This is a genomic window from Bacillus sp. V2I10 (assembly GCF_030817055.1).
Classification (GTDB): domain Bacteria; phylum Bacillota; class Bacilli; order Bacillales; family Bacillaceae; genus Bacillus_P.
In genome coordinates this window covers 2,528,710-2,586,380 of sequence record NZ_JAUSYV010000001.1, presented here as the reverse complement: position 1 = coordinate 2,586,380, position 57,671 = coordinate 2,528,710, and the positions used below count along the sequence as shown (strand labels likewise).

The 57,671-nt window shown below is 38.8% G+C and carries 58 protein-coding genes and 3 pseudogenes (2 of these 61 only partly in view); 8 read left to right on the top strand and 53 right to left on the bottom strand.

Going from position 1 to position 57,671, the window contains the following annotated elements:
* From QFZ72_RS12925 to QFZ72_RS12810, 24 genes and pseudogenes are all read right to left on the bottom strand, one after another.
* On the bottom strand, nucleotides 1-615 hold the start of the coding sequence (locus tag QFZ72_RS12925) for a LamG domain-containing protein (RefSeq protein WP_307439748.1). It extends 1,041 nt beyond the left edge of the window; only the first 615 of its 1,656 coding nucleotides appear in the window; it begins with the start codon at nucleotides 613-615; the stop codon falls past the left edge of the window.
* A 27-nt stretch (nucleotides 616-642) separates the two neighbouring features.
* Nucleotides 643-2,091, bottom strand: a pseudogene (abnB, locus tag QFZ72_RS12920) (arabinan endo-1,5-alpha-L-arabinosidase AbnB); the annotation flags it as partial.
* A gap of 438 nt (nucleotides 2,092-2,529) precedes the next feature.
* Nucleotides 2,530-4,017, bottom strand: coding sequence for an L-arabinose isomerase (araA, locus tag QFZ72_RS12915; RefSeq protein WP_307433861.1), 1,488 nt, complete (start codon nucleotides 4,015-4,017; stop codon nucleotides 2,530-2,532).
* Between the two features lie 31 nt (nucleotides 4,018-4,048).
* Entirely contained in the window at nucleotides 4,049-4,765 is a 717-nt protein-coding gene (gene araD, locus QFZ72_RS12910) for an L-ribulose-5-phosphate 4-epimerase (protein ID WP_307433860.1), read from the bottom strand.
* A 73-nt stretch (nucleotides 4,766-4,838) separates the two neighbouring features.
* Nucleotides 4,839-6,542, bottom strand: coding sequence for a ribulokinase (gene araB, locus QFZ72_RS12905; protein WP_307433858.1), 1,704 nt, complete (start codon nucleotides 6,540-6,542; stop codon nucleotides 4,839-4,841).
* 286 nt (nucleotides 6,543-6,828) lie between these two features.
* Nucleotides 6,829-8,160: an arabinan endo-1,5-alpha-L-arabinosidase gene (locus tag QFZ72_RS12900; RefSeq protein WP_307433856.1), complete on the bottom strand. Its 1,332-nt coding sequence runs from the start codon at nucleotides 8,158-8,160 to the stop codon at nucleotides 6,829-6,831.
* A 102-nt stretch (nucleotides 8,161-8,262) separates the two neighbouring features.
* Entirely contained in the window at nucleotides 8,263-8,451 is a 189-nt protein-coding gene (locus tag QFZ72_RS12895; RefSeq protein ID WP_307433854.1) for a hypothetical protein, read from the bottom strand.
* Between the two features lie 135 nt (nucleotides 8,452-8,586).
* Entirely contained in the window at nucleotides 8,587-9,567 is a 981-nt protein-coding gene (locus QFZ72_RS12890) for a glycoside hydrolase family 43 protein (protein ID WP_307433853.1), read from the bottom strand.
* A gap of 80 nt (nucleotides 9,568-9,647) precedes the next feature.
* Nucleotides 9,648-10,466 carry a carbohydrate ABC transporter permease gene (locus QFZ72_RS12885; RefSeq protein WP_307439747.1) on the bottom strand — a complete coding sequence of 273 codons (819 nt, stop codon included), beginning with the start codon at nucleotides 10,464-10,466 and terminating at the stop codon, nucleotides 9,648-9,650.
* A 104-nt stretch (nucleotides 10,467-10,570) separates the two neighbouring features.
* Nucleotides 10,571-11,461, bottom strand: coding sequence for a carbohydrate ABC transporter permease (locus tag QFZ72_RS12880; RefSeq protein ID WP_307433851.1), 891 nt, complete (start codon nucleotides 11,459-11,461; stop codon nucleotides 10,571-10,573).
* Nucleotides 11,462-11,574: 113 nt separating this feature from the next.
* Nucleotides 11,575-12,903, bottom strand: a complete 1,329-nt coding sequence (locus tag QFZ72_RS12875) for an ABC transporter substrate-binding protein (protein WP_373464690.1) — start codon at nucleotides 12,901-12,903, stop codon at nucleotides 11,575-11,577.
* Between the two features lie 339 nt (nucleotides 12,904-13,242).
* On the bottom strand, nucleotides 13,243-13,932 hold the full coding sequence (locus QFZ72_RS12870) for a YesL family protein (protein WP_307433849.1): 690 nt from the start codon (nucleotides 13,930-13,932) through the stop codon (nucleotides 13,243-13,245).
* Nucleotides 13,933-13,997: 65 nt separating this feature from the next.
* Nucleotides 13,998-15,221 carry a sn-glycerol-1-phosphate dehydrogenase gene (locus QFZ72_RS12865; protein WP_307433847.1) on the bottom strand — a complete coding sequence of 408 codons (1,224 nt, stop codon included), beginning with the start codon at nucleotides 15,219-15,221 and terminating at the stop codon, nucleotides 13,998-14,000.
* Between the two features lie 128 nt (nucleotides 15,222-15,349).
* Nucleotides 15,350-16,489: a GntR family transcriptional regulator gene (locus QFZ72_RS12860; protein ID WP_307439742.1), complete on the bottom strand. Its 1,140-nt coding sequence runs from the start codon at nucleotides 16,487-16,489 to the stop codon at nucleotides 15,350-15,352.
* Between the two features lie 347 nt (nucleotides 16,490-16,836).
* Nucleotides 16,837-17,070, bottom strand: coding sequence for a YozE family protein (locus QFZ72_RS12855; protein ID WP_307433845.1), 234 nt, complete (start codon nucleotides 17,068-17,070; stop codon nucleotides 16,837-16,839).
* Between the two features lie 72 nt (nucleotides 17,071-17,142).
* Complete coding sequence (locus QFZ72_RS12850) at nucleotides 17,143-17,421, bottom strand: YokU family protein (RefSeq protein ID WP_307433844.1); 279 nt, start codon at nucleotides 17,419-17,421, stop codon at nucleotides 17,143-17,145.
* Nucleotides 17,414-18,826: a lysine 2,3-aminomutase gene (gene kamA, locus QFZ72_RS12845; RefSeq protein WP_307433842.1), complete on the bottom strand. Its 1,413-nt coding sequence runs from the start codon at nucleotides 18,824-18,826 to the stop codon at nucleotides 17,414-17,416. The genes QFZ72_RS12850 and kamA overlap by 8 nt, the downstream gene beginning before the upstream one ends.
* A gap of 88 nt (nucleotides 18,827-18,914) precedes the next feature.
* The gene (locus QFZ72_RS12840; protein ID WP_307433840.1) at nucleotides 18,915-20,315 is read right to left on the bottom strand and encodes a sigma-54 interaction domain-containing protein; all 1,401 of its coding nucleotides are present in this window, start codon (nucleotides 20,313-20,315) and stop codon (nucleotides 18,915-18,917) included.
* 49 nt (nucleotides 20,316-20,364) lie between these two features.
* Complete coding sequence (gene ablB / locus QFZ72_RS12835) at nucleotides 20,365-21,219, bottom strand: putative beta-lysine N-acetyltransferase (protein WP_307433838.1); 855 nt, start codon at nucleotides 21,217-21,219, stop codon at nucleotides 20,365-20,367.
* Between the two features lie 73 nt (nucleotides 21,220-21,292).
* Entirely contained in the window at nucleotides 21,293-22,723 is a 1,431-nt protein-coding gene (locus tag QFZ72_RS12830) for an aldehyde dehydrogenase family protein (protein ID WP_307433836.1), read from the bottom strand.
* Nucleotides 22,724-22,759: 36 nt separating this feature from the next.
* Nucleotides 22,760-24,061, bottom strand: a complete 1,302-nt coding sequence (locus QFZ72_RS12825; RefSeq protein WP_307433834.1) for a peptidase — start codon at nucleotides 24,059-24,061, stop codon at nucleotides 22,760-22,762.
* 12 nt (nucleotides 24,062-24,073) lie between these two features.
* On the bottom strand, nucleotides 24,074-24,724 hold the full coding sequence (locus tag QFZ72_RS12820) for a 3-oxoacid CoA-transferase subunit B (RefSeq protein ID WP_307433832.1): 651 nt from the start codon (nucleotides 24,722-24,724) through the stop codon (nucleotides 24,074-24,076).
* A complete protein-coding gene (locus tag QFZ72_RS12815; protein WP_373464689.1) occupies nucleotides 24,703-25,401 on the bottom strand; it encodes a CoA transferase subunit A in 699 nt (232 codons plus the stop codon). The genes QFZ72_RS12820 and QFZ72_RS12815 overlap by 22 nt, the downstream gene beginning before the upstream one ends.
* Nucleotides 25,402-25,418: 17 nt before the next feature.
* Entirely contained in the window at nucleotides 25,419-26,762 is a 1,344-nt protein-coding gene (locus QFZ72_RS12810; RefSeq protein ID WP_307433829.1) for an aspartate aminotransferase family protein, read from the bottom strand.
* Between the two features lie 201 nt (nucleotides 26,763-26,963).
* Here QFZ72_RS12810 and QFZ72_RS12805 point away from each other — a divergent pair, with 201 nt between their 5' ends.
* Nucleotides 26,964-27,149, top strand: a complete 186-nt coding sequence (locus QFZ72_RS12805) for a DUF6954 family protein (RefSeq protein WP_307433827.1) — start codon at nucleotides 26,964-26,966, stop codon at nucleotides 27,147-27,149.
* A gap of 35 nt (nucleotides 27,150-27,184) precedes the next feature.
* Here QFZ72_RS12805 and QFZ72_RS12800 read toward each other — a convergent pair whose 3' ends face one another.
* Both QFZ72_RS12800 and QFZ72_RS12795 read right to left on the bottom strand, forming a co-directional pair.
* Entirely contained in the window at nucleotides 27,185-27,628 is a 444-nt protein-coding gene (locus QFZ72_RS12800; RefSeq protein WP_307433826.1) for a GNAT family N-acetyltransferase, read from the bottom strand.
* Nucleotides 27,629-27,644: 16 nt separating this feature from the next.
* Nucleotides 27,645-28,349 carry a nucleotidyltransferase domain-containing protein gene (locus tag QFZ72_RS12795; protein ID WP_307439740.1) on the bottom strand — a complete coding sequence of 235 codons (705 nt, stop codon included), beginning with the start codon at nucleotides 28,347-28,349 and terminating at the stop codon, nucleotides 27,645-27,647.
* A gap of 538 nt (nucleotides 28,350-28,887) precedes the next feature.
* Between QFZ72_RS12795 and QFZ72_RS12790 the strand changes: the two genes are divergently transcribed.
* The 3 genes from QFZ72_RS12790 to QFZ72_RS12780 all read left to right on the top strand — a co-directional run bounded on the left by QFZ72_RS12790 (nucleotide 28,888) and on the right by QFZ72_RS12780 (nucleotide 31,293).
* Nucleotides 28,888-29,562, top strand: coding sequence for a phosphatase PAP2 family protein (locus QFZ72_RS12790; RefSeq protein WP_307433824.1), 675 nt, complete (start codon nucleotides 28,888-28,890; stop codon nucleotides 29,560-29,562).
* A 305-nt stretch (nucleotides 29,563-29,867) separates the two neighbouring features.
* Nucleotides 29,868-30,311: an adenosylmethionine decarboxylase gene (gene speD, locus QFZ72_RS12785; RefSeq protein ID WP_307433822.1), complete on the top strand. Its 444-nt coding sequence runs from the start codon at nucleotides 29,868-29,870 to the stop codon at nucleotides 30,309-30,311.
* Entirely contained in the window at nucleotides 30,298-31,293 is a 996-nt protein-coding gene (locus QFZ72_RS12780; RefSeq protein WP_307433821.1) for a spermine/spermidine synthase domain-containing protein, read from the top strand. The genes speD and QFZ72_RS12780 overlap by 14 nt, the downstream gene beginning before the upstream one ends.
* Before the next feature lie 599 nt (nucleotides 31,294-31,892).
* Here QFZ72_RS12780 and QFZ72_RS12775 read toward each other — a convergent pair.
* From QFZ72_RS12775 to QFZ72_RS12695, 17 genes and pseudogenes are all read right to left on the bottom strand, one after another.
* Nucleotides 31,893-32,327 carry a MarR family winged helix-turn-helix transcriptional regulator gene (locus QFZ72_RS12775; protein ID WP_307433819.1) on the bottom strand — a complete coding sequence of 145 codons (435 nt, stop codon included), beginning with the start codon at nucleotides 32,325-32,327 and terminating at the stop codon, nucleotides 31,893-31,895.
* A gap of 26 nt (nucleotides 32,328-32,353) precedes the next feature.
* Nucleotides 32,354-33,070, bottom strand: coding sequence for a GTP pyrophosphokinase (locus QFZ72_RS12770; RefSeq protein WP_307439738.1), 717 nt, complete (start codon nucleotides 33,068-33,070; stop codon nucleotides 32,354-32,356).
* Between the two features lie 52 nt (nucleotides 33,071-33,122).
* The gene (gene spx / locus QFZ72_RS12765; RefSeq protein ID WP_307433817.1) at nucleotides 33,123-33,530 is read right to left on the bottom strand and encodes a transcriptional regulator Spx; all 408 of its coding nucleotides are present in this window, start codon (nucleotides 33,528-33,530) and stop codon (nucleotides 33,123-33,125) included.
* Nucleotides 33,531-33,762: 232 nt separating this feature from the next.
* Entirely contained in the window at nucleotides 33,763-33,915 is a 153-nt protein-coding gene (locus QFZ72_RS12760; RefSeq protein ID WP_307433816.1) for a hypothetical protein, read from the bottom strand.
* 102 nt (nucleotides 33,916-34,017) lie between these two features.
* Nucleotides 34,018-35,508: an amidase gene (locus tag QFZ72_RS12755; RefSeq protein WP_307433814.1), complete on the bottom strand. Its 1,491-nt coding sequence runs from the start codon at nucleotides 35,506-35,508 to the stop codon at nucleotides 34,018-34,020.
* Nucleotides 35,509-35,729: 221 nt separating this feature from the next.
* Nucleotides 35,730-36,167 carry an SRPBCC family protein gene (locus tag QFZ72_RS12750; protein ID WP_307433812.1) on the bottom strand — a complete coding sequence of 146 codons (438 nt, stop codon included), beginning with the start codon at nucleotides 36,165-36,167 and terminating at the stop codon, nucleotides 35,730-35,732.
* Nucleotides 36,168-36,194: 27 nt separating this feature from the next.
* The gene (locus QFZ72_RS12745) at nucleotides 36,195-36,980 is read right to left on the bottom strand and encodes an SRPBCC domain-containing protein (RefSeq protein WP_307433810.1); all 786 of its coding nucleotides are present in this window, start codon (nucleotides 36,978-36,980) and stop codon (nucleotides 36,195-36,197) included.
* A 385-nt stretch (nucleotides 36,981-37,365) separates the two neighbouring features.
* Nucleotides 37,366-38,790 (bottom strand): sigma-54 interaction domain-containing protein, encoded by a 1,425-nt coding sequence (locus tag QFZ72_RS12740; protein WP_307433808.1) that lies wholly within the window; start codon nucleotides 38,788-38,790, stop codon nucleotides 37,366-37,368.
* Nucleotides 38,791-38,982: 192 nt separating this feature from the next.
* Nucleotides 38,983-39,768, bottom strand: a complete 786-nt coding sequence (locus QFZ72_RS12735) for a 3-hydroxybutyrate dehydrogenase (RefSeq protein ID WP_307433806.1) — start codon at nucleotides 39,766-39,768, stop codon at nucleotides 38,983-38,985.
* A gap of 26 nt (nucleotides 39,769-39,794) precedes the next feature.
* Nucleotides 39,795-40,448 (bottom strand): CoA transferase subunit B, encoded by a 654-nt coding sequence (locus tag QFZ72_RS12730; RefSeq protein WP_307433804.1) that lies wholly within the window; start codon nucleotides 40,446-40,448, stop codon nucleotides 39,795-39,797.
* 15 nt (nucleotides 40,449-40,463) lie between these two features.
* Nucleotides 40,464-41,165 (bottom strand): CoA transferase subunit A, encoded by a 702-nt coding sequence (locus QFZ72_RS12725; protein ID WP_307433802.1) that lies wholly within the window; start codon nucleotides 41,163-41,165, stop codon nucleotides 40,464-40,466.
* A 30-nt stretch (nucleotides 41,166-41,195) separates the two neighbouring features.
* On the bottom strand, nucleotides 41,196-42,638 hold the full coding sequence (locus QFZ72_RS12720; RefSeq protein WP_307433800.1) for a GntP family permease: 1,443 nt from the start codon (nucleotides 42,636-42,638) through the stop codon (nucleotides 41,196-41,198).
* A gap of 462 nt (nucleotides 42,639-43,100) precedes the next feature.
* Nucleotides 43,101-43,568, bottom strand: a complete 468-nt coding sequence (locus QFZ72_RS12715) for a GNAT family N-acetyltransferase (protein ID WP_307433798.1) — start codon at nucleotides 43,566-43,568, stop codon at nucleotides 43,101-43,103.
* Nucleotides 43,569-43,643: 75 nt separating this feature from the next.
* Nucleotides 43,644-43,820, bottom strand: a complete 177-nt coding sequence (locus QFZ72_RS12710) for a hypothetical protein (protein ID WP_307433796.1) — start codon at nucleotides 43,818-43,820, stop codon at nucleotides 43,644-43,646.
* Nucleotides 43,804-43,971, bottom strand: a complete 168-nt coding sequence (locus QFZ72_RS12705; RefSeq protein WP_307433794.1) for an HAD hydrolase-like protein — start codon at nucleotides 43,969-43,971, stop codon at nucleotides 43,804-43,806. Before QFZ72_RS12705 ends, QFZ72_RS12710 begins: the two co-directional genes overlap by 17 nt.
* A gap of 25 nt (nucleotides 43,972-43,996) precedes the next feature.
* Nucleotides 43,997-44,566: pseudogene (locus QFZ72_RS12700) on the bottom strand (hypothetical protein).
* Between the two features lie 170 nt (nucleotides 44,567-44,736).
* A complete protein-coding gene (locus QFZ72_RS12695) occupies nucleotides 44,737-45,549 on the bottom strand; it encodes an alpha/beta fold hydrolase (protein WP_307433792.1) in 813 nt (270 codons plus the stop codon).
* A gap of 168 nt (nucleotides 45,550-45,717) precedes the next feature.
* Between QFZ72_RS12695 and QFZ72_RS12690 the strand changes: the two genes are divergently transcribed.
* A complete protein-coding gene (locus tag QFZ72_RS12690) occupies nucleotides 45,718-47,280 on the top strand; it encodes an alkaline phosphatase family protein (protein ID WP_307433790.1) in 1,563 nt (520 codons plus the stop codon).
* A gap of 119 nt (nucleotides 47,281-47,399) precedes the next feature.
* Here QFZ72_RS12690 and QFZ72_RS12685 read toward each other — a convergent pair whose 3' ends face one another.
* From QFZ72_RS12685 to QFZ72_RS12660, 6 genes are all read right to left on the bottom strand, one after another.
* A complete protein-coding gene (locus QFZ72_RS12685) occupies nucleotides 47,400-48,098 on the bottom strand; it encodes a polysaccharide deacetylase family protein (protein WP_307439736.1) in 699 nt (232 codons plus the stop codon).
* Nucleotides 48,099-48,254: 156 nt separating this feature from the next.
* Entirely contained in the window at nucleotides 48,255-48,674 is a 420-nt protein-coding gene (gene fosM, locus QFZ72_RS12680; RefSeq protein ID WP_307433788.1) for a FosM family fosfomycin resistance protein, read from the bottom strand.
* Between the two features lie 272 nt (nucleotides 48,675-48,946).
* Nucleotides 48,947-49,624: an amino acid ABC transporter permease gene (locus tag QFZ72_RS12675; protein ID WP_307433786.1), complete on the bottom strand. Its 678-nt coding sequence runs from the start codon at nucleotides 49,622-49,624 to the stop codon at nucleotides 48,947-48,949.
* 25 nt (nucleotides 49,625-49,649) lie between these two features.
* Entirely contained in the window at nucleotides 49,650-50,498 is an 849-nt protein-coding gene (locus QFZ72_RS12670; RefSeq protein WP_307433784.1) for a transporter substrate-binding domain-containing protein, read from the bottom strand.
* A gap of 108 nt (nucleotides 50,499-50,606) precedes the next feature.
* The gene (locus QFZ72_RS12665) at nucleotides 50,607-50,852 is read right to left on the bottom strand and encodes a DUF2164 domain-containing protein (protein ID WP_223443456.1); all 246 of its coding nucleotides are present in this window, start codon (nucleotides 50,850-50,852) and stop codon (nucleotides 50,607-50,609) included.
* A gap of 113 nt (nucleotides 50,853-50,965) precedes the next feature.
* On the bottom strand, nucleotides 50,966-51,319 hold the full coding sequence (locus QFZ72_RS12660; RefSeq protein WP_307433782.1) for an avidin-fold protein: 354 nt from the start codon (nucleotides 51,317-51,319) through the stop codon (nucleotides 50,966-50,968).
* A gap of 149 nt (nucleotides 51,320-51,468) precedes the next feature.
* Here QFZ72_RS12660 and QFZ72_RS12655 point away from each other — a divergent pair, with 149 nt between their 5' ends.
* Nucleotides 51,469-52,422 (top strand): DMT family transporter, encoded by a 954-nt coding sequence (locus tag QFZ72_RS12655; protein ID WP_307433779.1) that lies wholly within the window; start codon nucleotides 51,469-51,471, stop codon nucleotides 52,420-52,422.
* Nucleotides 52,423-52,602: 180 nt separating this feature from the next.
* On the opposite strand, the pseudogene QFZ72_RS12650 reads toward QFZ72_RS12655, so the two are convergent.
* Nucleotides 52,603-53,056: pseudogene (locus QFZ72_RS12650) on the bottom strand (MarR family winged helix-turn-helix transcriptional regulator).
* A 123-nt stretch (nucleotides 53,057-53,179) separates the two neighbouring features.
* Between QFZ72_RS12650 and QFZ72_RS12645 the strand changes: the two are divergent.
* A complete protein-coding gene (locus QFZ72_RS12645; protein ID WP_307433777.1) occupies nucleotides 53,180-53,620 on the top strand; it encodes a GNAT family N-acetyltransferase in 441 nt (146 codons plus the stop codon).
* A 2-nt stretch (nucleotides 53,621-53,622) separates the two neighbouring features.
* Nucleotides 53,623-54,246: a YczE/YyaS/YitT family protein gene (locus QFZ72_RS12640; protein ID WP_307433775.1), complete on the top strand. Its 624-nt coding sequence runs from the start codon at nucleotides 53,623-53,625 to the stop codon at nucleotides 54,244-54,246.
* Between the two features lie 204 nt (nucleotides 54,247-54,450).
* On the opposite strand, the gene QFZ72_RS12635 is transcribed toward QFZ72_RS12640, so the two are convergent.
* From QFZ72_RS12635 to QFZ72_RS12625, 3 genes are all read right to left on the bottom strand, one after another.
* Nucleotides 54,451-55,158: a GntR family transcriptional regulator gene (locus QFZ72_RS12635; RefSeq protein ID WP_307433773.1), complete on the bottom strand. Its 708-nt coding sequence runs from the start codon at nucleotides 55,156-55,158 to the stop codon at nucleotides 54,451-54,453.
* 84 nt (nucleotides 55,159-55,242) lie between these two features.
* Nucleotides 55,243-56,652, bottom strand: a complete 1,410-nt coding sequence (locus tag QFZ72_RS12630; RefSeq protein ID WP_307433771.1) for a GH1 family beta-glucosidase — start codon at nucleotides 56,650-56,652, stop codon at nucleotides 55,243-55,245.
* Nucleotides 56,653-57,181: 529 nt separating this feature from the next.
* Nucleotides 57,182-57,671 carry the end of a nucleoside transporter C-terminal domain-containing protein gene (locus QFZ72_RS12625; protein ID WP_307433769.1) on the bottom strand. 704 nt of this gene lie beyond the right edge of the window, so 490 of the gene's 1,194 nt are visible here — the last part of the coding sequence; its start codon lies off the right edge, out of view; its stop codon occupies nucleotides 57,182-57,184.

The following is a 57,671-nucleotide window of genomic DNA, read 5'->3' as shown; positions in this document are numbered from 1 at the left end:
CCATCCATTATTTGATGACCAAATCATCGAATTATTGTTGACCCAGTCGCCACCTCTAGGTACTAAGCTTATCCAACTGTCAGTATTGCGCGCTCCAAAGAAAGCCGTTGTGAAGTCTGTTAATTGGTCTGGTTTAAGCCACAATGAAACCGTATATTTATTACTAGAAATAAGGCCGTCTGGTAAGCGAATACCTGATGCGCCATCAAACATAACAGCTTTTCCAACTTTGCCGCCCGCGTAAGTATTAGCTCCGCCTGTATTATTGATCCTATTACCTGTAACCGTTCCTGAATAAGCATTATTCGTACTATCAACTAAACTATCCTCAAAAGCATAGTGAGCAACTAATTTACCCTCTTTTTGGGGTAAAACAGTAATTGAAAAGGTTTTAGTTGCCGAACTATCACCTTTTGTTATTGTCGCTGTCAGCGTAACAGTAACATTCTCTTCTTCAGTTGGACGCGTCACAATTCCTTGCCCAGACACAACTTCAGGATTAGAAGACTGCCAAGTAATTTCAGAATGGCGTAACCCCTTTGTAGGTAAGGTTAGGTTACTAATAACATTGCTTGTATCACCAAGATCCAAATCATTTTTTACAGCTTTTACAATTTCTTCATCTGATTTAATTTCGGTTTTACTGCCCCAAATTGATACACCTTCATTTGATAATGCAGTGAAAGTCATCACGAAACTTTCTGAAGTTGGATCCCACTGACGTACAAATACACCGTCATAGGTACTTCCATCCACCTTCAATACCACTTTATTATCACCAGTTAATTCCCACGTGCCATTACCTTCTCCAGAGATTGTTCCATCATTATTTAAGCTTACAATAACTGATTCTTTAATACCTGAAGAAATATCTTTACCATGATTAATAAACTTGTAATCTCCACTTATATCTGATTCTGAAATATTTTCTAATGATTCACCTGCGTATCGATGCGGCGAAACGACAGGCCATCCTTCGGCGTTCATATACATTTTATGAACACGAATTTCATGCTGCTCACCTTTTTCAGGGAAGCGTGTATGAAAGATTAAATATTGCTCATCTGTCTCTTCATCATAGTAGACTGAATTGTGCCCTGGAGAAACATACCCAGTACCAATCCCTGTTCCAGGCTCCCCAATTTCTCTAGTAAACAAGAAATTCCCCATCAATTTTACGCCATAAGGTTCGATTGATGCATCATCAAAAAGTGGTAGAGCAGGGTCAGCTTTTACGTTTATCATATCATTGCCTTCTGCATCATAGTATGGTCCATCTGGTTTTTCAGACCGTACTACACGCATGTTGTAACCGCCAAATGAATCTAATCCCCCAAATGATAGATACATATAATAATAATCTGTTACAGGGTTATACTGGATATAGGGAGCCTCAATTCTACTATGATTTCCTCCAAGCAGTTTTTTCCCATATCCTTGGTCTGGTAAGGGTTTTCCCGTTTCACCATCTAATTCAAGAATAAAAATACCTCCTGAATATGAACCATACATCATCCAAAGTTTTCCTTCAGCATCAAAGAACACATCTGGATCTACAGTATTCGGATGAATGCCAGCATCATAAATCGTTCCATCTTCACTAATTTCGTCCCACATTCCTGATTTTAAAATAATTCCGGTATCCTCATAAGGACCTTCAACATGATCTGAGACTGCTATACCAAGTGCGGAGCGTGGAGAATCACCTTTACAAGCATTGTAATACATATAGTACTTACCATCTTCAAGCTGAATAACATCAGAAGCCCATAAAGTATCTGATTGAGACCAATCAAACGTTTCTTTTAGTTCCTCCACCACATTTTCAAACAAGGGGTTTTCTGGATTAACTTCTGATGCAAAGCGTTCCCATTGCATAAAATCCTCTGTTTTAGCTGCTGCCAAATGAGATCCGAACACATAAAAGGAGTTATCTACTTTTATGACAGATGGGTCGTGTACAGATGCATTTTTAAAAACTGGCACCTTATCCGCTTGAACTTCAGGATCATAATAAAAATTTGATCCTGAAATAATAAAAACAATTGCAAAGAAAAAAATCAATATTCTCCTAAAAACTTTCCCATTCATCTTCCCATTCTCCTCTTCAGAAACATAATGAATTTCATTCCTTTGATTTTGCATAGAATATTAAAATATATCGCAATAAAACTAAAGCAACAGCTAGTTTACCACTTCTAACGAAATCAACATTATTCAAGTTGACTATCTTGATAGTACCAATTAGCATTTTGGCTCGAAAAGGTAAACCGAATCATATGATAATACTTACAAAGGCACTAATATTGATATAGGAAGCTTTTCAGATTTATACCCTTAATCTAAAAAGGTGGAATGCGTGAAGAATACTGATACGAGTGAATTTTTTACATTGCATGAAATTCAAATATAAGAAAAAACGAGGAGCGGCTGTAACAATCAGATGTCTTCAATATCAACTATTTTCATTTCCCGATAGGTGATTTCATTAGTCTGACTGTTATCAACCACGTTTTATTCCAGTCCAAATTATCTAAAAACAACATCATTCCAGCGTAATTCATTTTTGAAAGCATGTTTATTTGTGTCATTATTAATTAATGTACATTCAATTCCTACTAATTCAGACCAGTCTCTTAATTGTTCAGCTGTTACTTTGTAAGAGAATACTGTATGGTGGGCACCACCAGCAATAATCCAGTTTTCAGCACCTTCACTTAGAGATGGCTGTGGAGTCCAAAGTACTCTTGCAACGGGTAGGTTTGGCAAGTTAATTTCAGGTTGTTTCGCATCTACTTCGTTAACAACTAAACGGAATCGTTGTCCAAGGTCGATAATTGATGCATTAATTGCTGCACCGCTTTTGCCATCAAAGATTAGACGAGCAGGATCTTCTTTTCCGCCAATTCCCAGAGAATATACTGCAACTTTCGGTTTCGTTGCTGAAATCGTAGGGCAAATTTCAAGCATATGTGATCCTAGAACAAGCTCATTTCCTGGCTCAAAGTGATAAGTGTAATCTTCCATGAAAGAAGTATCTTCATTGTTAGCAATAATTTTCAAGGTACGAAGTAGTGCTGCAGTTTTCCAGTCACCTTCACCAGCAAATCCATAGCCTTGCGACATTAAGCGTTGAACAGCAAGTCCTGGTAATTGCTTCATGCCGTGTAAGTCTTCGAAGGTTGTTGTAAATGCTGTGTAATTTCCTTCTTCTAAGAAGGCTTTCATGCCTAACTCAATTCTTGCTTGGTAACGAATTGATTCGCGAACAGCAGATCCTTCTTCCAACCCTTCAGGTACAATATCGTACTCTCTCGCATACTCTTCCATTAGCTGATTAACTTCTTGTTCAGTTACATCATTCATTCGTTGTACTAAATCACCGACTCCATAACCATTAACTGTCCAGCCAAGTTTAATTTGTGCTTCAACTTTATCTCCTTCAGTAACTGCCACTCTGCGCATGTTATCACCGAAGCGCGCAACCTTTAAGTTTTGCCCTTCTGAAAAAGCAACTGATGTACGCATCCAGCTGCCGATTCTGTTTCTTACTTCATTGTTTTCCCAATGACCTACAACAACTTTTCTTTTTACATTCAATCTGCAGCCAATAAATCCAAATTCACGGTCACCATGTGCGGATTGGTTTGTGTTCATGAAGTCCATATCAATGCTATCCCAAGGGATGTCACGGTTGAATTGAGTATGAAGATGCAGCATCGGTTTTTGTAATGCTGAAAGACCAGCGATCCACATTTTAGCAGGTGAAAATGTATGCATCCATGTGATAATACCAGCACAGTTTTCATCCGCATTTGCCTCTAAACATAATCTGCGAATGGAATCTGCCTCTTTTAATACCGATTTAAAGACAAGTTTATATGTAACCGCGGTGTCACGATCAAGAGCTTCTGTAATGAATCTAGAATTCGCTTCTACTTCTCTAAGTGTTTCTTCTCCGTATAAGTCTTGACTACCTGTTACGAACCAAAATTCATATGATTTAACTGTTAACATTTGTTTTCCCCCTTAGTGACTGAATGATTGATTATTGGTGGTTTACCTTTGCATCTTTTTGACCATAGTACGCATTAGCTCCATGCTTGCGAAGATAGTGTTTATCTAATAGCAATTGATCAATTGGATTGATATCTGGATTAAGTTGGTATGTGTGTAACGCCATTTTCGCTACTTCTTCTAACACGACAGCATTGTGTACGGCTTGGAAAGGATCTTTCCCCCAACAAAATGGCGCATGTCCTGATACTAAAACACCTGGGGTAGCTAGTGGGTCGATTCCGCCTGTTTCAAAGGTTTCAATAATGACATTGCCAGTTTCAAGTTCATACGATTTTGTAATTTCTTCTTTAGTTAGCGTTCTTGTACAAGGAATTTCTCCATAATAGTAATCTGCATGTGTCGTTCCTAATGCTGGTATTGAACGGCCTGCCTGTGCCCAGCTTGTCGCCCACGGTGAATGAGTGTGAACAACACCCCCAATTGCTGGAAAAGCTTTATAAAGAGCTAAATGTGTTGCTGTGTCTGATGAAGGACGCATTTCTCCTTCAACGATATCGCCTTCTAAATTCACAACAACTAAATCTATTATTTTTAACTCCTCGTAAGCGACACCGCTTGGCTTGATTACCACAAGTCCATTTTCACGATCAATCCCGCTTACATTTCCCCACGTAAACGTCACCATTTTATACTTTGGTAAATGGAGATTTGCATCTAATACTAGCTTTTTTAAAACTTCAAGCATAATTTTTCTCCCTTCTTTGTGAAGTGTGAAACAAACCTATGTTTAGTCTCCACTCCCCCATAATCAGTTTTATTCAAAAATGATTATTGTGTAATAACAGTTTTTTTATAGAAACACTAGCTTTCTTAATTTTCTTCAAGTTTTTCATTACATCATTCTCACCGCGTCCAAAATATTCATACAGTCGTGAGTATTCTGCAAATAACTGGTCATATACCTCCGCATTCCGCTGAACAGGCTGGTAGATATCTTCTTTTAATCTAGCCATCTCTTTTGCAGCTTCTTTTATAGAATTGTATCCGCCTCGTTCTTTCCCAGCTGCTACAGCCCCAAACATTGCAGATCCCAGTGCCGGAGTTTGTGAAGAGGCTGAAATACGGATATCCATATTTAATACATCAGAGTATATTTGCATCATAAGTGTGTTTTTCTCAGCAATTCCACCACATGCATATACTTCATAAATTGGAACTCCGCTATTTCTGAAAGCTTCTACAATTGTGCGTGTTCCAAATGCAGTAGCTTCAATAAGTGCTCGATAGATTTCTTCAGGCTTTGTAAGTAAATTAGCACCTAATAAAACACCTGTTAAATCCGCATCGACTAATGTTGAACGGTTACCGTTCCACCAGTCCAACGCAATTAAACCGCTTTCACCAACCTGCAGCTGAGCTGCCTTTTCAGTTAAAAGCTGGTGGATGTTAACGCCTTTAGTTATGGCTTCCTCATAGTAGGCTGCAGGAACACAATTTTCAATGAACCATTCAAAGTGATCTCCCACACAGGACTGGCCAGCTTCATAGCCCATTAACCCAGGGATAACACCACCTTCAACAACTCCGCACATACCAGGGACAACCTTTTCCTCATTCCCTAATAAAATATGGCATGTAGACGTTCCCATAATCATTAATAGTTTACCAGGCTCAGTAATTCCTACAGCAGGTACAGCAACATGCGCATCTACGTTTGCGATTGCAACTGCAGTTCCTGGATTTAGGCCAATTAATTTTGAAGATTGTTCCGTTAGTTCCCCTGCTTTTGAACCGATGGGAACAATGTCACGCGATAATTTTTCTTCAACAACATTTTCTAAACGTTCATCTAGAGCTTTAAAAAACTCTTTAGCTGGGTAGCCATCTTGCTTATGCCACATTGCTTTATATCCAGCAGTACAGCTATTTCTTTTTAAATCACCTGTTAATTGATAGATAACCCAATCTGCTGCTTCAACGAATTGATCAGTTGCCGTATAAATTTCTGGTGCTTCGTTTAAAATCTGCCAAAGTTTAGGTACTAACCACTCTGAAGAAATTTTCCCCCCGTATCGTTGAAGAAAATTTTCGCCTCTTGCTTCTGCAATTTCATTTAAACGATTTGCTTCATCCTGTGCTGCATGGTGCTTCCAAAGCTTAACAAAGCTATGTGGATGATTTTTGAATTCATCTGTCATGCATAAAGGTGTTCCATTCTTATTGATTGGTAAAACTGTACATGCTGTAAAATCAATTCCAATGCCAATAACATCATCAGCAGAAATGTTAGCTTGCTTTAAAACTTCTGGAATTGTCGTTTCCAACACTTCTATATAATCTGTTGGATGCTGTAAGGCCCAATCGTTTTCAAGTTTTGTATTGCCATTCGGCAAAAATTCATCCATTACTCCATGAGTATATGGTTTAACTGCTGTAGCAACTTCTTTTCCTGTACCAATTTCCACAAGTACGGCTCTTCCAGATTGCGTTCCATAGTCTACACCTATTGAATATTTAGTCATATTTTCACCCCGGCTTCATTCTTTAAAACATATATCCTCACAATTAAAAAGATAAGGAGGTTCATTTATTATTTTTATACGTACAAGTTTGATGAGAGCTATAACTTTTCACCAAAAGTTAAGGTTTTTTTAAAAAAAATCCTGTTGAATTCCAACTCGTACGTATAACCTTAAGTAAATCTTAGCACTTTTAAAATTTTTTTCAATACAAATTTAGTAATCTCTTTGTACTTTTTACTTTGTTTATCTGTTACTTATACTTACAAGTTGTGAGGATCATTTATTTTTACTCTTTCATCCGCTTATTTACCTTTTTAGCGATTATGACATATCCATTTTCATTTTTACCTGTAAAGACAAGAGTAGATTTCCAGCTGCTCCAATTCCATGCAGGTAGGACAATGATGTTTTGTTTACCAAATGTACCGCTTATAAATAGTTCAAATAAGTTGTAATTTACATATTTCCAATATCCATTTTCTTCACTGGCTATTTTTCCATCTGGCAGCAGTTCAAATAAAGATGAACGGATCTGGTTATTTTCATGCTTATCAAATAAGATGCATTCCCAGGTCCCTGCAATAGCAACGGGATCTATAGACTGCTCTATTTCACCTGCATATCGTTCTGGTGATACTAGAGGCCAACCGTCTTCTGTCCATAAAATTCTGCGGATGTGCAAAGCATGATGTTTTTTTGTCCTTTCACCTCTAGCGTGATGGCAAATGAAATATTGATCTCCATCTTTCAATACAGAGTTATGTCCTGGTCCGATCCATCCCTCTGCCTGACCAAACTTATAACCGCCAAGAACTTTCATACCAGTTTCGTTTGGTTCAATTTCAATATTTGTCATGACATTTCCATCAAAATCGAGATAAGGTCCCTCTATATGATCTGCTTTTGCGACACGTATATTATAGGTGTTGAACAGTGAATCATATGAAACAAACAAATAGTACTTTTTCAGTTCTGGATGATACAAAATGTAGGGTCCCTCAACTGCGGCTTCAACACTATGATGTCTTCTAGCGATTAATTTCCCCTCGTTTTGTTCCGCTAACTTACCGGTAGCAGGATCAATTTTAGAAAGATAAATCCCCCCAAAAAAGGAACCATAGACCATCCAAGGAGTTCCGTCCTGGTCAAACGTTATATTCGGGTCTATTGCATTTGGTTTGTCTTTTCCATGTTCTGTTTTGAAAACCTCACCTTGATCTGTCCATGGACCTTCGATATGCTTGCTAGTTGCAACTCCAATAAAAGATTGATTTTTTCCAAATTGCGATGCTGCATAATATAAATAGTAAGTATCACCATATTTTGTTACATCCGGTGCCCACAGCCCTTTCGCACCTGTCCATGCAAATGCTTCCTCAGGAATATGTTCAAATGCATGACCTACCCATTGCCATTCAATTAAATCCTTCGATTTTCGCACTTGAATGCCGCCTGACAGTTCTCCTCCAACCATTGCATCAGTCGAGAAAACATAGTAAGTATCTCCGTCTTTTATTAGAGCTGGATCATGAACATTATGAATAGTCCATAATTCTTCTTGCGCAGCAATTAACTGATCATACAAGTCATATTTAATTGGTTCTTTCGGAAAAATCATCTTCGTCTTCATCCTCTTTCATTTAGTCTTCCACTTGATTTAAGGCACGGCCAACAAATGTTCAATTGATCATAATTTGTATACCTGGCAGAGGTGTGCCTGCTACTTTATAATCGAAAATGTGTAATACCAATCAACAACAAGTATGATTTCAGCATCATGAGTATTATTGGTTGACCATTTTGCCTCATCATGAAGAATACAAGCGTTAATTTGTTCAATTGGTGTTTTTGCAGGTGAAGAATGGCAGTGAGATGCAAGAAGTGTTTTCAACTTTTGATCGTAGTTCATAATGGCAAAAGCTGTGATGAGTAAAAGCGGGATAGCAGACATACCTATAATTGATTTTTTATTTTAATAAAATCTCAACCTTCTGCCTGTTTTTGATGTTAAAAAAAGGCTGACTATAACGAATCAGCCTCAAAATTAATATTTATTATTAAGAACAGGTTTCGTATCTGGTGCTGGGACGCCAAAATTAGGTGTTCCATCTTCATTCCATTCAATAGCCTGAACGCGTGTATGCCGGTTTGGATCATACAAAGGATCACCTTCAATTTCTTTATAATTTCTCGCGTGGTAAACGAGAATATCTTTTGATCCATCTTCAGAAACAGTGAAGCAATTATGACCTGGTCCATATTGTGCAGTTTCTTCATTCGTTGTAAAAACAGGAATAGAGGATTTTTTCCATGATGCCGGATCTAGTAAATCACTGTTTTCATCAGCCGTTAATAATCCCATACAATAGTTGAAGTCAGTTGCACTTGCTGAATATGAAATGAAAATTCGACCATTTCGTTTAAGAACTGCTGCACCTTCATTCACTAAGAAGCCAATCTTTTCCCAATCGTATTCAGGGGCTGTAATACAAACCTGTTCACCTTTGAGTGTCCATGGGTTCTCCATTTCAGCGATATACAAGTTAGAATTACCGGTAATTTCTGGATCTTTTTGCGCCCAAACATAGTATCTAATCCCTTTATGTTCAAATGTTGTTGCATCTAAAGCAAAGGATTCCCATTTCGTTTTTACTTGGCCTTTTTCCACCCAGTCCCCTTCTAACGGATTAGCAGAAGAATTTTCGAGTACAAACATGCGGTGATCAAATAATCCGTCCTTTGTTTCAGTTGATCTTGCAGCAGCGAAATATACATACCAGTTTTCATTGACATAATGAATCTCCGGAGCCCAAATATTAGCACTCATAATCCCAGTCTCATGTTTTATCCATATCGTTTTTGCTTCTGCGTCAGTTAAGCCTTGAATAGTTTCAGAGCGGCGAAGCTCAATTCGGTCATATTCTGGTACTGAAGCAGTGAAGTAGTAGTATCCATCTGAATGTTTATAAATAAATGGATCTGCTCGTTGTTCAATTAGCGGATTTTTCACATTGTATTCATTCATTATGACAACTCCTCAAATTTATTTGTTTTAATATTTTGAATAATTATACTATTCGCGTGCTTATTCCATGTCTTCGATCATTATCCTTTTACTCCTGATATTGCAACTGATTCGATAATCTGTTTTTGGAAAACGATAAACACTATTAACATTGGAAGTAAGGATACAACTGATGCAGCCATGATTAATGGATAATCACTTTGTATGGCATAAGTAGAGTTAAAGTTTGCAATAACAAGTTGTAATGTTTGTTTCTCAGGAGAATTCAAGTACAAAATCGGTCCGAGATAATCATTCCATATAGCCATAAACCACAGGATTAGCTGTGCTGCGACTGCTGGTTTCACTAATGGAAAAATAATTTTGTAAAAGATCTTAAAGTATGAACATCCGTCGATTTTGGCAGCCTCGATAATTGAGTTTGGGATACTTGTTAAATATTGTCGCAGGAAGAAAACCATAATAATATTTCCAAACAATCCTGGGACAATTAACGGTAAGAGCGTATCAACCCATCCAATTTGCGAAAAAATCATAAATTGAGGTATCATTACCACTGGATAAGGAATCATCATAGCTGTTAATAACAACAGAAATAATTGATTCTTGAATGGGAAATTCATTTTTCCAAATGCAAATGCAGCTAAACTAGAAGTAAATGTTCCAATAACAGTAACTGAAACCGCCACTATTAAACTATTAGTAATCCCGCTAAATAATGGACCCTTTTCCCAAATTTCTATATACTTAATAGCATTAAATGACTCTGGAATCCATACTGGAGGCAGTGCATAAACTTCTTGAATATCTTTAAAGGATGTTGAAAACATCCATAAGAGTGGCGCCACCATAAAAACAGCCCCAACACTCAACAAAATGAAAATAATAATATCAGTCATTCTCCGACTTTGTTTTTCTGATCTATACTTTACCTTAGTCTCTGTTTTTTTCTTTAAAACCAATTCCATTACCTTCACTCCTTTCTATTTACTTATACCAACAGTTAATCAAGCTCAAATGATGATTTTTCATTTATTTTAAATTGAATGTAAGTAACGATAAAGATAAAGAGACCAAGTACAACTGCCATTGCAGATCCATAACCCATTTCAAAATTCCCGAAAGCCTTCTGCCAAATATAAAATACCACAGTTGCAGAGGCAAACTCTGGTCCACCCGTTGGTGTCATAACATTAATTTCCGTGAAAATTTGTGCTCCTCCAATAATTGAGGTTACAACGATAAAAAATGTAACTGGCTTAACCATCGGTAATGTAATATGTCTGAATACTTGAAAACTATTAGCGCCATCTAATATTGCTGCTTCATAATACGTTTTTGGAACACTTTGCAGAGCAGCCAAATATAATAGCATGCTATATCCAAGCCCTTTCCAAACCGTCATAAGGATTAAAGCAGGTTTTACAGTGTCTTTATTCATTAACCAGCTTGGACCATCAATTCCAAAAATATTTAAAAATTGGTTCACCAATCCATAATCACCGTTATAGGCCCATTGCCAAAGAATTGAAATTGCAGCAATTGATGAGATAACAGGTACATAATAAATCACTCTAAAAACTTCAGTCCCAAATATAGCTCTATTTAATCCCATCGCAAGTAATAAAGCTAAAATAAGTCCTAATGGAATACCAAGCATCATAAATAAAGTATTAATCATTGTTTTATGAAAAGATTCATCACTTAGAAGGTCTAAATAATTTGTAAATCCGATAAAGTTCATTTGTCCTAAACCATTCCAATTTGTAAATGACCCGTAAAAAGAATATAGTGTAGGCAATAAAATAAATAAAATGTATCCTAGAACAGGTGCGGCTATAAATAAATAAGCATTTCTGCGCTCACTTTGATAAAGCTTAGACGTTTTTTGCATTTTTTCTCCCCGTTTCTCTTAAAAGGGTAAATGATAACCCATGCCATTAAAACGTTTAATAAGATAAGATGGTGCTAGCCAATAACTCTAGCACCTAAGATTTAGATTTCAGATTAATTCTTGGACTGTTCTTCTTGTTTAATGGACTTTTCCAAAAGTTCCTGCATTTTCGGCTGTGCTTCTTTTACATATTTTTTCGCAGTCTTTTTACCATCTATAACAGGTTGGATGTTTTTAAAGAATTCATCATACCATTCACCGGTATAAGTAAAGTTAGTTGGCAAGTCACGGCCGTAGTCCCCAATTATATCCAAGAATTCTTGTTTATTAGCTGGTTTGATTGAAGTGTCTGCGGCCCACGCTGCCGCAACATCTGTGTTATTCGGCAACTGTACTTGTTGATCTACTAATGCTTGTTGTCCTTCTTCATCAGCTGATAAATATAAGGCAAGTTCAGCAGCCAGCTCGGCATTTTCTGTTTTACTTGATACACCAATTCCCAGTGAACCAATCCATGCTTTCGTCTGTCCTGTAGAACCCACTGGCCATGGCAATAAATCATATTCAAATTTCAAGTCTTTATAAGCTCCCATGTCCCAAGGACCAACCGGGAAGAAACCTATTTGCCCCTGCATCCATCTTTGGTATGTATCAAGAGTTTGACCTTCTGCAATAGATGGTGTTACTTTATGAACGTTTTGTAAGTCAGCAAAGTATTGTAAAGCTTCTATGAATTTTGGATCGTCAATCGTTACTTTTGTATGTGTCTCATCTAACCAATCCGCACCATTACTCCATACAAATGGCTGCAATGACCAGTTAACATTAAGCCCAGTACCCCATTGGTCTAGTTTTCCATCACCATCTTTATCCTTCGTTAACTGCTTATTCACTTCTAGGAATTCTTCCATTGTATACGGTTTGTCTGGATCCGGTAATGGAATTCCAGCTTCTTCAAACATTGTTTTGTTATAACCAAATGCGAAAGGCCCTAAATCTTTTGGCAGTCCATACAGAGCGCCTTGGCCGGCTACTTCCCCATCATAGCGGTATTTATCCAAACCAATTTCCCATATTTTAGATAAGTCTACACCATCAGCATTTTCAACTAATTCTGTAATATCCATTAAAACACCTGAGTTTACATAAGCTTTTAAATTACCAGGATTATAATAAAATACATCCGGAACGCTTTTACCAGCAATTGCAGCTTGTAATTTCGTATCGTATTGATCACCTGCTGTTACAACAGTTTTTACTTTAACTTTAGGATGTGATTCTTCAAACTTTTTCACAACATTTTTATATGCTGTCTGTTCTTGAGGTTGTCCACTAAACATAAATGAAAGGGTAACTTCACCTTCATCAGTACTGGCACTATCTTTGTTACATGCACCTAGAACCCCAGTTACCACAACAACTAAAATAGCCAATAACATCATTCTGCCAAGCTTCTTTTTTGATCCCTTAAACAAATTAATCCCCCCAAAAAAATTGTTTGCAGATAAAGGAAACTTACTTAACAATAATGTTAGTTCCTATAAAACTATTTATAGAATATTTTGTTTTGTAAGCGCTTCTTTAAGTAAATATTATTACACCTGTTCGTACATGTCAACGATTTTTCACAAAAAAAATACATGTAGGAGAGATATTATCTCGCTACATGTACGTACATATAATATAGAATGAATGATAATCTGCTATCGATTCAAGTTTAACTATTAAGTTACTTAAAGGCTCGCTATTTCTTGATGAAGATCAAAATCCTTTTCTTTCGTTTATTCTTCCTTCAATTGTTCTACTCTTATATATTTTCTGTAATAGCTCTGAAAAGCAAAATAGGAAACACCTGATCCCATTACAAACGGTATTAAGACAGTAAACTTCATTAGACATAAATAGAGAATGGCAAGGTTGAGCAAACCAATAAAGATGCTGTTAAATGGATTTATTATCATAAAAAGAAATGAATGTTTGAAAGCTTTTAGAAGTTTTAAATCAGTATGAACGATTACAGCAAAAAAATAAGTAGTTAAAATAAACAAAAACAGTAAAATAATGATTAGAATAATACTGAAAAATAAACTCTTTTTAAAGAGAAAAAACACATCAGAAATTCCAATGACCCAAATAGGAACAAGTATAGCGCCGCCAACAAGACTTTTCTTATAATTTTCTCGGTATAACACCCAATAACTACGTATGATAGAAAAGTCATGGTCATCCGCCACCCATTTACTAATAACACCGTACATTGCTGCAGTTGCTGGAAAAAAAACAAACGGAGCTAATGCAGCAATGATAAACAGGGTAGATACAATTAGTGACTTGTCATTAGAAAACGATATTGTAGCAACTAAAAAGCTTATAGGTAAATTAAAAAATATCCAAAGAAGATTTGTTAATGAGAACCGTGTAAACCATTCTAGAAGTTTAAATATCCCCTCAAAAATAGAAGTTGTTTGCATATTAATCCTTTCTCCACTATATGATTTTCCGGCCGATCAAAATAATTGTCTCTGGCTCATCTAAGCTAGATGTATTTATGAATCTCTCTTTGTTCATTCCAAAATTTAAGCATTGTACAGCGGTTTCTTAAAAGGTGTGCATGATTTAAACTGTCTCGGACAAGTTCAGAGCTTATACCGAGTTCAGCTGGATGAACAGCTCCTCCTAATTTTTGCAGTAAGGATGTTAAAACAGCAGCGTCGGGCAGGGAATTTAACATCTTAATGATCTCTGTATTTTTTGCAATAACATTATTTTGTTTATCCTTAGAGTTTGGAACTTGTACTTCTAAACTCCCAATTTTATATACTAGCTTTAAAACGTCACTTTTATATAATTTTAAAATGAGTTGTGATGAAACTCCAACCTTTGCACCGTGCAATACCTGTGCTTTCCCTTGCTTCAAAAATTCCATTTCCCAATAATGAGATAGATGGTGTTCACCTCCAGAAGCTGGTGAAGAATGTCCAATTAAAAGCATCGCTAGTCCTGACTGTACTAAGGATTCAATTAAAATCTTTATCCCTGCTTCATCTGCTTCTGCAATCTGATTAATTGATTCAACACAGTCTTCAAGAGCTTCTTTTGTTAACTGAGCAGAAAGCGGACAATAAGCTTCACCTGCATTAAGGTGTGAAAAACTCCAATCTGCTAGAGAAGTATATTTTCCGATCATATCTCCAAAACCTGCAGCTATCATGTCTTTTGGAGCTTGTTTTAGAATGGTGATGTCTGCAAATAATGCAATAGGTGCTTGCATTTGATAGGTAGTTTTTATCCCTTTTATCACAACAGGTGCCCCCATTGAATTAAAACCATCAACAGATGGGGCTGTTGGAACGGATATAAAAGGCTTTCCCATCTTATAACTAGTGAATCTGGCAATATCATGAATCGTTCCTGAACCAACTGCGATAACAATATCTGTATCCGGTGAAATACCTAACACGGCCTCAATGAGCGAGATTTCATTTGCTATCACGTCACCAAGTTCATTAGGTTTAATAATAACTATTTCATGGTTAAAATTTGATTCTTTAAACATATTGGAAAGTTTCTTGCCCGCTACATGAAAGGTCATTTGATCAGCTATAATAGCAGCTTTATGAAACTGCTTATTTTTTATGTAAGAGACAGTTTGTTGTAACGCATCATGACTGATTACAATTTCTTCGATTGTAATATCAAAATGTCGATTTCCGCACGTACAGGATTTAGTTAATTTCGAAAGTTCTTTTAACGTGATCATTTTAAGACCTCCTAATTATTTGAACAAATTGCAGATTTCTCACATCTGTTCTCTAACCTCATGCGAGCTTTCTATTAAATGTTAAAGTTATGGTTTAAGAGGAACTGGCTCATAAGAAAAGCACTGGTTTAGATTAAATGTTTATTGCTATTGTGCATTTTAGAAACGGCACTCGTTGAGTTTCTAATGACTAACTCAGGCTCATAGACTTTCTGCCTTTTTTCGCCCGTATCTTTCGCACTGTTTTCAACAGCTGCAACAATCCATTTAGCAGCCTCGATCCCCATTTCCATTTTCGGATGTGTGACAGAGGTAATCTTAATTTCAGACGCTTCCGTTAGATAAGAATCATCATATCCAACTATTGATATGTCATCTGGCACTTTGATTTCAAGCTCTCTTAATAGGTTAAGTACATTAATCGCAATTTCATCGTTATAACATACAATTCCTGTTGGTCTTTTTTGTTCAGAAATAAGAACATCTTTAAGTCTCTGCAGCAAAGTGACTTCTTTCTCTTCCGTTGTATATGTAATAATCATTTCCGGAAAAAAAGGAGTATCATATTCTCTAAAAGCTCTAATAAAACCCTGCATCCGATTTAACCCTTGTAAATCATCACTTTTAAATAAACCTACCACTTTTTTATGACCTAGTTTAATCAGATGTTCTGTAGCAATAAATCCCCCTTTTTCATCATTTACAATAATATTGGGAGGGTTTAATTGCGGGTAGAATTGGTTAATCATTAAATATTGAGTATTATTTTGCTCCATCTCTAAGTAATAGTGAAGATTTGGGTTGTAATTGCTACTTCTAGTAGGTTCTACGATCAAACCATCAATATCGCGGTTTATCATAGCTTCCAGGCATTGTTTTTCTTTTTCTGGATCATTATCCGTACAAGCTAATGTTAATGAGTAACCATGTGCTGACAGATATGATTCAATCCCCTTAATGATGGAAGGGAAGATATAGTCTGATATATATGTTGTAATTACTCCAATGTTTTTTCCTTTAGAACTAACAGGCTGGACTTGAGTCTGAGATGATTTAGTTGAGACAAAAGTTCCCGCCCCTTGCTCTCTATACAGCCAGCCTTCATGAACGAGGTCTCCAACAGCTTGGCGTACTGTATGTCTGCTTACTTCAAACATTTTAACTAATTCATTTTCTGAATATATTTTCTCACCTGGTAAAACCTTTCCTTCGGTAATCCATGCTTTTACTTTTTGTTTTACCATGCCAACTTTTGTTTGTTGAGCCATTATGCCACCACTTTCAGCTTGTATGTTTCTAAACCAACTTATTCGTACAACTAAATTAATTATACACATAAACATAAAATATTAAAATAATCTTCCCTATAATTTCAATAAAAAAATGAGTACATATTAATTAGAATTATTTTGAGAGCTTTCGTTTTCATTTTATTACATCAGAATTTTGGTGAGGAAAAAACACTTTGAAATAGTAGATGGATGAAAAGCGCCGCATTTGATTAACATTATAAATTCCAGAATGATAATGTGTTTAATTCATAAAGACAAAAAATTTGTTAAAATACTCAACACTATCCAGGAAAACAAAAAACAACCTACAAAGTAAGTTGTTTTCAAATCGATGCTTTTTTCAGAATTTCGGTTTCATACAATTCCCAGGCATCATCGAATACGACGAGGCTGTGGAGGTAAGATCCATTCATTTCAAGGTAGGAACTGATTTCATGGTAGTCATCGGATGACTTTGGGAAACTATGGTCGTCATAGGCATCATTTGCAAATTGACTGATGTCATCGGCCGGTTTTGGATGGCGGTATTTCATTAAATAGTGGTAAAAAGATTTCACGGTAAATCCCCCTATCGCAATTACGTTTGGAAAGTGCCCCTATTATAACGTTTATTGTACAAGAAGAAAACCTCAGAAATCAAAATAGTTTCGCTTCAGGTGACGCTTCCATTTCATCAGTTCTACGTAATCTATGCGGTTTGGCAGTTCTTTAACGGCAATTAAAAGCAGCTGATCTTCGATTTCGTTAATGGTTTGTTCGCTTTGATAGCTGATACCGCAGTCCGGACAAGTAATACATGGTGTGTCTGAAATTTCGATGGCACGCGAACCGTCAGGCAGCTCCCAGTGAACTAGATTGCTTGAGCTCTTTGCATTTTGCGATTCACACCATGCGCAGCGCTCATTCATTTTCTGCCGCCTTCTTTTCTTCGGATTTTAATAGCTGAGCACGGTACTTTTTATCCTTTAACTCATCACGTTTTTCCCGTTTATCCTTTAATGTGGAATGAGCAGGGTTTGTTTCAAACGTTTTTCGCCTATTTATTCTTCCGATGCCTTCTGGGATTAAGTTAAATTGAGCGTCTTCGTACAAACCAGCAATTCCTGATAGAGATTTTTTTAATGCAGACTCTGGATAGACTTCATTAAAGTAATCATCTGCAAGCCCAGGCGTATAGTTTTCCGGCTCCGGATAGGTTGTGATGACTCCTTCAAAGTTACGGAGCACAACTTTATCCGGACTCTGAGAAATTAAATAGTTAGGCTGCAGGGCAATTTTTCCGCCGCCTCCCGGAGCGTCGACGACAAAAGTTGGAACCGAATAGCCGCTTGTATGTCCGCGGAGTCCCTCAATTATCTCAAGTCCTTTTGAAACAGGCGCACGGAAATGCCCGATTCCTTCTGACAAGTCACATTGATAAATGTAATAAGGCCGCACTCTTATTTTGACAAGATCATGCATCAGTTTTTTCATAATTTGCACACTGTCATTAATTCCCGCAAGGATAACGGCCTGATTTCCGACTGGCACGCCGGAGTTCACAAGCATTTCACATGCCTTCTTAGATTCTTCAGTTATTTCAATGGAAGTATTAAAATGTGTATTCAGCCAGACCGGATGATATTTTTTCAAGATGCTGCAGAGATTTTCTGTGATGCGCTGCGGAAAAACTACAGGCGCACGTGTACCGATTCTGATGATTTCAACATGATCAATTGCTCGGAGATTTTTCAAAATATATTCAAGAATTGTGTCATTAATCAGCAATCCGTCTCCCCCTGAAATCAGCACATCCCTGACTTCTGGCGTTTGAGCGATGTAGTTAATCGCATCATCAAGCTGCTTTTTAGGCACACCCATGCCAATTTGGCCTGAGAAACGTCTTCTCGTGCAATACCTGCAGTACATCGAGCATTGGTTTGTCACTAGAAATAAGACGCGATCGGGATAGCGGTGTGTCAGGCCAGGTACAGGTGAATCTTCATCTTCGTGAAGCGGATCTTCAAGGTCATATTTTGTTTTATAAAGCTCCTGTGATATCGGAACCGACTGCATGCGGATCGGACATCTCGGATCATCTTCGTTCATTAGCCATGCATAGTAGGGAGTAATATTTAAGGGGATGGTTTTCGTTGATATTTTAACCCCTTCTTCTTCATCAGGAGTCAGATTAATTACTTTTTTAAGGTCATCCAGTGTTCGGATGGTATTTGTCAGCTGCCAGAGCCAGTCATTCCACTGTTCATCTGTGACATCTTTCCAGAGTTCGGTGTCTTTCCAGTCACGCTTCGGCTTGTATAGATCGTATTTCATGGAAGTTCCCCCAATTCGGTCTTTACCATTATTACATGCAAAAACCATGCCAACGTGACTGTTAAGCTGTTAAAATCACATCCGCTATTTATGCTTTCAATTTTGGTGCCGAAAATTGGTCAGGAAAATATTTTTTCACTTTGTATTGAAGGGTTTGTCTCGGAATTTGGAGCAGCTTTGCTGTTTTTAAAATATTGCCTTCGCTTTGAACAAGTGCTTGTTGGATGATCTCTTTTTCCATCATTGACATTTTTTCATGAAGAGAATGCGCTTCCTTTGCCGTCTCTTCCTCTTTCAGTAAATATGGCGGCAAATGACCGGTTATCATTCTATTCCCCTCACACATATTCATGGCAAACTCAATGCAATGCTTTAACTCTCTTACATTCCCAGGCCAGTGATGGTGCTTTAATAGGGCTTGTGCTTCATCTGATAATCCGGCAACACGCTTTTGAAATTCATGATTGTACTTTTTTATGAAAAAAGAAATTAGTAAGGGGAGGTCCAATGGCCGTTCTCTGAGCGGGGGAAGATTGATTCCGAAGACGTTTAAGCGAAAATAAAGATCTTCCCGCATTTTCCCCTCTGAAAGACATTGTTCAGGGCTGATGTTCATTGCGGCAATCACTCTGACATCGACGGTGATTGAATGACTGCTTCCGATTCTCCTGATCGTGCCATCGTCAATGACTCTCAGCAGCTTTGCCTGCAGGTTCAGAGGCATCGATTGCAGCTCATCCAGAAAAAGCGTGCCGCCGTGCGACAGTTCAAATAAACCTGGCCTGTCTACTGCCCCTGTGTAGCTCCCTTTTGCTGTCCCAAATAATAAACTTTCAAGCAAGGCTTCAGGAAGCGCCGCACAGTTTTGTGCTATAAAAGGAGAATCTCTGCGCTGTGATTCGTTATGAATGGCCTGTACAATTAATTCTTTTCCAGTTCCTGTTTCCCCATAAACGAGAACATTTGATGAGGTTTTTGCCGCTTTTTTGACAAGCGTTTTAATCATAAGAAGATTCTTGCTTGCAGTAATGATGTCATCAAGAACATACTTTGTGCCGTTGGATCCCTCTGCTTTAGGTGGAGAATGCACTTGTTTTTGCAGGTCAGCAAGCCGCTCAGTCAACCGCTTGATCGCTGAATAATCCTTTGCAATTTCAACAGCGCCGATCACTTTATCCTCAGATAAAATCGGCAGGCTCGTGTTCACTGTCTCAATTTTTTCCCCCTTAACATTTATGTACGTTTGGGAATGGTGATAAATCGGTTTTTTCGTTTTAATGGCTTTTAAGAGTGTGCTCGTTTCTTCAGAAAGGGACGGAAAAACATCAAATAAATGCTTTCCCACAACCTCATCGACTTTCAAACCATCATGATAGGCTGCAATTTCGTTGTAAAAAACTGTGATTCCTTTCTCGTCAACCGCATGAATCCCCTCATCGATCGTTTCTAAAATATGATGAATGATTCGCTCCCGATTAGGATTTGTCAAAGGTCCACCCCCTTTTTACATAAGCTGCCGGATTTTCGGCATACTTTGCTCAATTTCCGGCAGACAGATCTTTGCACCATACATTCATGTTTTCAAGATCTGTGCTAATGACACAATTATTGGTAAGTCTGCCGGTATATTCATAATCAAGCTGATGCAAAACCGCGTTCATGCCGAAAGAATCGGCCCTTGCAATCGAATAAGCACAAAAAATACCGTTTTCACAAAGCTTTTGCTCAAGTAATAAAATCAGGCTTCTCATTAATTTATGCTTTCTGACTTCTGACAGCGTTGCACAGTCTGTTATTTCAGCATTGTGGTATGCTGAATTGATTTCAGCAGAAGCAGCGCTTACGATGTTGTCTCCTTTTTCAGCAAGATAATAGATGGTGCCATCCCTCATCGTTTTTTGTATATAATCACTTGAATGGAGGGGTGTTGGATACACTTCGAATACTGCTCTGTATAACTCTGCAAGCTTCTTTGCATCATGTTCTTCAGCTGCACGAAATATAAATGCTGCTGACTGCACGTGAACTGTCTTCTTATTTTCATATATGGATGTGATAATGCTGTCCTGCTTTGTCCAACTGTCAGTTTTTCTTCTTTCTTCACTTAAATATTTCGTGAAAAAATACGCATCATCACTGTGAAAATAATTTTTAATGATGGCTTCAAGCTGAAATTGCTGCATCAGTAAAAAAGGAATGTCACAGGCTTTTGCTTTGACAATCACTTTTGTGAAGCTATAATCTAAAGCTAATTTGAATGCATCTGTTAGCAAGGACTCTCTATTTCCGCGATAGTCATCGATTCGGAGTCTTTTGTTAAAATAATCAAGTACTGCTTCAGCGCGATAATCCTTTTTAGCTAACGTTTTTGTTTCGGAGTACGTTTTTTTCAAGACCTGATCCCCCTAATAAAAAATTTACCCTAAAAAAATAGAGTGCGGCAAAGCACACTCTATTTTTTTCAGCTTAGAACTTGTCATGATTAAACGAGATCAGCTTCAATTCGGTCAATTCTTCAATGGCATATTTAATGCCTTCTCTTCCGAATCCGCTGTCCTTCACACCGCCATATGGCATGTGATCGACACGGAAGGTTGGAATGTCATTGATCATGACACCGCCGACATGAAGGGCTTTTGCTGCTTGAAAGGCCAGGTCGACTTTATTTGTAAATACGCCCGCTTGAAGACCATATCTCGAGTTGTTCACTTCTTCAATTGCTTCATCAAATGTTTTGAATGAGTTGATGATGACAATTGGAGCAAATGCTTCCTGACAAGAGAGATTGACTTCAGACGAGACATTCAGCAAGATAGTCGGCTGAACAATCTGATGATCCTCTGATTTGCCGCCGCATTCGATTTGAGCTCCTGCATTCTCAGCTTCTTCAATCCAGGAGATGGCGCGATCCACGTCTTCGCTTGAGATTAATGAGGAGACATCTGTCTCTTCAGCAAGGGGATTGCCGAGTTTAAGTTTTTTCGTCTCTTCAACAGCCTTCGCAACGAACTCATCAAATACGTTTTCGTGTACATAAATTCGCTGCACGGATATGCAAACCTGGCCCGCATACGCGAAAGCTCCTGTTATACATCTTGGAGCTACCTTTGAAACATCAGCATCTTCCGCGACAATGACAGCTGAATTTGATCCTAATTCAAGCAGCGTCTTTCTCATGCCGGCTTCTTTTTTCAGCTTTTTCCCGACGTCTGGACTTCCTGTAAACGTAAGGGCCTTTATGCGTTCATCTGATGTAAAATGCTGGCCGATTTCACTGCCTTTTCCCGTAACAATGTTCAGTGCGCCTTCAGGCAGACCCGCTTCATGAAAAAGCTCTCCGATGAAGTAGGAGCTTAAAGGTGTTTGCGTCGCAGGTTTTAATACAACTGTATTGCCTGCGGCAAAAGCAGGGCCAAGCTTATGCGCAACGAGATTCATCGGGAAATTAAAAGGCGTGATCGCTCCAATAACGCCGATTGGCTCGCGCACTGTGTAGGCTGTCCGGTTTTCACCGCCTGGCGCTGCATCCATTGAAATCGTCTCACCGTTCAGCCTTCTCGCTTCCTCAGCGGCAAATGTGTATGTCATAACCGTGCGGTCCACTTCTGCTCTCGCAGTTTTAATTGGTTTAGCGGCTTCTTTAGCAATAATCACTGCCGCTTCTTCTTTTCGTTCAGCAAGAAGCTGGGCTGTTTTCAATAAAATATCTGCACGCTTATGTGCAGGCAAAGCATTCATCTTACTGATCGCTTCACTTGCTGCATCAACTGCTGCTTTTACTTGATTCTGACCCGCAATGGCTACCTCTGCCAGCAATTCATCCGTGTAAGGAGACTTTAATTCCTGATACTTGCTTGCTTCCATATTCTGTCCATTGATCCATAAATGCTGCTTCATTTGCTAACCCCTCAATTATATAGTCGTTATCTTCAATTATTTACCCTTTCCATCAATCTGTAAAAACATCTGCTCTGACACACCGCACCAGTGCATTAAGAAAACAGCCAGAATTTTTGTACAGTCGATGATTTTATCAATCTCAATAAATTCATTCGGAAAGTGAGCCACCTCTGTTTCGCCGGGGCCAAATACAATGGAAGGAATATCGCCTGCATGAGATATAAGGCCTGCATCTGTTCCCCAAGGAGATGCTTCAATGATCGGTTCTTTATCCATGATCTCTTTATAAGAATTTATCAAAGTCGCGGTTAGAGGATGTTCGCTACCGATTTCATTTGGAAGCCACCTTGCCCCAAACCACTCCAGTTCAACAGGATGTTCATTGAACCATTTATCCTTTGAAGCAAGGTCAGAAATCCAATTTTGAAATTCTGTCTGCACCTCTTCTATCGTTTCATTCGGTGCGATCCCGCACCTTCCTTCTAAGGTGACAAGATCTGCCACAGAAGATGGCCACGTGCCTCCCTCTATTTTTCCAATATTAATAGGAACTGGAATCGGAATCTTTTTGTAAAGAGCATCGGTTATTCTTTCGTTTCGCTTTTTTTCAAGCTCCAGGATATGCTTGACAACCAGCGTGCTTTTTTCAATGGCGCTGATTCCCTCATATCTCGTTCCCCCATGTGCAGAACGCCCCTTTATTTTCAGCCTGAACCACATAGATCCCTGCTGTTTTTGAAAAATTTTCATTTTAGTAGGCTCCGGAATGATGGCTGCATCTGCCTTGTACCCGCGTAAAATGGCAGCAAGGGTTCCCGCACCGCCGCTTTCTTCTTCAATGACACTTTGAAAAATGACGTCTCCCTTTAAGGAAATACCTGATGCTTTAATAGCTTCCATTGCCATTAAAAGACAGACATTCCCGCCTTTCATATCCGTCGATCCGCGTCCATATAGTCGGTTTTCGGTTACCACTGCCTGATAAGGGTCCACATCCCATTGCTCTAAGTCGCCTTCTGGCACGACATCGATGTGTCCATTTAAAATGACGGATTTCCCGTCTCCTTTTCCTTTTAAAACGCCGACAATATTCGGGCTGTCTTTAAAAGATGTTCTCGTTGCTACAAAATGCGGGTGCTGTTTAAGGAGTTTGCCGCCAGGCTCCCACAGATCTATATCCAGGCTAAGCTGACGGCATTTTTCCAGCACGACCGCTTGAGCTGACGCCTCATTTCCCTGAACACTTCTCTGTTCAACCATCTTTTTAAGTAATTTAATTGACCGGTTTCGATTTTCTTCTATCCATGTGCAAACTTGCTCCTGCAAGTTTTTCATCGAATCACTCCTTCAAAGATTCATGCCGATTTCAAGCTTTGCTCCTGTGCTTTTCATCACATCCTGGACTGTGAATGGAACCATGATCTCTTTTAATATAAGTCTCGTCTCATGCACTTCAATTACCGCCATATCCGTAATAATTAAATCGACACATTGTTTGGACGTAAGCGGCAGGGTGCAGCTTGTGAGAATTTTCGGATCGCCGTTTTTATTGACATGATTCATGACGACAATGACTTTTTTTGCTTTTCCGGCAAGTTCCATTGCTCCGCCCATTCCAGGTACACGCTTACCAGGTACGATCCAATTGGCGAGATCTCCTTTTTCGCTTACCTGGAGAGAACCTAGAATCGTCAAATCAATGCATCCCCTTCGAATCATGCCAAACGCTGTGGTTGTGTCAAAATAAGAGGCTCCTTTTTCTAGGGTTACAGGATAGCCTGCAGCATTGCACAGTGTCTCCTCTTCTTCACCTTGCAAAGGTGTTGGTCCAATGCCGAGGATGCCGTTTTCAGCCTGAATCATCACTTGAGGTTTGTTTTTCAGATAATTCGGCACGAGAGAGGGAATCCCTATGCCAAGATTGACGATCATGCCGTTATCAATTTCCTGTGCTGCACGTTTCGCAATATTTTCTCTTACTTCGATTCCCATACCCACTTCCAGTTCACCCCTTCACTTTGTACGATGGCTTGAACAAATACACCCGGGGTGATGATGGCTTCGGGATCAAGCTCGCCTAAAGGTACGATTTCATCGACTTCCGCAATGGTATAATCTCCAGCCATGGCCATAAGCGGGTTCATATTCCGTGCACTTTTTTTGTAGATGATGTTTCCGAATTCGTCCGCTGTCATTCCGCAAATGATGGCCACATCAGCAGTTAGGGCTGTTTCAATAAAATAGGTGCGCCCTTCCACTTGCACAAGCTCTTTTCCTTTTTCTGCAATCTCACTTCCCATACCTACATCTGACAAAATGCCTCCAAGACCCATTCCGCCGGCACGGATTCGCTCGCCAAGAGTTCCCTGCGGCGAAAATTCCACTTCGAGCTTGCCTTCTGACATCAAGTTTCCGGCGATTGGATTTGAGCCAATATGCGAGGCAATTACTTTTCGGACACGCCCTGCAGAGATCAGTTTTCCAATTCCGATATGCGGAAAACCAGTGTCATTGCAGATAATTTCGAGTTCCCGGACCTCTTTTTCCAAAATCGCGTCAATCAAAGACGGAGGGGTGCCAACACCGCCAAATCCACCTGCCATCAGCGTGCATCCGTCATTGATTTTGCCTATAACCTCATCAATTTGTCTGATTTTCTTAAAAGAGTTAGCAATCATACAGATTCTCCTTTTTATGACATTGGCAGCACTTCGGCTTCTATTTCTGCTGTCGTTTTTGAAAATAGCTGGACAAGTTCGTTTAGCTCTTCATCATTGATGGTCAGCGGCGGGGCAATTAATATGGCGTCGCCGTCGCCGCCTTCAATTCCAGCAGCAGACGGATAGACAAGCAGCCCGTTCTGATTTGCTTTCTTAATGATGCGGCTCGTAAGATTATAAGATTTCGGAAAAGGCTGTTTGGTCGTCTGGTTCATAACAAATTCAATTCCTATTAATAATCCTTTCCCCCTGACATCTCCGATGATTTCTGTTTTTTTCTGCAATTTTTGCAGGTGTTTGATCAGTATCTTTCCTTTTTCAGAAGCTGCATCGTTCAATTGATTTTTTTCAATATAATGCAAGACTGCGAGACTGACAGCTGCGGATTGAGGATTCGCGCTGTACGTATGCCCGCTCATGATTAATTTTGATCCTTGCTGAATTGGCCGCATCACCTTGTCACTGATTAAAGTAGCCGCAACTGTAGCATAACCGGCACTTAATCCTTTCCCTAGTGCCACGATGTCAGGCAATGCTCCCCAATGCTCCATCGCAAGTGTTTTTCCTGTTCTTCCAATGCCTGTCATGACTTCATCTGCTATGAACAGAATGTCGTTTCGATCACAAATATCCCGGATTTTTTCGTAATATCCTTCTGGAGGTGTAATTGCTGCTCCCGCTGCACCGACAACCGGCTCTGCAACAAAAGCAGCAACGTGATCAGCACCGACTCTTCTTATTGCCGTTTCCAATTCTCCTGTACATTTCGCCTTGCAAGAGGAGGGTTTTAATCCATATGGACAACGATAACAGTACGCAGGAGATACCACCGGATTTGCTTCAAGCAGCGGCTGAAACCGGAAACGGCGCTCTGGATAGCCTGATAAAGAAAGTGCGCCAATTGTAATCCCGTGGTAGCTCATCCACCTGGAAATAATTTTTGTTTTTTTAGGCATGTTTTTTTCCTGAAAATACTGTATTGCTGTCTTCATGGCCGTTTCAATGGCTTCAGATCCGCTGTTGACCAGAAAGGTCCAGTTAAGATCACCCGGCGTCATCTCTGCAAGCTTCTTTGCCAGGCCCTCTGCTGCGTAGCTAGAGAATTGAGACCGATAGACAAACGATACCTCTCGCGCCTGCTCCACCATAGCCTCCACTATTTCACTGACTCCATGTCCGATTGAACAAGTTACAGCTCCAGATGATCCATCCAAATATTTCTTGCCAGAAGTATCGTATAAATAAACACCTTGTCCATGGCTGACTTTTTTATAGCTTTCATCAAGCATCGGTTTGATTAAGTACTCCCTCTCCATCCGGAAACCCACCTCACTTGCATTCTGAATATCATGCTTCTTACATTCTATGTGAAGGATAAACAGGTTATTTCTATAGATGAAGGATGCATTGAAATAGATAATCATTTTAGTTTGAAAGCGCTGTCATTTTTAAGAACTATTGTATCTCCGACTCAAAATGAAACATAGGATATATGAAAAAGGCAAAGGTGGTATTCTTTGAAGTGGATTGTGAATGTAGTGTTCCTTCTTTTATTCATGCTGCTGGCTTTCTTTGGAATCGGCCCTGTGCTGTTTTCAGACGGAGCTTTGGATGAAAGAATTGTAACAGGATTTTTTGTCATCATGACAGCGAGTTTTCTTTGTGTTTTGTATCATTCTTTCTTAAAAAATTTCTTTAAATAAACGCTTGGAAGTCTTCCAAGCGCTTACTTTTCCCCTCAAATGGAGTATGTCAGAAAGTCTCCTTTTCTGCCTCCCATTTTTTCATAAAAGCGCTGTGCTCTTGCATTATCCCGCGCTGTTTCCCAGGTCATGGCAGCATATTGATGCTGCTTGCTGTATGTCCGGCAGCTTTTGAAAAGTTTTTCTGCAGTTCCAGATCCCCTGTATGCTTCGAGAACATAAAGGTCATTCATAATCGTAATGGGTTCAGCTCTGGTTGTGCTGTAAGTGAAATAAAGTGTCGCGAATCCGACAGCCTTGCCGTTTTCCTCCGCCAAAAATTGAATACCCTTCTCTTCTTGCTGAAGTGTCTTAATCAACTGATGAATTTTATGCTCTGGAGGTTTTGGACATTGATAAAAATCGACGATATATTCATACATAAGGGCTGTCAGAGCATCAAAATCCATTTCATTTGGATGACGTATGATTAGTGACATGATCATCTCTCCTATTCTATTCTTTTTTTCCCAGTGAAAACCCTTCAAAAAATCTGCCGCCGTGGGGCTCCAAAATCGAATCCGTCAAGGCAATAACATTGTCTTTGCGTCCTGTTCGGTAATACTCGTCAAAAACGGAGGTGAATTCAGCGGCAAATACAGGATCATACTGCATGAGAGCCCTTGGAATCCATTTTGATTTCCCTATATATCTTCCATTTGTCAGCAGGACAAATTCATGGATCAGCTCTGCGAGTACCCCAGCAATAAAAATTTCTTCCGAGCGTTTGCCGCTCCCCGTAAAATCATCAAGTGCATCTGTTATAAAATAGCGTCTCATTTCTATATCTTCTTTCGAAAGAGGATCCGGACCTTTTTCTAAAAGTTCCTGAGCTTCCCTTTTAATTGGCTCAAGCAAATCTACTCCTTTTAAGACAAGTCCTTCATATACCATTCTCGGCATGGATGGCGTGCCGCTTTTGCAGTCACTCTGAAAAAACTGCCGGTATGACTCGAAATTATGGACGAATGCTTCTACTGGCCATTCAAACATAACATATGATTCCCGGTAGGAAGACTCTAATGCTTGATCAAAAATAACGAGATCAAGATCTGACGTTTTAGTGCTTTCCCCTCTTACCACACTGCCTGATAATACAGCTGCTTTGCATGATGGGTATCGTTTTTCAATGATTCTTTTTGCAGCTACTACTGGATCCAGTCTAATATTTATCACTCTCCCCTTTAGGACTATTCAGCAGATTGATAAAATCTGTGTGATATTTTCGTTTTGCTATTTCTGCAGTACTTTTTTGTTTGCCGCTTAGGGTGTCTGCTCCGTTATGTATTAATAGACTTCCAATCTCTGTATTCCCTTCAAAAGCTGCGTTCCTTAATCGGAGCATCTCCGTCGCTGTCGATTGCGTTAATATCTGCACCGTTAGATTCTTTTTTTCAAGTGCGTCAAAAATTTTGGTTTTCTTTCACTCAATCATGCTAATCACCTGCTGTTTGAATTTATTATCGTATCCCAATCTCAAATCTTCCAATTCAATTCCAAAAAAGGTATAGTAGAAATTGCGGCTCTTGCCGCAAGTTGATTATACCAATTTTTTCAATAATTGTAAGATTTCCAGATTCCTATCACTAATTGTCAGACTTTTTAAAGAGATGATTAAGGTTGTCCAGATGGGGTATATATACAACAGAATTTTGACAGCAGCATCATAGATAAAAAACCAGCAAAAGAGGCGTTTTACATGTCAAAGGCAGCTTTAATAAAAATAAGAGATTTAACGGGACTATTAATCTTCCCAATTCTTGGTTTGATGTATGAATACCTGAATGAAAAATCAGCAAACGCTGTGAATATTTCTGCACCATTGGATTCATACATTCCATTTGCTCCTATTTTCATCATTCCATATGTGATCTGGTATGTTTATATGTTTGGTATTCTGCTGTATTTTTGGTGGAAAAACCCGAGTGTTTACTGGAAGTCTATCCTGGCTATAACCGCTGGTGAAATCGTATGTTTCATTATTTACTTTTACTTTCAGACTACCGTGCCGCGTCCTCAGCTTACGGGAGACAGCTTGCTAGTTCAGATCGTTTCCATAATCTACAGTTCAGACCAGCCATATAATTGTTTTCCAAGCATTCATGTTCTGACTACGATGATTATTATGCTCTCAGTTAATCGGATAGAGGATTCAGGGAAAATGATGAATTATGTCACGCAATTAACAGGAATTTTGATTATCCTTTCAACTTTATTTGTGAAGCAGCATGTCATTTATGATGTAATGTCTTCTGTCATTCTCTCATCCGGTCTTTGGATGATCTTATTTGAACGAAAAGCAGTTGCTGCAAAAGTGGAAAACATAAAAAATACAAGAAAAAAAAGCGGCCTATCAAAGGGTCTTCCCTTCTGATTAGCCGTTTTTTTATGAGTTCTTCTTTTCCTGGTACCTTCTGAAGATTTCGCTTCCTTTTACTCCAGCGAAGTTTACGCATCCTCATGCACGATAATTTTTTAGTTTGACGATGAAATCCTGATTAAGGTCTATTGCAAGCGGCTTAAAATGGGTTATATAAGAATATAATGCTGGATAACAAAAACATCAAAAAAGAAGGGCTGCTAACAAGCCTTTCTTCTCCTGAGTCTCTGTCTTATTTTCTTTTCAAGCAAGATACTAGTACAAGATTAATTTCTTTTTCGACATATGATGTAAGAAATATGTCGGAAAGGACTGTTGTAAGGTTGAACATAGAAGGAAAACATATAATTATTGATGCTTTTGAGTGTGATGCAGATTTGCTGAACAATAAAGAATATCTGAAATTGCTGCTTTTGCAAGCAGCAAAGGATAACGGAATTCACGTTTTATCCACTTATTTCCACCCTTTTCATCCCCAGGGTGTAACTGGGGTCATTGTTTTATCCACCTCCCATATGTCGATTCACACATGGCCAGAAGAAAGATATGCATCACTTGATTTTTATACATGCGGGGAACATGATCCTGAATTTCAGGCAGAATCTCTTTTATCTGGCCTTTCATCTAAAAAAGCTCTGATTTACTCCATTTCCAGGGGAGTAAGCGGTCCTCAGCTTGTTTTTCCGAAAGAAATCAAAGCACTGGATTCTTCACAAGGAGGGAATCAATTTGAGTCTTCATAATAAAAGCACATCTAAACCGTGGCTTTCTTCCGGCAATATAAATCAAGAAAGGGCTTCATCCTCAAACTCAAGACCAAAACGAACCGATAAAGAAAATGTTCAGGGAGATAACTGGGATAAAATTGGACTGAATGAAATATTAAAAGGAAATCATCGCAGCTTATTCAATAAAAAGAGCAGGTTCCAAAAGATACAAATTTTAGAAGCAAATGATCTGCGTATGTATTTAAACAGCCAGCTCCAATTTAGTTCCCTCGATGAAAGAATTTATCATGAAGCGATTGTACACCCCTTATTCACAGCTGCTTCCAGTCATGAACGAGTTCTTATTTTAGGCGGAGGGGACGGTCTGGCATTAAGGGAAGTACTTAAATATAAAGGCGTGAAGCACGTAGATTTAGTTGATTTGGACTCAATGGTATTAGATGCTGCAAAGCATGTTCAAAATCTTGCAGCGCTAAATCAATATTCCCTTCATGATTTGCGTGTCAATGTACATCCGCAGGATGCCGTCCTTTTTCTTCGGTCACAGAGGGCGCCTTATGATGTCATAATTGTGGACTTTCCAGATCCAACAGGCAGAATCATCAGTGATCTGTATACAACAGAATTTTACAGCCTTCTAAAAAGCTCTCTTAAAACGGATGGCGTATTCGTTTGTCAATCAAACTCTCCTGAAGAAACGCCTATCGTTTTCTGGAGCATCGGAAAAACAATCGAAAGTGCAGGATTTCAAACGCTAAGCTATCACATAACAGTACCTTCATTTGGGGACTGGGGATTTCATATTGGGTCAAAAGCGCCAAAATCACTAGCAGGAAAAAAGGTGCCAGTATCCAATAGTACACTGCCGGCAAATCTTAAAGAATTAACTGAATTTCCGCGTAGCGTTACAGCACAGAAGCATCGATCAATTGTAAATACGAAAAGAAATTCAAAGCTTCATCAGATCTATCAAAAAGAAAGTTTATATTTAGAATGAAAAAAGACGGCATGTTACAGAGAAATGTAAGATGCCGTCTCTTTTATTTTAAATATTATGCTGTATTTTATTTAAAAAACGATTATCGGATTCATCCTTTTTCACGAAATAAAAGGAAATGTTTCCTTTTATTTCTATAGGGGTATATCTAGAATCATAATCATACATATATAAATGACAGCTTCTTATGGATGAGAACCTATTGCCGATAAAGGGAGGCTACGCATGTGAAAGACATTGAAGAAAAAGAAGATCTATGCGACGAATGCTCATTTCATAAAAAATTGACATTCTCCGAAGCGGAAAATTTATGGCTGTGCGATACTTGCTTAAATGAAGAAAGCTAAACAAAAGAAAGCCAGATCACTGGCTTTCTCAGGCTGTCGACAAAGTCGGCAGCTATTTTCTTTATCTAGATGAGGTTCAAGATATAGTATGATTTTTTTGAATAGATATCAATATATGCAAAATTCAAGAAACAAAAACCCCTTTTTCTTCAATACTTTCTCTGGAAAAGGGGTTTGTCTATACTCTGAGAAAGCCAGATCACTGGCTTTCTTTTTAATGTAAACCTTAAAACTCTCCTGTCAGCATAAAGCTTATTTTTTTTGCCCCATTAAGCATTTGTAAAAGATATCCCGTAATTTCTGAATTTCTTCATCTGAAAGCATTCCGAACATTTTTTGGATCTGCTGATTGATTTGGCTCCTGGCCGAATGCAGAAGATTTTTTCCAGAATCCGTGATTTCAAGGTTGTATGCTCTGCGGTCACGTTCATTTTGGCATTTCTGGACAAACCCGTCTTTGATTAGCTTGCTTGTGAGGACGGTCACACCTCCCGTAGTAATCTGTAATTGCTCTGCAAGTATTGACGGACGCTTCAGCCCTTCCGTTTCAAGAATTTGCAGAATCAGAATATGAGTTTTCGAAAGGCCGACCTCATTCAGATGATTCCAGTCATTCATCCATTTACGTTCAAGTGAAACGAAAATCTCAAATAAGGAAACGATATTTTCACTTCTTTTTTTATTCATACACTTTCATCTCCACAAACAGTTCCTTATTTTAATGAGTTAATTAAATCAATGGGAAGCTTAAATTGTTCCTTGCTGAGCAGCAGCTGGGACAGTTCCCCTGCCGGTTCCTCTGCTTCTTTTAAATCTGTCATTTCATTATGAAGCTTCTCCATTTTTCGGTCTAGTTCCGCAGCAGAGACTGCGGCTTCTTTTAATTCTTTTGTAAGCCGCTCAGGAATTTCTTTATTATATTTATAATAAATCTTGTGTTCAAGGCTTGCCCAAAAATCCATCGCAATCGTTCTAATTTGTATTTCTACAAGGATGTCTTCCTGGCGGTCTGACATAAACACTGGAATTTTCACTATTAAATGCAGACTTTGATAGCCGTTTGGCTTAGGATTTTTTATGTAATCCTTGCATTCAACGACATTGATATCCTTTTGGTTTTGAATCATCTCGCTGATTTGATAAATGTCAGACAAAAAAGAACAGGTGATGCGAATACCTGCTATGTCTTTTATATTTTTTTTAATATCGGTCAAGGTAAGGTCGTAATTCTTCCTGTATATTTTGTTTACGATGCTCTCAGGAGACTTCAAACGCGAGCTGACATGTTCAATCGGATTATACTCATGAATATATTGAAATTCCTGTTCAAGGATATTTATTTTCGTGTTCATTTCTTCTAACGCAAATTTATAGGACATCATAAACCGCGTTAATTCATTTTTTATTTTCTTAAGCTGATCATAATTCATGTTGGGTATTGGCAATTCTTCCACTTGTAATTCTCCTTTATCAGTCGAACCGTTAATTAGGCAGCATTGTTTTCGCTTCAAGCAGCTTTAAAAGGTAGGCCCGTATATTACGGGGAAGGAATTTCCGGATCTCATCTTCGTTAAATCCCACTAAAAAACGTTTTTCATCCAGTATGATCGGGCAGCGCATAATTCCCGGCTTCTCTTGGATAAGTGCAAGTAATTCCTTCAAGTGCAAAGCATCTAAATTCATATCCAATTCCTGAAATTGTTTTGAGCGGGTTGATAGAATTTCATCTGTACCTTCTTCTGTCATGTGAAGAATCTGTTTTAGTTCTTTCATTGTTAAAGGCTGTGTAAGAATATTTCTTTCTGTATAGGAAAGACCATGCTCTTCCATCCACATTTTTGACTTTCTGCAAGATGTGCAGCTGCAAGACGTAAACATAGTAATGGCCATTAATGAATTCCTCTCCTTTAATGAATGATTTTACATTCACTGGTTCGTGAAATGAATTTAATTAATTATTATATATATATCTTACAAGTAAGATATATATAAATCAAATAAAAACCCTTAGGAAGGAACCCTCTTTTTTTTAGGTTTCCTGTTTTGTCTGCCTTTTATTACATACGAAAAAAACCATCATTAAAATTGATGGTTTCTTTTTCTTTAGCAAAGTCCGTGTTCGTTACTTCTTTTTTGCCAAGCGTTTTCCGGCGCTTTTTGAAGGATATAAGGCCAAAATGGAATCCATGACTGTATGTCCGCACACCTGGCACTTACTGTCTGTATGCTTTTGAAACATTCTGCATTTAGGACAATTCTTTACTTCTTCTTCCATCAGTCATCCTCCAGCCTGATTAAATGCTTTCCTTCTATATCGGCCAATTTTTCGAAACTTTAACACGGACACTAAATTACTCGCTTAAAATGATAATGATTTTTAGAAAAATGGATTTCCTTCCATGCCAATCCACAGATCAGATTGTTCAAGCTGAAATGCTAGTGCAAGAAGCATGTCTTCTTTCCCTTTAGGTGCCACAAATTGAACACCCAGAGGCAATCCTTCAGCTGTGATATGAATAGGCACACTCATCGCAGGCTGTCCTGTCAGGTTTGCAAGCTGTGTAAAAGGTGTAACCGTTAAACTCTTTAAGAACATGTCATAAACGAATGATAAATGTTCTTCTTTTTTCAGCTCACTGACCTTCAGCAGCGACTGGATTTCTTCTTCAGTCTGGGTGAGCTCTCCGGCTTTAGGAGCTGGAAATGCAGTTGCCGGAGTTAAATACAAATCGAACGTTTCATGAAAAGCAGCCATTTGAGCAGCTGCAGTATCCCATTCAGCCAGACTCTGTGTAAATTCGGCAGCTGTTACGGAATGTCCTGCAACACTTAACACCCAAGTGACAATTTCTACGTCATTTGCTGCAATTGGTCTGCCGAGCATTTTTTCAAGGCCGAGAATAGTTGCAGCCATTTCACCATTATTCATAATATAGTAGTTTTCCATCAGTCTGACTCCGTCGATGCCGTTTCCGCGCTCTTCTACTTCATGCCCCTGATCTTCAAGCCACTTCACCATACGATTAACGGCTGTAATTGCTTCGTCACTGACTGGTGTTCCGACAGGAGACTGGGTTTGAAACGCTACCCGTAAAGGGCGTTTTGTCCCTTTTTTAGAAACATCCGTATATTTGCCTGCAAACAACGGGGTATGGAAAGCAGCTTCCGGCTGAATGATTTGGAGAATATCAAGCATAGCGGCACTGTCGCGGACTGTTTTTGTCAGAACAAAGTCAATTGAAGCTCCCTGCCATTGCCTGCCGACACTTGGTCCTACTGGCGTTCTTCCTCTAGTAGGTTTTAGTCCAAACAGGCTCGTAAAAGAGGCCGGAATTCGGATTGAGCCTCCCCCGTCACTTGCTCCGGCAATCGGAACTATGCCTGCTGCCACGCTCGCTGCTGATCCGCCGCTCGACCCGCCTGCTGAGTACTTTGTATTCCATGGATTCTTCGTCTGTCCGTGAACTTCAGGCTCTGTAATATTTTTTAAACCAAATTCAGGAGTGTTCGTATGGCCCAAAAATAAAAATCCCGCGTGTCTTAACCGGGCAACAAAATTAGAATCTTTGCCTGAAATGTTATCTTTAAGGAGCCTTGATCCTGCCGTTAAAGGTTCCCCTTCAACCGCCTGAGAAATATCCTTCAGCAGCATGGGAACCCCCGCAAACGGCTGCTTCTGAAGATCAAGCTGCAAAAGCTCTTTTAAAACCTTTTCCTGCCTTGTGCGGACCACACCATTTAAGAGAGGATTGACATGCTCAATTTGTTTAAAAGCGGCTTCTGTCAATTCTTTCGGTGTTACTTCTTTCTTTTTCACCAATTCGGCAAGTCCAGTGCCATCGTATTTTGCATATGTATATAAATCCACAATTTAACCTCGCTCTATGATATTGTACTGCTTTGCTCTATGTTTATAAATTATCTGACAAGGATTTCCGGCCGCAAGACAATTATCCGAAATCGATTTAGGGGACAGCACTACCTGATTCGCTTATAGGCTGCCTCCTATTATTCTGTATGATTTATCTTTACCGAATATCCAGGAAGAAGAGCCAGATTTTAAAGCTCTCCATATAAAAAATACAGCGTTTATCTATTTTCCAGGATGTTCTTCAGTTTTTTTAAATCTTTGATATTCGCTCTTTTCATCATGATAGACATAAACGGAGCTATCCATTTTGAAAAGCCTGTCGGATTCCCTATATTTTGAAGTGTCATTCGGGTTGTATGCTGATCAGCTGCCTGCCAAGTGTAGATGGTCTCCATTGGAAAAGGTCCGTCAGCCGTTCTCATGACCATTCTTTCACCTGGAATGAATTCTGCAATTTCATAAACATACGAGAGCTCCCTCATGAGGAATTTTGCTTTAAATGCAATTTGAGAGCCAATTGTTAACGATTTTGCGGTCATCCATTCTGCCGAATGAATATTTACATACCATTCAGGTGCATTGTCAGGATCTGAAGCAAACGCTGACACCTTTTCAGCAGTGCACATGATTTCTATCTCAGTGAATACATCAACCATTCTCTTTAATCCTCCAAAAGGCAACTATCAATTATTTTGTTCTGCATATTTTTTTAATAATGTTCCCAGCAGATGTTTCCATCCTTCAGTATGATCCTGCTCCCAGTTTTCTTCAATCACTCCTGAAGCGGTATGGGAAAGCTGAAGGATTGTAGCATCATTTTTTTCAATTAAACGGTACGTATAAGAACTATTGACTGCTCCCTGCATTCCTAAATGTCCATGAAGGCGTATTTCTTCCGGAGCATTAACATAATAAACATTCCCCCACACTGCCCCTTCTGTTTCACCCCATCTTTCGATAAACTGGCCGCCTGGCACAGGATCAAACGTAAACTTCGATGTCACTCCTTTTGGAGCTAACCGAAACTCCCACCAATCTTCTGCCTTTTCTGTCAATGCCTTGAATACCTGTTCTCTTGGTGCGTCTATGAAAACCTCTTGTTCAATTCGAAACACTTTTGCTTGTTCTGCCAAGTTCATTTCTTCTTCTCCTTTTTGTTCAGCAGCCAATTTTAATTGAAGTAAAGAACCGGCCGCTGTCTCAATGTATTTTCCCACCCACCGGTTATGCATTTCCTGCAGAGGAACGGCGTTTAAGTAATTAAGTCTGTATTTTCCTTCCCGTCTTACAACAACCAAGTTCCCTTCCTCAAGGGCGGTCAGATGTTTCATGATTGCATACCTGGATACTTCAGGAAAATAGTCATTTAATTCGCCAGTTGTTTTAGCTGATTCTTTAAGAATATCAAGAATGCGTCTCCTAATTGGGTGGCCAAGCGCTTTAAACAATGTGGAAAGCTTGTCTTCCATATCCACGATCCTTTCGTTCATTTCAGCATGGAATGATCACGTGACCAGATAGTCACATATTACGTGTGACTTCATAGTAACATGTTAATTCAAGTAGCTCAATCATTCAAATAACGGGAATTGTTTCCATTAAAGATTCTTGCCTGTCTCTTATTTTTGAAACTCCTTATTAGAGGGTCCCTTTAGACCATGGTGAAATACTTTTAAAGAAAGGCGGTCTAAGCATTCTCAAAGAATAAGAAAAGATAGGAGCAGGTTTCATATCTTGCTTCCATCTTTTTTCTTCTGCTCCCTGCTCTATACTTCTCATTCGTTATACCGATTCCCAGCATATTGGCGAATAGATTTTAGCACTCCCATTTTCTGATGAAGCTTTCTGAAAAAGTCAACTTATCCCATACCCCTTGCATTTATCATAAAAACTTGTCTTCCCAATTCCAAGCAGTTTGGCTGCCTGTAGTTTGTTCCCTTTCGCTTCCGTAAGAGCATGGAATATTGCTTCTTTCTCAGCTTCAGCCACGATGTCTTTAAGCGGTTTGACAGGTACATAAAGTTTTCTGCTGTGCGTTGGACTAAGCGGCGATTGACCTGAGTAGGTTTGGCTATGACCTTTTCCTTCCTGCTGAAGATACAGAGGCAGATGTTCAGGGTAAATCATTTGGCCGTCCAGTACGTTAACCGCACGTTCAAGTACGTTCTCAAGCTCACGAATGTTCCCGGGCCAAGAGTGTCTTTCCAGGTCAAGCTTCACCTCTTCAGAGAGATCAAGACCATACCTGTGAAATTTAGTCTCCAGCTTTTTTAAAAGAATTCTTGAAATTGGGACTATGTCTTCCTTACGATCCTTAAGTGAGGGAATATCGATTTTGATGACATTCAGACGATAATAAAGATCCTCCCTGAACTCACCGTCCAAAACCATTTTTTCCAGGTTGCGATGTGTAGCGGAAATCACCCGTACATCGATTTGAATAGGAGCGCGTCCGCCGATTCGCTCAATTTCTTTTTCCTGAAGCACACGAAGCAATTTGCTTTGCATCTGAAGAGGGAGGTCGCCAATCTCATCAAGGAAAATGGTCCCTCCGTGAGCAAGCTCAAACTTTCCCTTTTTCCCGCCCTTTTTTGCACCGGTAAAGGAACCTTCTTCATACCCGAAAATTTCCGATTCAAATAAATGCTCGGGGATCGAAGCGCAATTGACCCTCATGAAAGGAGCAAAACGTCTTCCGCTAGTCTGATGAATGGCGTGGGCAAACAGCTCTTTTCCAGTTCCAGATGCCCCAAGCAGGAGAACGGCCGACTGACTGTCCGAAACCCGCTCTGCCAGCTTCTTGGCTTCCATGAATTTGGGACTGCTTCCAACCAGATCCCCAAAATGATATTTGCTGAAAAGTTCTTTCTCAAATTTTGTTTTATAATAGTTTAATTCTTCCATAATCGGCTGGATTTTCTTAGAATAGTCCAGCCATTCCTGAGCATTTCGGAACATCACTGTTCCTACAGCGCCCACCAGCTGTCCTTTCACATAGAGGGGATACCGGTTTGCAATCATTTCGCTTCCGTTAATGGGATGAATGGACGCCACTTCCGCCTGACCGGTTTTGGCTACAATCTGCATTCTTGTATTTTCAATAACATCCTGAACCGGTTTCCCAATCGATTCTTCTGCGGTTACATTCAGGAATTCACAATAGGCCGAATTGAGATAAACAACAATTCCTTCATGATCCACAATGACCATGCATTCTGCCGCTAAATTGACTACTTCTTCAATCCAATCATAGGGAAGCTTTTCCATTAGTCCTTTCATTTTCTCCACCTCTTTCCTTGTTGTCTGAAATAAACCGTTTACATTTGTATGTTCATCTTACACAGACCTATTAATAAAAATCAATAGACTGGGAGATTCAGATCAATAAATCACTCTGGTAAAGACAGCCATTTACTTGATCATTGCAAAAATAAAGGACAGCATGGGCTGTCCCTTTTCTGAATATAAGTATTATTGAACCGTATACCCGCCATCAAGAATAGCTGCCTGACCGGTAATTCCTTTTGCTTTATCACTTGCCAGAAAGACTGCATAATCGGCAATTTCCTGAACTGAGAGCAATCTTTTCTGCGGAACGAGAGGATAAATCACTTGTTCTAGAACGCGTTCAAGCTCTACGTTTCGCGTTTTCGCAAGGTCAGCAAGCTGGTTGCGAACCAAAGGGGTATCAACGTAGCCCGGACAAAGTGCGTTAACGGTGATTCCATGTTCCGCCCCTTCAAGCGCAGCAACCTTAGTCAGTCCGATGACACCGTGTTTGGCGCTGTTGTAAGCTGCTTTTCCTGCAAAACCGATAACTCCATTAATAGATGCCATATTAATAATCCGGCCAAAATTTTGCTTTTTCATGATTGGAAAAACGTGTTTTGTAGCTACAAACGGCGCTGTCAGCATGACTTTGATCAGGAATTCAAACCGGTCAGTCGGGAATTCTTCGATTGGAGAAACATGCTGCAGTCCAGCATTGTTAACAAGAATGTCCAAGCGGCCGTACTGTTTTTGAACGGTTTCAATCGTTTGAATGATCTGATCTTCCTTTGTTACATCGCAAGCAGCAGCAATGGATTCAAAACCTTCTTCCTTCAATTTTGCAGCAGCTGCTTCGGCTGCTTCCAGATTCACATCGGAAATGACTACTGCCGCTCCTTCTTTAGCAAATTCCTTAGCAACTTCAAATCCGATGCCGCTCGCGGCACCTGTCACAAGCGCTGCCTTTTCCTTAAGTAATCGATTCATCGCCATTTTCCTTTCTATTGCTCGCCTTAATGGGCGGTCATCAGTGATTGACTTATTGTAAATGAGGCTTCTGTTTTCTCTTTTACTTCCTCAATGGTCACCCCGTCCTGAAGTTCAACGAGCTCCATCGTGCCATCTGCAAAATCAAATACAGCAAGCTCTGTAATTAGGCGGTTGACAACCTGTTTCCCTGTCAAAGGAAGAGTGCATTCTTTTTTAACCTTGGATTCACCATATTTATTGACATGTTCCATAATAACAATAATCCGTTTGGCGCCATTAACAAGATCCATGGCACCGCCCATCCCCTTAACCATTTTTCCTGGGATCATCCAGTTCGCAAGGTCTCCCTGTTCGGAAACCTCCATGCCTCCTAGAATGGCAAGATCAATATGTCCTCCGCGTATCATGGCGAAAGATTCTGCACTGTCAAAATAAGATGCGCCAGGTACACTTGTTACCGTTTCTTTTCCTGCATTGATCAGGTCTGGATCTTCGGTTCCTGCAATCGGATACGGTCCGATTCCAAGCAGGCCATTCTCCGATTGCAAAAGCACATTATAATCATCTGGAATTTCATTTGCTACAAGAGTAGGCATCCCGATTCCAAGATTTACGTTCATGCCGTCTTTTATTTCATTCACTGCTCGCTTCACCATTTTATGTCTGCTGTCACTCATGTTTTTGCCTCCTTTTTATGCCTGACGAACGGTAAGGCGTTCGATTCGTTTTTCATAGTTCGCACCAAGCAATACATGCTGAACATAAATGCCAGGTGTATGAATTTCGTCTGGATTCAGCTCTCCGGTTTCAACAATTTCTTCGACCTCTGCTATCGTAATTTTCCCGGCCATCGCAGCCACTGGATTAAAATTTCGGGAAGTTTTCCTGAAAACCAAGTTACCAAGCGGGTCTGCTTTCCATGCTTTAACTAGGGCAAAGTCTCCAACGATTCCTCTTTCAAGGATATACGTCCGGCCATCGAAATCTTTGTGCTCCTTGCCTTCAGCCACCTTCGTTCCAACTCCGGTTGCAGTATAAAAGCCAGGAATTCCAGCTCCGCCAGCCCGCATTCTCTCAGCTAAAGTTCCTTGAGGGATCAGCTCAACTTCCAATTCACCGCTTAAATACTGACGTTCAAAAATTTTGTTTTCTCCTACATAAGAAGACATCATTTTTTTGATCTGTTTGTTTGCAAGCAGCAAGCCAAGGCCCCAATCGTCAACTCCGCAGTTATTGCTTACAACAGTAAGATCTTTGACACCTTTATCTCTTAAAGCAAGAATCGTTTTTTCAGGTATGCCGCAGAGGCCGAAGCCTCCAACGACCAATGTTGCACCGTCTTCTACCATATCAATTGCTTGTTTAAATGAGTCTAGAACTTTTCCCTTTGCCATTTAAGTTTCCTCTCTTTCTGTGATGATTGTTTAAACTAGGCCGAATAGGCTGTATATAGCGATAATGACAAATACGGCAACTGTCTTAATAATCGTAATGGCAAAAATATCACGGTAAGATTGACGGTGAGTAAGACCTGTAACCGCAAGAAGCGTAATAACCGCTCCATTGTGAGGCAGAGTATCCATACCGCCTGATGCCATAGAGATAACCCTATGCATAACCTCCGGAGGAATATTGAACTTTTCAATTGCCTCCAAATACTTATCAGACATTGCGCTTAGCGCAATTCCCATCCCTCCGGATGCGGAGCCTGTGATACCTGCAAGTGTGGTTGTTGTCACAGCACCGTTTACAAGCGGATCCGTAAATGTTGAGGAAATCCCATTGCTCACCGTTTTAAATCCAGGAAGTGCAGCGATGACTCCGCCAAATCCATACTCAGCTCCAGTATTCATAGCGGCAAGCAGTGCACCGCCAATTCCAGCATTCAAACCATCTTTAATGTTAGCGGTTACAGCTTTCCAGTCAAAAGCAATTGTCGCGATGATTCCTATTAATAGCGCAAGTTCAACAGACCATATCGCAACAACAGATGGAAGCTCGATTTTACCAAACGCTTCAAGTCCGATCGCTGAGAAATCAAATCCGTTTGGATACCATTTCGGAAAAGAAACGGTGAAGAATTTGTTCATGACACCAACCAAAATAAGTGGCACGAAGGCTAGAATCTGACGGGCAACACTAAGTTCCGTTCCTGCTGAAACAGCTGCCTCTTCTTTTTCACGAGCAAGCTCCGGATCTAGTCCTGCAGCAGTCTCTGAATGAAATCCTGCATACCCTTCACCTGCTTTTTCCGCTTTTTTGCGTCGTGATTCCAAATACCACATTCCAAGTGACAAGACAAAAATCGCACCTATAATCCCGAGAACAGGAGCTGCATAAATGTCAGTTTTGAAGAAAGTTGTCGGGATAACGTTTTGGATTTGCGGCGTACCCGGAAGTGCATCCATCGTAAAAGTAAAAGCTCCAAGAGCAATTGTTCCGGGAATCAGACGTTTTGGAATGTCTGCCTCAATGAACAGATTTTTAGCAAATGGATAGACAGCGAACACCACAACGAACAAACTGACACCGCTGTATGTCAGGATGGCACCCATCAGAACAATGGCTAGAATCGCTCTCTTTGCTCCTACAAGCTTAACAATCGTTTTGGCAATGGATTCAGCAAGACCGGACATTTCCACGACCTTCCCAAAAATAGCTCCAAGCAAGAATACCGGAAAATAAAGTTTAATGAATCCGACCATCTTCTCCATAAACACGTTGGAGAAAAACGGCAGTACATAACTCGGATCTGTCAGCAATACTGCAAACAGAGCGCAGATCGGAGCAAACAAAATAACTGAAAATCCCCGATAAGCAACAAACATCAGTAAACTTAGTGATAGTAAAATAATAATGATTTCCACAAACATCCCCCTTTTTGGCCTCTTTGATTCTTGCAATTGAGCAGACCTTATCTAGTAAGCGCTTACAACATGTGCAATCAGACCTGTTTTCGCTCTCCTTCTAAATGACCAGCTCGTTGTTATACTTGCAAGAATCGTGCCAACTATTTATTTTTTATGAAAATTCGTACAATAGCCACAATTCCGCTTCATTGTTGGCTTTGCGTTTCAGATAGACTGAATCTTTAATAAAAAGAGTCACTAAAAATTCCGGATTTCAGGAATAAATTTCGAACGAGTTCCGTTATTGCGGAAAATTCCGCAATAACGGAACTCATCTAATAAAACTTAATTAGGCCGGCTAATTGGCTTTCGGCATTTAAATACCTCATAAGTTTTATTTATTTCCATCCAATGACTAATTACTTCCTATATATAGATAATCCACCAAACATCTAAAATCAGACGCAGGCAGTTTTAATGTTATACTTTCAAACTCAAAATCAATTGTTCTCCTATTCTCCCTATCTTTCTTCTTTCCGTATCTGTAAATCCAACTTTTTGATAAAGCTTCTGAGCTGGAATATTTCTTTTATTGACTGCGAGTACAACTTCATTGCATTTTGGAAAGTGCTGATTTAGGAACGGCTTTAATTGATTCATTCCCTGGAATGCATATCCTTTCCCCTGCTGAACATGATTCATTGAAAATGCAGTCAGCAGCATGGCATCCGGACTGTCAGTATACTCTTTCACTCTGTCACTTGAATGCAGAACAAAAAAACCGACTGGTTCCATACCGCTTAAAATAACGACAGGATGTTTTTCATGTGTTATTTCCGCCATCTGATTTGGTAAAGCAGTGAACTGAAGCTGATTCTCCGGGAGGCTGAATCTATTGATAGAATCGAAATATTCAGTTTTATATAATTGTATCTCTATATGTTTCATAAGTATCCGCCTTCCTGAAAAGGGATGAATAGTTTCACCTATGGTAAACATCCCCAGATAAACTTGTATTCAAGTTTATTTACTGATGCTTATCCGATTAACAAATTCTCTAAATTCATTTATATTTTTCATTACTTGATTCGGCTGTGTGACAAAATCAATCGTTTGATATTCCGTCAGCCATTGCACCCCCATTGTATAAACATTTGCTCGAACTCCTGCTAGAATTTCAGCCTCACTGTCTGGCTTCATTATTTTCCGCCCCAAGAATAAATAATGCCTTCTTTACTCCCTCAGGATGAGTTTTTGGTTTTTCAACATCGTCTCCTGTAATGATTACGTCAAACAAGGCAACCATGCATGCATAAATAAAAGAGGGTGTACCAAAACACCTTGCGGGCACCCTCCTTTATAACTTATGAAAAGTTTTAAAGGCCTGACTTACTCCGTACATTTTTCCAAACCGACATATACTTCTTTTGATGCTTACTCTCTTCTTCCATTTCAATCAATTCCAATGCTTTTTCTTTTATTTCTTCTTCGTATAATTGCTCATATAAGTTTTTAAGATCTTAGATAATATCAAACCGAATCAACGTGTAATTCTTCTCATTGGAACAGGTTTGAAACCGTTCTATTAGATGATCCAATACTAACTTCTTTTGCCGAGAACCAGCAAGGCCAATTTTCCAAATGGACTGCAGGCTGTGCCGGGCGGTAACGAATTTAGGATCTTTTGTCACTTCCCAGACGGCCGGAAAATCATTCAGCATCCGATTATCGGGATCACTGATTGCCAGACTGGATAGGAATTGAGCTGAACGAGATCTTTGATGATTGTCTTTTGAGCTTAAACCTATTACTAGTTGATCCCAAACATCATAAGCCCAGGCCACTTTTTCCTGTGCTGCTGAGAGAATGCCTTGATAAGCTTCGTATTGAACGTCCCTGTCTTTTGAATTCAGCTGCTCAAAGTATGTTTGGATTACCTTGTCCATTTTCACCATCTCCTGTAAAAACCATCAATTAAAGCATAGCACATTTCATGATAAACCTCGATAAACCTGAATGATGTGTGAAATCAACAATCAATGCTGAGACCATCTTGTTATTTCTTCTTTTCTCTCTTAAAAAATCCTTTCATTCACAATAAAAATAGACGGCCTTTTTAGAAGAGCCGCCTTTGTAAACTAATGGTATTCTTATGTGTAAAATTCACTCGATTGAGTACAAATCCTGTAACAATTTCATTGAATATGTTCCATTTCTTCGTAGGAAGCTGATGATTTTGGTTTGTAAATAGGAAAAACTCTGCGTGTTTGCATTTATTTCGATAAAGTTTTAAATAATGGTTCGACCAGTCGCCTGCTTCACCGTACATAAACAGAATAGGCATCTTGATAAGATGAAGTTTGTCGAGACAGCTGTATTGCAAAGAGTGAATATAATACTGCTTCCAAACTTCTTTGTCCGCTTTTTTCATATGGCCACTTAGCATTTTTCTCATCTTTTTATCTTTTGTATGACTCCTTGAAATAATTTCTATTAATAAATTCAAATGATTATCTGCCATATATATGCCGGAATGATGCAATATTTGTCCTGATACATCATCAACGCATGGATAAGCACCTGATAAAATGAGCAATTCGATTCTTTCTGAATGATAAATGGCAAGATGCTGGGCGATCAGGCACCCCGCTGAGTATCCGCATATAACGGCTTTTTCCAGATTTAAAGCATCCATAAAACATAATATTTCACTTGCATAATATGGAATCGAAATTTCATGCGAAGCAGTCTCACTATCTCCGTGGCCGCTTAAGTCCGGAAAAATAACTCTCATATGCTTTGACAAATTGTGCTGATAAAAGAACACTTTATTTCCCATACCGGGAGGATGAATAAATATTACCGGTATCCCTTGACCGAATTCCTCGTAATGGAAAGAATTGCAGCTGTCTAACTTGATTGAGGGCATAATTTTTTCACTCCAAATGATTCTTGAGCCGACTAATTGATTTCCTTTCGCTACCTTACCTTCCCCTTATAAAAAATTCTTTATACACTTTTTGATTACGTTTTTTAACATGAATGCGGAGATATTGTAAATAATAAGGAGAACTTGTAAACCGAAGGTGGAGTCTGAATGAAGAATTGTGCGCTAGCTCTAGTAACCCTTTTAATCATCCTGATTACCGGCTGCTCAGCCAATAATGATCAAGTCTCTCCAAACATTATTCAAACAAAGGACTCCTCTTCACCAAAAGTGATTCTTCTTGTTGTGGATTCATTAATGGACAAACCATTAAAAAAAGCGATTCATGAAAATAAAGCCCCTGCTCTCGAATTTTTCCTGAACAATGGTCAGTACAGTAAAGAGCTGGTAAGTTCTTATCCAACTATGTCCGTTACCATTGACAGCACTTTGCTTACAGGAACAAACCCGGATAAGCATAAAATACCCGGTCTTGTTTGGTATAACGAAGATGAACAGCGGGTAATCAGCTATGGGAATGGACTCTTAGAAACCTTGAAGTATGGAGTTACGGATATGGCAGACAACAGCCTCTATCAATTTAATAACAAAGATCTAAGTAAAAATGTAAAAACAATCCACGAAGAACTGGATGATAGAGGAAAACAAACTGCCTCTATCAATGCTGTAATATACAGGGGAAATTATCAGCATACCTTGAGGGTTCCAAAAATTATAGCAAAAACGACTTCCCTGCCAGACAAATACAATACAACTGGACCGAAGATATTAACTTTAGGAGATTTTCTTAATCAGGATCCGGAAAACAATCATGTGATTAATCGATTAGGTATTAATGATGCTTTTGCTGTTCAAGAGTTAACCTATCTTCTAAAAAACAAGCTTCTTCCTGAATTTACAATTTTATACTTCCCCGAAAATGATCATACAGTCCATAGAAAAGGACCTAAAACAACGGATGGGATTGAAAAGCTTGATAAACATCTTCAAGAAATATTGAATACTTATCCAAAGTGGAATGACGCTCTCGAAAACACAGTATGGATTATTATGGGAGATGGTAATCAATCAGCTGTAGAAAAGAACAAAAAGAAAGCCTTGATCGACTTAAGAGATGCCCTATCGGATTACCAGCATTTAAAGCTTGGTGATCAAGTTCAAAAAAACACTGAAATTGCTATTACTGCAAATGAACGAATGGCATATATTTACAAACTGAAAAAGGATCCCTCTATAAAAAAAATAGCCAGTAATTTGCAGACAGATCCTCGAATTGCCTGGATTGCCTGGAAAGAAAACGATATGGTGCAAGTTATTTCAAATGAAAGCAAAGGAACTCTCCAATTTAAACCTGGAGGCCCTTATCAAGATCGTTATCATCAAAACTGGGAGATAAAAGGGAACATGGACATTTTAGATGTGAAAGCAAATAGCCGCAAACAGCTTAGCTATGGGGATTACCCTGATGGTTTATCAAGATTGTATGGAGCCATTCATTCACAAGAAGGAGAATTTCTAATAGCGGATGCAAAACCCGGCTATGAATTCATAGGAGAAAGCTCTCCAGAACATACTGGCGGAGGAGCCCACGGTTCTATGCACAAAGTCGATTCTTATGCTCCTATAATCGTTACAGGAACCGACCGTCACATTGATCAATTACGGATTGTTGATTTAAAAAACTGGATTATTCATATCTTAGAAGAAAAATAATTACATGGGATATGACATCTAATTCAAAAAGCAACCTGGTTCATGTCTCAGGTTGCTTTTTCTAATTGAATGTTTATGTATGAACAAAATAAAGACAGGATTACTGCCTTTATACAGTCCTAATATTTCTGTAATTCATTCACCGTAACGAATTCATACCCGTCTTCAGCTAATGATTTGATGATTTCTTCCAGAACTTTTAGTTCTTTTCCTGTCTTATCGTACATTGGATGAAGCAAAATGATGGACCCTGGTTCAGTCTTTTCGTTTACATACCTTACTTTGTCAGATATGGAACTGTAGTAAGTGTCTGGTTCAATGTTCCATGTGATTGTATCCATTTGACGTTTGTTTAAAAAATAGGGCAGCAAGGCTAATTTTTTCCCGTTAGGAGGCCGAAAATCAATTTCTCCTTTAAAGCCTGTAAGGCGTATTAAGTTGTTTGTTTTTTCGATTTCCTCCTTGATGAAGGATGGTGACTTAAAAATCATTCTGCTGTGAGAATATGTATGATTTCCAATCTGATGTCCGGCTTCCGCTATCATCTGTCCTTCTTTCGGATGATTTTCCAGCTCATTCCCGATTAAAAAGAAGGTAGCCTTCGCATGATATTTATCCAGTATAGCCAATATATCATCCGTATTTCCAGCCGGCCCATCATCAAACGTCAAAGCGACTGCTTTTTGTGCCGTTTCAACATTGCTGGTTAACCCGCCAAATAATTGAAAGGTTCTTGAATTCATTAAATGATACATAGAGAATAATAGAATAGTGAATGAAACTAATCCTATAAATGGTATGACGTATCTTTTTTTCAGCATAAACCACTACCTCTTACTTCTTTTCTTTATTTTGTATTATTTTTCAACTAATGAATACCCAATATAATCAAGAGCGTCACTTTATTTCTCCTAAAAAATGCATGGTACCTAATTATATCATTTGTGAAGAAGTAAGTATTTCCCCGTTTGAAATTAGAAAAATTCCATATGTTTTTTCTCCTGTCGATAGTAAGTTAATCTGTCTTCCAGTGTACCCGTATGAAACTCAAACTTATGACCGTCCGGGTCTGTAAAATAAATCGATTTTTTATCTTTCTCATCTCTTGAACGTCCAGAAAGAATGTTTACATTTAACTTTTCCAACCGATCACACATTTTATCAAAATCCGCTTCATCTATTGAAAAAGCTATATGTGTATATGATTGATTATGTTCACTGCGGGAAATATTTTTTTCCTCATTGAGAGCGAGCCACATGCCATTTAAATCAAAATAGGCAGTGCTTCTTCCTTTTACTAATAACTTTGCATCAAATACATGCTGGTAAAATTCGATTGAGTGCTCCAAATTAGTAACGGAAAATAAAAAATGATTCAAACCTTTAATAGTCATGCCTTCACCTCATTTTATGTTTATTAATATACATCCGATGCGTCATTTAGCGTTTCTATTTGATCCTGTTTCACTAGTGTGTAATGGATTCTGCCATCTCTTCTTCATGCACGAACCCTGCATAAAACGATTTATTCTTCATTAAATTCAGAAGTCCTTCCCCAGCACTTTTTTATTCGCGAACAAGTACAATCCTTTTATAAAAAAGATAAAAACAAAGAAGCCGGATTTTCTCATAAATGAAAATCCGGCTCCAATGCTGTGACCTGAATTTATACTAGGTATTCATATCTTTTCTCGAGGTGATTTTGGACAATTGTCAAAAGAGAACAAATTCCCCAATAAATGAGGGCAACGAGAATATACATTGTCATGTAATCAAGCTCCCTGCCTCCGACAATTTTAGCCTGCTGAAAAAGCTCCGGCACAGTTATCATCGCGGCCAGTGAGGATGCTTTCGTCAAGTCAAGCAGCACGTTAGAAAGAGGAGGCAGCGCAATTCTGAAAGCCTGCGGCAAAATAATTCCTCTCATCGTCTGCCAGTAGGAAAGACCAAGCGACTTGGAAGCCTCCCACTGTCCTCGGTCAACAGAGGCTAAAGCTGAACGGTTAATTTCCGCCATATAGGCAGCACTGTTTAAGCTGAAGCCGATTAAAGCAGCCGTTATGGCTGTGAACTCGATGCCGATAATCGGAAAACCAAAATATAAAATAAACAGAATAACCAGTATCGGAACCCCTCGCATAAACGAAATATAGATTCTAGCCGGCCACGTGAAAAACGAATACTTAGAAGTACGCCCCAGTGCGAGAAAAAAACCGAGCACCAAACCGATTGCCATGCTGACTAAGGAAATGAGCAGGGTATTCCAGATCCCTTGTATCACATATGGAAAAGATTCTATAGCAAGTTTATAATTAAAGATGTATTCCCACTGAATATCTCCCATCGCACTCACCTTCTTCAGTTACCAGTTACTCAAAATCAACATTCGGTTTTTTTGAAACATCAGCACCATCAAAGAATTTCTTCGAGATTTCGGAAATGGTTCCATCTTCATGCATTTCTTTTAATGCTGCATCAATATTCTTTTTCAATTCAGCGCTGCCCTTTTTCATAATGATGCCCTGGCTGTTAGGGTTGAACTTGATGTCAGGATGAATGGCAATATTTAAGTCAGGAAACGCTGCAACCGCAAGGCGCTGCAGGTAATAATCATTTAAAATAACGTCGGTTCGTCCAGTTGATACATCTCTTAAGTATTGATCATTTGTTGCATTGTCATAAATGACTTCCTCCGCACCGTATTCACGGGCAACAGCCATGTATGTAGTCGTTGCTTCTCCCGCTGCTTTCTTCCCTTTTAAATCCTCCAATGATTTTATTCCAGAAAGATCATCTTTCCGGACCATCGCTGTACCGTATGAGAATTTATATGGATTGGCGAATTCGAATTTTTCTTTTCGTTCATTATTAATCATAATATCGTTTGCAGCGATATCCACTTTTCCGCTTTGGATGGATGTCAGCATTCCGTCAAATGCCATCTCAGAAAATTCTGCTTCCATATCCATGCGCTTCGCCATTTCACGAACTACCTCTACTTCATATCCAGTCAGCTCATTTGTTTCAGAATCGTGGTAAGACGTTGGATAAAGCGTGCCAGAAGTAGCAACTGTCAGCTTGCCTTCTTCTTTTATTGTATCCCATGCCGTTTTTTCTTCTTTTTTCTCTGTAGAACTGCTGCATCCGGCAATCACTAATGCAAATGCCATCATAATCATCACGGCATTCAGCTTATTTGAAGTAAATAATCTTGTCATACGAATCCACCTTTTTTCTATAATCCTATAAAAGATAGCATTACATCAGGGATTTCGCAATTTTTTTGTTCAAAAAAAGCTTACAGAAGCTGTAAGCTTAAGACCACTTTATCTTTTAATAGATCTTTCAAGTGCATAAAGATCTTCTTCCATCGTCTGCATTCTTTGTTCAACTAAATTTTTGGCGTCTTTAATCGCCTGATTATAAAAGTGAGGTCCGATGGATTCTTTAATGAACTCCAATAGATTTTCAGCTGCAAGCTCGCCAATTTCATCTCCATTTTCCTGGTAGTAATAGCGCTGAATATCTTCAATCATCATCATTTTTTCTTCTTTGGTAAATTTAATAAACATTTTCATCAGCCTTTCTTTCTTGTTTTCTTCCCTTTTTTGATAATAACAAGAAAGAAAAAAGAAAGGCAGACTGGTAGTTTAAAAAATTCTGTGTACAAAGTGAGAAGAATCGTCTAATTATCTTCCTTAACAATTTCCTCTATAATAGATTCTCCCTCTGTCTGATCCCGGTCAAACCACTGCCATTTTTCATGAAGTCTGATTCTGCCGTCAGATAATATCTCTGGCTTGGAAAAGCAGTGCCCTCCCCTGATTTCATTATTTACATTGACGTGATTATACTTAAATTCCAATGTGCCATCTTCTTTGACAAGCCCAATTAATGTCCCTTTGACAATCTCTCCGCCTTCATAAGCTGCTGAGAGTATTTGGCCATCTTGCTTATACGTGAAAACAGTTTTAGAGGAGACCTCTCCATTTGCAGTATTTTCTACAGACAAAAAGCGGCGATTATGGTAATTAATCATTTGGATTCTCCTTTATTAAAATTTATGCCATCTTATCATATTTAATAAATGTATCCAATTATTTATTTCAATTTTATAAAAATTACGTATAATAAACAGTACCGCATGTACAATATATTGCACACATGCTGTCTAAGGGAGGATTATTTATGAGAGAAATCTTGATCGGTATTATTGCTTCCATGTTTTTTGCAGTCACTTTTATCTTAAACCGGTCAATGGAACTTTCAGGGGGAAGCTGGTTATGGAGCTCATCTCTCAGATTCTTTTTTATGGTTCCATTTTTACTGATAATCGTGATTTTCCGCAAAAACATGAAACAGCTTCTTGCAGAAATGAAAGCAAGTCCGTTTCAATGGCTTATTTGGAGCTTTTCAGGATTTGTCTTGTTCTACGGACCGATTACATACGCTGCTGCATATGGTCCGGGCTGGCTTGTTGCTGGCACCTGGCAGCTGACGATCGTAGCCGGAATCCTATTGACACCCTTTTTCTATGAGAATAGTCATTCTTTTAAAACGCGAAAGAGGATTCCGATTCAGGCTCTCTGTTTTTCGATGATTATTTTAGCAGGTGTCGTTTTGATTCAAGTAAGAAATGGGACGGATATCAGTTTTAATCAGCTGCTTGCAGGGATCCTCCCAGTCGTCATCGCGGCTTTTGCTTACCCTTTAGGGAACCGCAAAATGATGGAAGTCTGCGGAGGCAGACTCGATACATTTCAGCGTGTGCTAGGTATGACGCTTGCAAGCCTCCCTTTTTGGTTTATTCTTGCAGTTTATGGGTTAATTAAAGTTGGTCCACCATCTGCTGAACAAACCACCCAGTCGTTTATCGTTGCCGTTTCCTCGGGTGTCATTGCTACAACATTATTTTTTATTGCGACAGATCGCGTAAGAAATGATGAGGAAAAATTAGCTTCAGTTGAAGCCACACAATCCACTCAAGTCCTGTTTGTTCTTTTTGGTGAAGTGCTTCTGCTCCAAGCCCCGCTGCCGGACGGATTGACGCTGATTGGTATTTTCCTTATCATGCTTGGCATGCTTCTGCACAGCTTTTTTTCCGCTCCCCAACGGATAAAAATAAAAGGGCAGCACCCATAAAACTAAAAGGTTCCGTTTTGAGGAGTTGTTCTCAATTTGAAAACCTAATTGATGCTCAGACTGACTTAAGCAATGGCAAAAAACACAAAAAACTCGCCGTAAAATTGGCGAGTTTTTTCTTAACCCAAGTTTCACAGGAGACTTGGGACCTTACTCAACTAAAGCGCACCTCTTAGTTTATCAGTATTCTCTCTTGTTTCCCTTTTTTACGAAGTCCCAATCGACCTCTATATTTTTTCTAACCTTTTGAAGAAGATTATAAATGATATCTATTTCTTCATCGGAAAATCCAGATAATGCAACCATATTAGAGTATTCTCCTTCTCTCTTTAAAAAGGGATATACTTTTTCACCTTTCCCAGTTGGAAAAAGTTTTTTTATTTTTTTGTTGTTATCATCATCTTTCTTTTCAATAAAACCTTGCATCGCAAGTTTTTTTATTGCACGGGCTGCTGTTGTTCGGTCTACCTTTATCATTTCTTGCTAACTTTTCTTGAATAATTCCTGGATTTTCACAGATTCGAATAAGATACAAATACTGCCCTTTTGTAAGATCATATTCTTTAAATTCTATATTACTTATAGAGTCTAATGCCCTTGCTATCATTCCAATTTCACGAAGAATTTCCTTCATTCAAAAAACCCCCAACTTTTTTGTTGCATTTACAACAATATAAATTTCCTATATACTGTTCAAAGATATTTAAATTAATTATGACTTGTCTGATTAAATAAATCCAGAAAGGGCTGAAGATAAGTGGAATCTAAAAGAATAACTGTGGAAGATGATTTAATAAAAGCATTTCATATCAGAAAAGAAGTATTTGTTAGGGAACAAGGCGTATCAATTGAAGATGAATTTGACGAATTTGACACACTTAATGGCCTATGTGAACACATTTTAGTCTATTACAATCAACAACCAGCCGGAACGGGAAGATTAAGAGTTGTTGATGGCTTAGGTAAATTGGAGAGAATCTGTATCATGGAGCCTTACCGCAAATTTGGACTTGGAAAAGGAATTATTAAAGCGTTAGAAGAAATAGCTGAAGAAAAAGGAGTATACAGGGTTAAATTACACGGTCAAACTCAAGCTGAAGGTTTTTACAAAAAACTTGGCTATCAGACTTCATCAAGTATATTTATGGAAGATGGAATTCCACACATTTTAATGACTAAAGAATTATCTATTAAATAATTATGAAAAGGTTAAGTAGAACGAAATATATTTTTTATGGATTAGGAATCTTGATCTTAACGCTTGGTATTTCACTGACTATACAATCAGACCTTGGGACATCACCTTTTGATGCACTTTTGGTAGGACTATCTATAAAAGTTGGTCTTACTGTAGGCAGTTGGGAAATCATAATAGCCTTCATACTAATATTTTGTAATTCCTTTTTAAAAAGACAAAGACCTGAGTTTTTAGGTTTGCTAACAGCCTTTATTACTGGTGTTGGGATTGATATATGGCTTTTTTTATTGCATCAATTGATAACACCAGAACTATGGTTCAGTAAACTTGTTTGTTTTGGGATAGGCATAATCGTCATAGGGGCAGGAACTGCCATCTATTTACACACACATTTTGCTCCAATTCCTGTTGACCGTTTAATGTTAATAATTCGAGAATTGACTAAAATGAATATACTGTTTTCAAGAACATTAATTTATCTTTTATTCTTGACAATGGCAATCATATTCAATGGACCAATCGGCATTGGGACTCTATTAACTGTATGTTTGGGAGGTCCGATTCTTAATTACTTTATGTCATATATTGATATACTACTTGAAAAAACTCAACCTGATAAACACTAGTATATCAATTAAAAGTGATACCGATAAAAACCATTCTATGTAGAATGGTTTTTGATTTCCTTCTTCTGCCCTGCCCCGTTAATTAGTGCAATAAGAAAAAGCTGCCGAAAAATTCAGGAAAGACGAAGATACACTGCGCGATTTCAGCTGCTCCATATAATAAACCGGTTAAGAACAGGAGTCTTAACCGGTTTAAATTTTATTTTATTTAAAATTGATTCGATTTAAGATTTTTGCTTTTTGATAATGAAAAAATGAATTAGATAATTCAAAGATGGTTCCGTTAGTTAAGAATACTGTATTTTCAATGATCAATGCTGGATCAAGCGGATTAACATGGAGCAATCTCGCACTTGCTTCATCGATTTTTTCGCAGTTGATTATTTTGTCAGCAAAACCAATGTTTAATTTTAAGTCCTCTATAAGGTACCTATAAATAGAACGCGATGCAATATCTTCATTTAAATATGGCACAATATCTTTTTTAAAGTAACTTATTTCAATTGAGAAGGGTTCTTTATCTACAATTCGGAGCCGCTTAATATAATAAAGTTTTGTTCCCGCTTCACAACGCATTTGTTTTGCTTTTACTTCATCAGCTTCTAGCACATGTAAATCCAAAATCTTCGTCTCAATTTTTTTTGAAGTCAAATCTTTTGTTAATCCTCTAAGACTGCCTAAGTTTATATAATCGGTTACAGATTTTTCCCGTAAAAACATTCCACTGCCTTGCACCTGATAGATATAACCTCGATTGACCAGCTGATTAATTGCTTTTCGGATCGTATTTCGGCTCACTTCAAAATTTTTTATCAGTTCTTCTTCTGTCGGCAGCTTTTTCGTATTATCAAATTTCCCATCCCTAATTTCAAGTTCTAAACAATCAGCTATTTCTTTATATTTTACAGCCATATAATCTCCCTATCATTCGTTCAATCATTTATTCTTTATTATACACAAAACCTCTTGATTAAAATCAAGAGGTTTTCCTTCTACTTACAGCTCTTCTCCTCTCGTCTCAATAATATGCTTATACCAATGAAACGACAGCTTTTTCTTTCGGTTTAAATGATCATGATGATCCACGTAAATAAATCCGTATTGCTTTTTATAGCCGTTTAACCAGCTTAATAGATCAATGACAGACCATGCGTAATACCCTTTTAAATGTATGCCTTCTTTGATTGCACACTTAATCACTTTTAAATGTTCCTCAATATATTTAATACGGGGAACATCCACTATTTCACCATCAATAATCGGATCCTCATCACCAAGCCCGTTTTCTGTTACATACATTTTAATATCACCATAACGATCTTTTAACATATGCAGCCCGTCTAAAAATCCTTGAGGCGAGATTTCCCATCCCCATTTTGTATATGTTTTATCCTCCATTTTTACGGTCCGATAAAAACCATCAAAAGACGGGTTGCCTGGAGCTAGAGTGGATGTTTCTCTTGAATGTTCCTTGGATGAATCTGCCTCGTGATTTTTTTCTACTCGAATGGGCTGGTAATAATTAAGTCCTATAAAATCATTTTTTCCCGCATTTCTTTTTATCGTATCCAGTTCTTCTTCTGTCCAGCTTGGCGTCCAGCCTTTCTCCTTTAATTGATCAACCACATAAGACGGATATTCACCTTTTAAAATTGGGTCATAATACCAAAAAGTTTCATATTCATTGGCATGCCTGGCAGCTAATACATTCTCATGTTTATCATCTATACTGTAAGCTGGCAAGAAAACATGGGTAATACCAATCTCGCCGTAAGACTTTAGTTCCTTATAGACTTCTGCGGTTTTTGCATGTGCATAAAACACGTAATGTGTCGCTTGAAAGTACTTCTTCTCATCGTTTTGGATACCAGGCGGATGCGCTCCTTTTAAATAGCCTAATCCACAAAACATAACTGTTTCATTGAATGTAATCCAATGTTTGACGCGGTCACCGAATGACCGAAAACAAATATCTGCATACTTGACAAAGGCTTCAGCTGTTCGCTTATTTGTCCATCCTCCGTCTTCTTCAAGGGTCAGAGGCAAATCCCAATGATACAGCGTAACGAAAGGAACAATACCATATTTTAAACATTTATTAATCACATTATTATAAAATTCCAAGCCCTTTTTATTGACTTCTCCGTCTCCTGTCGGCAAAATACGGGCCCATGAAATGGAAAACCGGTACGATTCAAGGCCCATCTCTGCCATTAACTTAATATCTTCTTTGTAGCGATGATAATGGTCTATGGCTACATCTCCGTTTGTACCTTTATACGTGTTTCCCGGAATCTTTGAAAAGACATCCCAGTTCGTCTTTCCTTTACCATCTTCATTCCAGGCGCCTTCTATTTGATAAGAAGCAGAAGCTGCTCCGAATAAAAAATCATATGGAAACTTCATTTAAAACCCTCCGTTTTTAAATCAATTCATTAAATTCATTACTATATTTTATATTTATAGGTACAAATATTAATGTGATTATATACTTTCTTTCAATATTTGACTACATAAATTTCGTAATACATTAAAAAATAAGTGTAAAAGATAGTAACAGCGGTATTGAAATAATGAAATCCAAGTGCCATTAATACACAAAAAAAGGACGTTAATCCTTCTTAATTAACGCCCCCTCTTTTAGTTGAAGATGAAAGTAACCTTACTTACCTTTTTGAATTTGAAATAGTAGTAATAATAAAGACATTAGAGTTTTTAACTGAAAGGGAAATTCAGCATATACGGGAGCCTGTACAACTCCTTTGGAGAAGGCGTCCTTTGAATTCATTTTCTCGACTTGGAGAAATTGTTTCCCTAGAGAAAAATAACATTAATTGGTCAATCGTTCTCCAATTGTAAAGGAGAAAGGAGAATTGGTGTTTCCCCTTCTTGGATCTTGATTTCCTCCTTTCATTCCTATAAATCAGTAACTTAATTACCAAATGAATAATCCAACTACCATAGCACTTAACAAGGATACAGCCATTCCGCTAAGCAGCATCTTCCAGACATTCCTTCCGATAATGTGCGATTTTTCTTCATCAAGGATAGAATTAAACGTTCCATAAATCATACCTACTGTACTGAAGTTGGCAAATGAGGTGAGGAACGTCACTGCAACGGCAACAGTATGCGGAGCAAGGCCGCCAACCTTATCTTTTAAATCGAGCAAGGCAACAAACTCATTTGTAGCAAGTTTGATCCCCATTAATTGAGCAACATACATCGCATCACTCCCAGTTAATCCAAGCAAGAAAGCGAATGGACTAAAAAGAACTGAGAAGATTTTTTGAATCGTCAAACCGTTGACAAAGAAACTTAATATACCATTTAAACTGGCCGTCAATGCTACATAACCGATAACCATTGCCGTAATGACAATGACCATCTTTATCCCCACAAGCATACTGTTTGAAATAGTGGAA

Excerpts from the sequence above, each read along its gene's own strand:
- fosM (WP_307433788.1), bottom strand. The coding sequence starts at position 48,674 with ATGACTATTAAAGGTTTGAATCATTTTTTATTTTCCGTTACTAATTTG.
- QFZ72_RS12880 (WP_307433851.1), bottom strand. The coding sequence starts at position 11,461 with ATGCAAAAAACGTCTAAGCTTTATCAAAGTGAGCGCAGAAATGCTTAT.
- QFZ72_RS12745 (WP_307433810.1), bottom strand. The coding sequence starts at position 36,980 with ATGGAAGACAAGCTTTCCACATTGTTTAAAGCGCTTGGCCACCCAATT.
- QFZ72_RS12825 (WP_307433834.1), bottom strand. The coding sequence starts at position 24,061 with ATGAAAAACTTGCAGGAGCAAGTTTGCACATGGATAGAAGAAAATCGA.
- QFZ72_RS12655 (WP_307433779.1), top strand. The coding sequence starts at position 51,469 with ATGAGAGAAATCTTGATCGGTATTATTGCTTCCATGTTTTTTGCAGTC.
- QFZ72_RS12865 (WP_307433847.1), bottom strand. The coding sequence starts at position 15,221 with ATGATCACGTTAAAAGAACTTTCGAAATTAACTAAATCCTGTACGTGC.
- QFZ72_RS12770 (WP_307439738.1), bottom strand. The coding sequence starts at position 33,070 with ATGAATTATGATCAGCTTAAGAAAATAAAAAATGAATTAACGCGGTTT.
- araA (WP_307433861.1), bottom strand. The coding sequence starts at position 4,017 with ATGTTAACAGTTAAATCATATGAATTTTGGTTCGTAACAGGTAGTCAA.
- QFZ72_RS12900 (WP_307433856.1), bottom strand. The coding sequence starts at position 8,160 with ATGATTTTTCCGAAAGAACCAATTAAATATGACTTGTATGATCAGTTA.
- QFZ72_RS12740 (WP_307433808.1), bottom strand. The coding sequence starts at position 38,790 with ATGAAAGGACTAATGGAAAAGCTTCCCTATGATTGGATTGAAGAAGTA.
- QFZ72_RS12690 (WP_307433790.1), top strand. The coding sequence starts at position 45,718 with ATGAAGAATTGTGCGCTAGCTCTAGTAACCCTTTTAATCATCCTGATT.
- QFZ72_RS12800 (WP_307433826.1), bottom strand. The coding sequence starts at position 27,628 with ATGTCACTAATCATACGTCATCCAAATGAAATGGATTTTGATGCTCTG.
- QFZ72_RS12885 (WP_307439747.1), bottom strand. The coding sequence starts at position 10,466 with ATGACTGATATTATTATTTTCATTTTGTTGAGTGTTGGGGCTGTTTTT.
- QFZ72_RS12710 (WP_307433796.1), bottom strand. The coding sequence starts at position 43,820 with ATGAAGCCAGACAGTGAGGCTGAAATTCTAGCAGGAGTTCGAGCAAAT.
- QFZ72_RS12760 (WP_307433816.1), bottom strand. The coding sequence starts at position 33,915 with ATGGAAGAAGAAGTAAAGAATTGTCCTAAATGCAGAATGTTTCAAAAG.
- QFZ72_RS12830 (WP_307433836.1), bottom strand. The coding sequence starts at position 22,723 with ATGAAGCAGCATTTATGGATCAATGGACAGAATATGGAAGCAAGCAAG.
- QFZ72_RS12860 (WP_307439742.1), bottom strand. The coding sequence starts at position 16,489 with ATGGCTCAACAAACAAAAGTTGGCATGGTAAAACAAAAAGTAAAAGCA.
- QFZ72_RS12715 (WP_307433798.1), bottom strand. The coding sequence starts at position 43,568 with ATGAAACATATAGAGATACAATTATATAAAACTGAATATTTCGATTCT.
- QFZ72_RS12875 (WP_373464690.1), bottom strand. The coding sequence starts at position 12,903 with ATGATGTTATTGGCTATTTTAGTTGTTGTGGTAACTGGGGTTCTAGGT.
- QFZ72_RS12660 (WP_307433782.1), bottom strand. The coding sequence starts at position 51,319 with ATGATTAATTACCATAATCGCCGCTTTTTGTCTGTAGAAAATACTGCA.
- QFZ72_RS12730 (WP_307433804.1), bottom strand. The coding sequence starts at position 40,448 with ATGAGTGACAGCAGACATAAAATGGTGAAGCGAGCAGTGAATGAAATA.
- QFZ72_RS12790 (WP_307433824.1), top strand. The coding sequence starts at position 28,888 with ATGTCAAAGGCAGCTTTAATAAAAATAAGAGATTTAACGGGACTATTA.
- speD (WP_307433822.1), top strand. The coding sequence starts at position 29,868 with ATGTCGGAAAGGACTGTTGTAAGGTTGAACATAGAAGGAAAACATATA.
- araB (WP_307433858.1), bottom strand. The coding sequence starts at position 6,542 with ATGACTAAATATTCAATAGGTGTAGACTATGGAACGCAATCTGGAAGA.
- QFZ72_RS12640 (WP_307433775.1), top strand. The coding sequence starts at position 53,623 with ATGAAAAGGTTAAGTAGAACGAAATATATTTTTTATGGATTAGGAATC.
- QFZ72_RS12775 (WP_307433819.1), bottom strand. The coding sequence starts at position 32,327 with ATGAATAAAAAAAGAAGTGAAAATATCGTTTCCTTATTTGAGATTTTC.
- QFZ72_RS12695 (WP_307433792.1), bottom strand. The coding sequence starts at position 45,549 with ATGCCCTCAATCAAGTTAGACAGCTGCAATTCTTTCCATTACGAGGAA.
- kamA (WP_307433842.1), bottom strand. The coding sequence starts at position 18,826 with ATGAAATACGATCTATACAAGCCGAAGCGTGACTGGAAAGACACCGAA.
- spx (WP_307433817.1), bottom strand. The coding sequence starts at position 33,530 with ATGGCCATTACTATGTTTACGTCTTGCAGCTGCACATCTTGCAGAAAG.
- QFZ72_RS12895 (WP_307433854.1), bottom strand. The coding sequence starts at position 8,451 with ATGAACTACGATCAAAAGTTGAAAACACTTCTTGCATCTCACTGCCAT.
- QFZ72_RS12870 (WP_307433849.1), bottom strand. The coding sequence starts at position 13,932 with ATGCAAACAACTTCTATTTTTGAGGGGATATTTAAACTTCTAGAATGG.
- araD (WP_307433860.1), bottom strand. The coding sequence starts at position 4,765 with ATGCTTGAAGTTTTAAAAAAGCTAGTATTAGATGCAAATCTCCATTTA.
- QFZ72_RS12810 (WP_307433829.1), bottom strand. The coding sequence starts at position 26,762 with ATGGAGAGGGAGTACTTAATCAAACCGATGCTTGATGAAAGCTATAAA.
- QFZ72_RS12665 (WP_223443456.1), bottom strand. The coding sequence starts at position 50,852 with ATGTTTATTAAATTTACCAAAGAAGAAAAAATGATGATGATTGAAGAT.
- QFZ72_RS12890 (WP_307433853.1), bottom strand. The coding sequence starts at position 9,567 with ATGAATGAATACAATGTGAAAAATCCGCTAATTGAACAACGAGCAGAT.
- QFZ72_RS12735 (WP_307433806.1), bottom strand. The coding sequence starts at position 39,768 with ATGAATCGATTACTTAAGGAAAAGGCAGCGCTTGTGACAGGTGCCGCG.
- QFZ72_RS12630 (WP_307433771.1), bottom strand. The coding sequence starts at position 56,652 with ATGAAGTTTCCATATGATTTTTTATTCGGAGCAGCTTCTGCTTCTTAT.
- QFZ72_RS12670 (WP_307433784.1), bottom strand. The coding sequence starts at position 50,498 with ATGACAAGATTATTTACTTCAAATAAGCTGAATGCCGTGATGATTATG.
- QFZ72_RS12635 (WP_307433773.1), bottom strand. The coding sequence starts at position 55,158 with ATGGCTGTAAAATATAAAGAAATAGCTGATTGTTTAGAACTTGAAATT.
- QFZ72_RS12850 (WP_307433844.1), bottom strand. The coding sequence starts at position 17,421 with ATGAATGAGCGCTGCGCATGGTGTGAATCGCAAAATGCAAAGAGCTCA.
- QFZ72_RS12750 (WP_307433812.1), bottom strand. The coding sequence starts at position 36,167 with ATGGTTGATGTATTCACTGAGATAGAAATCATGTGCACTGCTGAAAAG.
- QFZ72_RS12725 (WP_307433802.1), bottom strand. The coding sequence starts at position 41,165 with ATGGCAAAGGGAAAAGTTCTAGACTCATTTAAACAAGCAATTGATATG.
- QFZ72_RS12675 (WP_307433786.1), bottom strand. The coding sequence starts at position 49,624 with ATGGGAGATATTCAGTGGGAATACATCTTTAATTATAAACTTGCTATA.